This window comes from Streptomyces specialis, assembly GCF_001493375.1.
GTDB lineage: Bacteria > Actinomycetota > Actinomycetes > Streptomycetales > Streptomycetaceae > Streptomyces > Streptomyces specialis.
In genome coordinates, this window is record NZ_LN929759.1 from 1 (window position 1) to 55,668 (window position 55,668).

The 55,668-nt window shown below is 73.4% G+C and carries 56 protein-coding genes and 1 pseudogene (1 of these 57 only partly in view); 26 read left to right on the forward strand and 31 right to left on the reverse strand.

All coding sequences use genetic code 11. The features are described from left to right. Positions 1–179: 179 nt before the first annotated feature. Positions 180–1,196 carry an AraC-like ligand-binding domain-containing protein gene (locus BN2279_RS02680; protein WP_079031770.1) on the forward strand — a complete coding sequence of 339 codons (1,017 nt, stop codon included), beginning with the start codon at positions 180–182 and terminating at the stop codon, positions 1,194–1,196. Here BN2279_RS02680 and BN2279_RS02685 read toward each other — a convergent pair. The 5 genes from BN2279_RS02685 to BN2279_RS02705 all read right to left on the reverse strand — a co-directional run bounded on the left by BN2279_RS02685 (position 1,139) and on the right by BN2279_RS02705 (position 6,736). After that, positions 1,139–2,689, reverse strand: a complete 1,551-nt coding sequence (locus BN2279_RS02685; protein ID WP_059006088.1) for a hypothetical protein — start codon at positions 2,687–2,689, stop codon at positions 1,139–1,141. The genes BN2279_RS02680 and BN2279_RS02685 overlap by 58 nt on opposite strands. A gap of 150 nt (positions 2,690–2,839) precedes the next feature. Continuing rightward, positions 2,840–3,805: an ABC transporter substrate-binding protein gene (locus tag BN2279_RS02690; RefSeq protein ID WP_059006089.1), complete on the reverse strand. Its 966-nt coding sequence runs from the start codon at positions 3,803–3,805 to the stop codon at positions 2,840–2,842. Next, positions 3,802–4,647, reverse strand: a complete 846-nt coding sequence (locus tag BN2279_RS02695; RefSeq protein ID WP_059006090.1) for an ABC transporter ATP-binding protein — start codon at positions 4,645–4,647, stop codon at positions 3,802–3,804. Before BN2279_RS02695 ends, BN2279_RS02690 begins: the two co-directional genes overlap by 4 nt. Next, positions 4,644–5,717, reverse strand: a complete 1,074-nt coding sequence (locus BN2279_RS02700) for a FecCD family ABC transporter permease (protein ID WP_059006091.1) — start codon at positions 5,715–5,717, stop codon at positions 4,644–4,646. The genes BN2279_RS02695 and BN2279_RS02700 overlap by 4 nt, the downstream gene beginning before the upstream one ends. Continuing rightward, positions 5,714–6,736: a FecCD family ABC transporter permease gene (locus tag BN2279_RS02705; RefSeq protein ID WP_059006092.1), complete on the reverse strand. Its 1,023-nt coding sequence runs from the start codon at positions 6,734–6,736 to the stop codon at positions 5,714–5,716. The genes BN2279_RS02700 and BN2279_RS02705 overlap by 4 nt, the downstream gene beginning before the upstream one ends. A 105-nt stretch (positions 6,737–6,841) precedes the next feature. Here BN2279_RS02705 and BN2279_RS02710 point away from each other — a divergent pair, with 105 nt between their 5' ends. Next, complete coding sequence (locus tag BN2279_RS02710) at positions 6,842–7,489, forward strand: HAD family hydrolase (protein WP_059006093.1); 648 nt, start codon at positions 6,842–6,844, stop codon at positions 7,487–7,489. On the opposite strand, the gene BN2279_RS02715 is transcribed toward BN2279_RS02710, so the two are convergent. Then, on the reverse strand, positions 7,468–7,743 hold the full coding sequence (locus tag BN2279_RS02715) for a hypothetical protein (RefSeq protein WP_059006094.1): 276 nt from the start codon (positions 7,741–7,743) through the stop codon (positions 7,468–7,470). The two genes, BN2279_RS02710 and BN2279_RS02715, sit on opposite strands and share 22 nt — an antisense overlap. A 143-nt stretch (positions 7,744–7,886) precedes the next feature. Between BN2279_RS02715 and BN2279_RS31130 the strand changes: the two genes are divergently transcribed. Beyond that, positions 7,887–8,270 carry a cold-shock protein gene (locus BN2279_RS31130; protein ID WP_059006095.1) on the forward strand — a complete coding sequence of 128 codons (384 nt, stop codon included), beginning with the start codon at positions 7,887–7,889 and terminating at the stop codon, positions 8,268–8,270. Here BN2279_RS31130 and BN2279_RS02725 read toward each other — a convergent pair. Genes BN2279_RS02725 through BN2279_RS02740 form a run of 4 tightly spaced genes read right to left on the reverse strand, consistent with a single transcriptional unit; the run spans position 8,259 to position 11,942 of the window. Beyond that, on the reverse strand, positions 8,259–9,161 hold the full coding sequence (locus BN2279_RS02725; RefSeq protein WP_059006096.1) for a 1,4-dihydroxy-6-naphtoate synthase: 903 nt from the start codon (positions 9,159–9,161) through the stop codon (positions 8,259–8,261). The two genes, BN2279_RS31130 and BN2279_RS02725, sit on opposite strands and share 12 nt — an antisense overlap. Then, on the reverse strand, positions 9,101–9,895 hold the full coding sequence (locus BN2279_RS02730; protein WP_079031771.1) for a futalosine hydrolase: 795 nt from the start codon (positions 9,893–9,895) through the stop codon (positions 9,101–9,103). Before BN2279_RS02730 ends, BN2279_RS02725 begins: the two co-directional genes overlap by 61 nt. Positions 9,896–9,911: 16 nt before the next feature. Beyond that, on the reverse strand, positions 9,912–10,502 hold the full coding sequence (locus BN2279_RS02735) for a hypothetical protein (protein WP_059006097.1): 591 nt from the start codon (positions 10,500–10,502) through the stop codon (positions 9,912–9,914). A gap of 27 nt (positions 10,503–10,529) precedes the next feature. After that, entirely contained in the window at positions 10,530–11,942 is a 1,413-nt protein-coding gene (locus tag BN2279_RS02740; protein WP_407702182.1) for an MFS transporter, read from the reverse strand. 443 nt (positions 11,943–12,385) lie between these two features. Here BN2279_RS02740 and BN2279_RS02745 point away from each other — a divergent pair, with 443 nt between their 5' ends. The 3 genes from BN2279_RS02745 to BN2279_RS02755 are packed head-to-tail and all read left to right on the forward strand — an operon-like array spanning position 12,386 to position 17,167. Next, positions 12,386–13,189 carry a DUF3027 domain-containing protein gene (locus BN2279_RS02745; protein ID WP_079031772.1) on the forward strand — a complete coding sequence of 268 codons (804 nt, stop codon included), beginning with the start codon at positions 12,386–12,388 and terminating at the stop codon, positions 13,187–13,189. 52 nt (positions 13,190–13,241) lie between these two features. Further along, positions 13,242–16,382: a sacsin N-terminal ATP-binding-like domain-containing protein gene (locus BN2279_RS02750; protein ID WP_059006099.1), complete on the forward strand. Its 3,141-nt coding sequence runs from the start codon at positions 13,242–13,244 to the stop codon at positions 16,380–16,382. After that, on the forward strand, positions 16,370–17,167 hold the full coding sequence (locus BN2279_RS02755) for an endo alpha-1,4 polygalactosaminidase (protein ID WP_059006100.1): 798 nt from the start codon (positions 16,370–16,372) through the stop codon (positions 17,165–17,167). The genes BN2279_RS02750 and BN2279_RS02755 overlap by 13 nt, the downstream gene beginning before the upstream one ends. Before the next feature lie 12 nt (positions 17,168–17,179). On the opposite strand, the gene BN2279_RS02760 is transcribed toward BN2279_RS02755, so the two are convergent. After that, positions 17,180–17,455: a DUF2530 domain-containing protein gene (locus tag BN2279_RS02760; RefSeq protein ID WP_059006101.1), complete on the reverse strand. Its 276-nt coding sequence runs from the start codon at positions 17,453–17,455 to the stop codon at positions 17,180–17,182. Positions 17,456–17,544: 89 nt separating this feature from the next. Here BN2279_RS02760 and BN2279_RS02765 point away from each other — a divergent pair, with 89 nt between their 5' ends. From BN2279_RS02765 to thpR, 3 genes are all read left to right on the forward strand, one after another. Beyond that, a complete protein-coding gene (locus BN2279_RS02765) occupies positions 17,545–17,988 on the forward strand; it encodes a MarR family winged helix-turn-helix transcriptional regulator (protein ID WP_059006135.1) in 444 nt (147 codons plus the stop codon). Positions 17,989–18,034: 46 nt separating this feature from the next. Beyond that, positions 18,035–19,369 (forward strand): MFS transporter, encoded by a 1,335-nt coding sequence (locus tag BN2279_RS02770; RefSeq protein WP_059006102.1) that lies wholly within the window; start codon positions 18,035–18,037, stop codon positions 19,367–19,369. A gap of 94 nt (positions 19,370–19,463) precedes the next feature. Continuing rightward, the gene (gene thpR, locus BN2279_RS02775; RefSeq protein ID WP_059006103.1) at positions 19,464–20,024 is read left to right on the forward strand and encodes an RNA 2',3'-cyclic phosphodiesterase; all 561 of its coding nucleotides are present in this window, start codon (positions 19,464–19,466) and stop codon (positions 20,022–20,024) included. A gap of 128 nt (positions 20,025–20,152) precedes the next feature. Here the strand turns inward: thpR and BN2279_RS02780 are convergent, their stop codons facing one another. Beyond that, positions 20,153–21,148: an aldo/keto reductase gene (locus BN2279_RS02780; protein WP_059006104.1), complete on the reverse strand. Its 996-nt coding sequence runs from the start codon at positions 21,146–21,148 to the stop codon at positions 20,153–20,155. 68 nt (positions 21,149–21,216) lie between these two features. Here BN2279_RS02780 and BN2279_RS02785 point away from each other — a divergent pair, with 68 nt between their 5' ends. Next, a complete protein-coding gene (locus BN2279_RS02785) occupies positions 21,217–22,305 on the forward strand; it encodes a hypothetical protein (protein ID WP_059006136.1) in 1,089 nt (362 codons plus the stop codon). A gap of 94 nt (positions 22,306–22,399) precedes the next feature. On the opposite strand, the gene serC is transcribed toward BN2279_RS02785, so the two are convergent. From serC to BN2279_RS02815, 7 genes are all read right to left on the reverse strand, one after another. Then, positions 22,400–23,518, reverse strand: coding sequence for a phosphoserine transaminase (gene serC, locus BN2279_RS02790; protein WP_059006105.1), 1,119 nt, complete (start codon positions 23,516–23,518; stop codon positions 22,400–22,402). A gap of 69 nt (positions 23,519–23,587) precedes the next feature. Then, positions 23,588–24,835, reverse strand: coding sequence for a cytochrome P450 (locus BN2279_RS02795; protein ID WP_234347331.1), 1,248 nt, complete (start codon positions 24,833–24,835; stop codon positions 23,588–23,590). Then, on the reverse strand, positions 24,832–25,452 hold the full coding sequence (locus tag BN2279_RS02800; RefSeq protein WP_059006106.1) for a GTP-binding protein: 621 nt from the start codon (positions 25,450–25,452) through the stop codon (positions 24,832–24,834). Before BN2279_RS02800 ends, BN2279_RS02795 begins: the two co-directional genes overlap by 4 nt. Next, entirely contained in the window at positions 25,433–25,792 is a 360-nt protein-coding gene (locus BN2279_RS02805) for a DUF742 domain-containing protein (RefSeq protein WP_059006107.1), read from the reverse strand. The genes BN2279_RS02800 and BN2279_RS02805 overlap by 20 nt, the downstream gene beginning before the upstream one ends. Beyond that, on the reverse strand, positions 25,789–26,226 hold the full coding sequence (locus BN2279_RS02810) for a roadblock/LC7 domain-containing protein (protein ID WP_059006108.1): 438 nt from the start codon (positions 26,224–26,226) through the stop codon (positions 25,789–25,791). The genes BN2279_RS02805 and BN2279_RS02810 overlap by 4 nt, the downstream gene beginning before the upstream one ends. Next, a complete protein-coding gene (locus tag BN2279_RS31330) occupies positions 26,223–26,570 on the reverse strand; it encodes a hypothetical protein (RefSeq protein WP_079031774.1) in 348 nt (115 codons plus the stop codon). Before BN2279_RS31330 ends, BN2279_RS02810 begins: the two co-directional genes overlap by 4 nt. Positions 26,571–26,708: 138 nt before the next feature. Continuing rightward, positions 26,709–27,881: an ATP-binding protein gene (locus BN2279_RS02815; RefSeq protein WP_079031775.1), complete on the reverse strand. Its 1,173-nt coding sequence runs from the start codon at positions 27,879–27,881 to the stop codon at positions 26,709–26,711. 187 nt (positions 27,882–28,068) lie between these two features. On the opposite strand from BN2279_RS02815, the gene BN2279_RS02820 reads away from it, so the two are divergent. Continuing rightward, complete coding sequence (locus BN2279_RS02820; RefSeq protein ID WP_079031776.1) at positions 28,069–30,969, forward strand: FAD-binding and (Fe-S)-binding domain-containing protein; 2,901 nt, start codon at positions 28,069–28,071, stop codon at positions 30,967–30,969. A 790-nt stretch (positions 30,970–31,759) separates the two neighbouring features. Here BN2279_RS02820 and BN2279_RS02825 read toward each other — a convergent pair. From BN2279_RS02825 to BN2279_RS02835, 3 genes are all read right to left on the reverse strand, one after another. Then, positions 31,760–32,167: a PPOX class F420-dependent oxidoreductase gene (locus BN2279_RS02825; protein WP_059006109.1), complete on the reverse strand. Its 408-nt coding sequence runs from the start codon at positions 32,165–32,167 to the stop codon at positions 31,760–31,762. A 77-nt stretch (positions 32,168–32,244) separates the two neighbouring features. Next, positions 32,245–33,111 carry a PhzF family phenazine biosynthesis protein gene (locus BN2279_RS02830; RefSeq protein ID WP_059006110.1) on the reverse strand — a complete coding sequence of 289 codons (867 nt, stop codon included), beginning with the start codon at positions 33,109–33,111 and terminating at the stop codon, positions 32,245–32,247. 19 nt (positions 33,112–33,130) lie between these two features. After that, on the reverse strand, positions 33,131–34,222 hold the full coding sequence (locus BN2279_RS02835) for a citrate synthase 2 (RefSeq protein ID WP_059006111.1): 1,092 nt from the start codon (positions 34,220–34,222) through the stop codon (positions 33,131–33,133). A gap of 199 nt (positions 34,223–34,421) precedes the next feature. On the opposite strand from BN2279_RS02835, the gene pdxH reads away from it, so the two are divergent. Continuing rightward, a complete protein-coding gene (gene pdxH / locus BN2279_RS02840; protein ID WP_059006112.1) occupies positions 34,422–35,045 on the forward strand; it encodes a pyridoxamine 5'-phosphate oxidase in 624 nt (207 codons plus the stop codon). Positions 35,046–35,448: 403 nt separating this feature from the next. Next, positions 35,449–36,840, forward strand: coding sequence for a PAS domain-containing protein (locus BN2279_RS02845; protein WP_234347336.1), 1,392 nt, complete (start codon positions 35,449–35,451; stop codon positions 36,838–36,840). A gap of 41 nt (positions 36,841–36,881) precedes the next feature. Here BN2279_RS02845 and BN2279_RS02850 read toward each other — a convergent pair whose 3' ends face one another. Then, positions 36,882–37,637 carry an SIS domain-containing protein gene (locus BN2279_RS02850; RefSeq protein WP_059006113.1) on the reverse strand — a complete coding sequence of 252 codons (756 nt, stop codon included), beginning with the start codon at positions 37,635–37,637 and terminating at the stop codon, positions 36,882–36,884. Positions 37,638–37,767: 130 nt separating this feature from the next. Between BN2279_RS02850 and BN2279_RS02855 the strand changes: the two genes are divergently transcribed. Then, positions 37,768–38,460: an iron-dependent transcriptional repressor DtxR gene (locus BN2279_RS02855; RefSeq protein WP_059006114.1), complete on the forward strand. Its 693-nt coding sequence runs from the start codon at positions 37,768–37,770 to the stop codon at positions 38,458–38,460. Between the two features lie 294 nt (positions 38,461–38,754). Beyond that, positions 38,755–39,639 (forward strand): alpha/beta fold hydrolase, encoded by an 885-nt coding sequence (locus tag BN2279_RS02860; protein WP_059006115.1) that lies wholly within the window; start codon positions 38,755–38,757, stop codon positions 39,637–39,639. A gap of 34 nt (positions 39,640–39,673) precedes the next feature. Here BN2279_RS02860 and BN2279_RS02865 read toward each other — a convergent pair whose 3' ends face one another. Then, positions 39,674–40,519 (reverse strand): helix-turn-helix transcriptional regulator, encoded by an 846-nt coding sequence (locus BN2279_RS02865; RefSeq protein WP_059006116.1) that lies wholly within the window; start codon positions 40,517–40,519, stop codon positions 39,674–39,676. Between the two features lie 86 nt (positions 40,520–40,605). On the opposite strand from BN2279_RS02865, the gene BN2279_RS02870 reads away from it, so the two are divergent. Next, on the forward strand, positions 40,606–41,442 hold the full coding sequence (locus tag BN2279_RS02870; protein ID WP_079031778.1) for an SDR family NAD(P)-dependent oxidoreductase: 837 nt from the start codon (positions 40,606–40,608) through the stop codon (positions 41,440–41,442). A gap of 33 nt (positions 41,443–41,475) precedes the next feature. Here BN2279_RS02870 and BN2279_RS02875 read toward each other — a convergent pair whose 3' ends face one another. The 3 genes from BN2279_RS02875 to BN2279_RS02885 are packed head-to-tail and all read right to left on the reverse strand — an operon-like array spanning position 41,476 to position 44,690. Next, entirely contained in the window at positions 41,476–43,092 is a 1,617-nt protein-coding gene (locus tag BN2279_RS02875) for a hypothetical protein (protein ID WP_059006117.1), read from the reverse strand. A 41-nt stretch (positions 43,093–43,133) separates the two neighbouring features. Continuing rightward, the gene (locus BN2279_RS02880) at positions 43,134–43,961 is read right to left on the reverse strand and encodes an ABC transporter ATP-binding protein (protein ID WP_059006118.1); all 828 of its coding nucleotides are present in this window, start codon (positions 43,959–43,961) and stop codon (positions 43,134–43,136) included. Between the two features lie 60 nt (positions 43,962–44,021). Continuing rightward, positions 44,022–44,690, reverse strand: coding sequence for a bifunctional DNA primase/polymerase (locus tag BN2279_RS02885; RefSeq protein WP_059006119.1), 669 nt, complete (start codon positions 44,688–44,690; stop codon positions 44,022–44,024). A 171-nt stretch (positions 44,691–44,861) separates the two neighbouring features. Between BN2279_RS02885 and BN2279_RS02890 the strand changes: the two genes are divergently transcribed. The 3 genes from BN2279_RS02890 (at position 44,862) to BN2279_RS02900 (ending at position 48,206) form a co-directional block, all read left to right on the forward strand. Then, a complete protein-coding gene (locus BN2279_RS02890; RefSeq protein WP_234347340.1) occupies positions 44,862–46,310 on the forward strand; it encodes an NsdA family TPR-like regulatory protein in 1,449 nt (482 codons plus the stop codon). Between the two features lie 203 nt (positions 46,311–46,513). Next, positions 46,514–47,395, forward strand: a complete 882-nt coding sequence (locus BN2279_RS02895) for a radical SAM/SPASM domain-containing protein (RefSeq protein ID WP_234347342.1) — start codon at positions 46,514–46,516, stop codon at positions 47,393–47,395. A 7-nt stretch (positions 47,396–47,402) separates the two neighbouring features. Further along, the gene (locus BN2279_RS02900) at positions 47,403–48,206 is read left to right on the forward strand and encodes a hypothetical protein (protein ID WP_059006120.1); all 804 of its coding nucleotides are present in this window, start codon (positions 47,403–47,405) and stop codon (positions 48,204–48,206) included. Positions 48,207–48,219: 13 nt separating this feature from the next. On the opposite strand, the gene BN2279_RS02905 is transcribed toward BN2279_RS02900, so the two are convergent. The 4 genes from BN2279_RS02905 to BN2279_RS02920 form a co-directional block, all read right to left on the reverse strand. Continuing rightward, the gene (locus tag BN2279_RS02905) at positions 48,220–48,726 is read right to left on the reverse strand and encodes a DUF6879 family protein (RefSeq protein ID WP_234347345.1); all 507 of its coding nucleotides are present in this window, start codon (positions 48,724–48,726) and stop codon (positions 48,220–48,222) included. Between the two features lie 162 nt (positions 48,727–48,888). Further along, positions 48,889–50,130, reverse strand: a complete 1,242-nt coding sequence (locus BN2279_RS02910) for an MFS transporter (RefSeq protein ID WP_079031780.1) — start codon at positions 50,128–50,130, stop codon at positions 48,889–48,891. 99 nt (positions 50,131–50,229) lie between these two features. After that, complete coding sequence (locus tag BN2279_RS02915) at positions 50,230–50,481, reverse strand: helix-turn-helix domain-containing protein (protein ID WP_059006121.1); 252 nt, start codon at positions 50,479–50,481, stop codon at positions 50,230–50,232. A gap of 4 nt (positions 50,482–50,485) precedes the next feature. Continuing rightward, entirely contained in the window at positions 50,486–50,908 is a 423-nt protein-coding gene (locus tag BN2279_RS02920) for a hypothetical protein (RefSeq protein ID WP_159037023.1), read from the reverse strand. A gap of 129 nt (positions 50,909–51,037) precedes the next feature. Between BN2279_RS02920 and BN2279_RS02925 the strand changes: the two genes are divergently transcribed. From BN2279_RS02925 to BN2279_RS02960, 7 genes and pseudogenes are all read left to right on the forward strand, one after another. Continuing rightward, complete coding sequence (locus BN2279_RS02925) at positions 51,038–51,886, forward strand: helix-turn-helix domain-containing protein (protein ID WP_059006123.1); 849 nt, start codon at positions 51,038–51,040, stop codon at positions 51,884–51,886. Next, entirely contained in the window at positions 51,883–52,230 is a 348-nt protein-coding gene (locus BN2279_RS27020; RefSeq protein WP_079031781.1) for a DUF397 domain-containing protein, read from the forward strand. The genes BN2279_RS02925 and BN2279_RS27020 overlap by 4 nt, the downstream gene beginning before the upstream one ends. Positions 52,231–52,374: 144 nt before the next feature. Further along, on the forward strand, positions 52,375–53,391 hold the full coding sequence (locus BN2279_RS02940; RefSeq protein WP_059006154.1) for a DUF1259 domain-containing protein: 1,017 nt from the start codon (positions 52,375–52,377) through the stop codon (positions 53,389–53,391). A 226-nt stretch (positions 53,392–53,617) separates the two neighbouring features. Next, positions 53,618–53,886, forward strand: a pseudogene (locus BN2279_RS02945) (hypothetical protein). A 65-nt stretch (positions 53,887–53,951) separates the two neighbouring features. Continuing rightward, positions 53,952–54,416, forward strand: coding sequence for a tetratricopeptide repeat protein (locus BN2279_RS02950; protein ID WP_059006124.1), 465 nt, complete (start codon positions 53,952–53,954; stop codon positions 54,414–54,416). Positions 54,417–54,559: 143 nt separating this feature from the next. Further along, positions 54,560–55,378 carry a hypothetical protein gene (locus BN2279_RS02955; protein WP_059006133.1) on the forward strand — a complete coding sequence of 273 codons (819 nt, stop codon included), beginning with the start codon at positions 54,560–54,562 and terminating at the stop codon, positions 55,376–55,378. Between the two features lie 50 nt (positions 55,379–55,428). Continuing rightward, positions 55,429–55,668: the 5' portion of an SCO4402 family protein gene (locus tag BN2279_RS02960; protein ID WP_059006126.1), read on the forward strand. Its footprint extends 207 nt past the window's final position; the window shows 240 of its 447 coding nt (coding positions 1–240); the start codon lies at positions 55,429–55,431; its stop codon lies beyond the right edge, outside the window.

The window sequence follows — 55,668 nt, forward strand, 5'->3', positions numbered from 1 at the left end:
CACGCTGGATCTCTCGGCGTGGTGGAGTCGCATGTTCTTCTAAGGACCGCCCAACACCCCAGTCCTCCAGCGAGCGTCAGAGGTGTAGGGTGAGAGGTGTATAAGAGACGGCCGCAGCACGGAACGCCCCCCGCCCCCGCCGGCCCGGGGGGCGGACCGGCGGGGGAGGGGGGCGTTCCGTGCTGCGCGAGGTGTTCGACACCGATCGGCTGGCACCGGACGAACGCTGGGACGCCTGGTACGAGTTGACGCGCGGCGTCGTCATGCCCACCGTGCTGTCCTGCGAGCGGAGGGACAGGTTCAGGGCGTCGGCGCGGGTCCTCGAACTCGGCTCGGCGAACGTCAACCGCATGAGCTACGCCTCGCTGCGGGCGGAGCGCACCCCGGCCACGATCCGCCGTTCCGACCCCGAGCTGTTCGTCGTGGGCCTGATGCTGCGCGGACGGCACACCGTCGCCCAGTCCGGCCGCGAAGCCACGTTGTGGCCCTACGACTTGACGCTGCTGTCCTCGTCCCGGCCGTACGACACCCGGATCTCGTCCGACGGCGGCCAGGCCGCCACCGTGTCGGCCCATGTGCCGCGGTCCGCCCTGCCGCTGTCCGCGCGGGCGGCGGAACGGCTGGTCGCGACGCGGCTGTCCGGCCGCGAGGGCATCGGCGCGCTGCTCGCCCAGTTCCTCACCGGGCTGGCGACCGACCCGCGCCCGTGCCGGCCCGCCGACGCGCTGCGGCTGGGCACGGTGCTGACCGATCTGGTCGGCGCGTGGCTGGCCCACCACGCGGAGGCGCACACCTCCCTGCCGGCCGAGTCCCGGCAGCGCGTGCTGTTCCTGCGCGTCCAGGGGTTCGTCCGCCGGCACTTGAGCGACCCCGGGCTGTCGCCCGCCGTGATCGCCGCCGCCCACCACATCTCCGTCCGTTACCTGCACCGGCTCTTCCAGCAGCATCAGCTCAGCGTGCAGGCGTGGATCCGCGGCCAGCGCCTCGACGGCAGCCGCCGCGACCTGGCCGACCCCGCCCTCGCGGCGGTCCGGGTCGGCGAGATCGCGCGGCGCTGGGGCTTCAGCGACGCCTCCGCGTTCAGCCGCGCGTTCCGCGCCGCCTACGGCGTTCCGCCGGGCGAGTACCGCGGATCCGTTCAGATGTCGGTGCCGCCGCCGGGCAGCAGGTCGTCCTCGGTGATGTACGAGCAGTAGGTGTAGATGTAGTCGGGCTCGAACGTGTCGGCCTCGACCAGCGGGCTGGTCGCCTGCCCGGGGGACTGGTGGAGGAACCAGTAGTCACCGACCGGGAGTTCGAGCGTGGTGCTCGGGTAGTCGATGCCGCTGTCCGCGCACGCGCTGTCGCCGGGGTCGGCCGGGTAGAGGGAGCAGCCGTCGCACGCCCCGACCCGTTCCGAGCCGGTGCGCGGGCCGGTGTAGAGCAACTCCAGCTCGTACGGGGAGTCGTTGAACACCTCGACCGTGATCGTCGGGCCGCTCGCCGAGCCGGGGTCCGGGGGCAGCTCGGCCCCGGCGGCGGGCATGTGCTCCGCGATGCGGGCGGCGATCAGGATGTCCCCGGCCCGGTCCACGCGTTGGTGGCCGGGGTGTTCGTCGACGAGTTCGGTCAGCGTCTCCCCGGCGTCGGTGAAGGCGCCCGCCAGGAAGCGGTCGGTGCCGCACTGGTACAGCCCCTCGGGCACGGGCTCCTGGCCCTCGGCGGCCATCCGCGAGAACGCCTCGCCCGGCAGCGCGCCGAGCAGCTCGTTGAGTGACCGCAGCCGCTCCAGCGCCTCGCAGGGCGCCTCCTCCGCCAGCGCCCCGATCGCGGCGCGCTGCCGTTCGCCCAGCTCGTCCGGCAGCCCGGTCGCGTACGCCGAGTCCGCGTGGTCCGCGAGCAGTTCGGTCAGCGGCGCCTCGGCCGCCGCCACCCCGGACCCGTCGGCGCGCAGCAGCCCGCAGCCGTGCAGCGGCTCGGGCAGCGCCTCGACGGCGCGCTCCGCCAGCCGGTCGGCCTCGCTGTCGTCGAACTCGCCGGGCAACTCCCGGAAGAACCGCAGCGGATCGAGCACGGCACACGGGTCGTCCGCCGAACCTCCGCCGGTGGCCCGCCGGTAGAGGTCGTCCACGTGGTCCGGCACCGTGCCGGCCGCGTCGGTCTCCGGATGGTCGGCCCGCACGGCGAGGTACTCGGTGAGCGCCGAGCGGTAGGAGTCCTCGGCCACCGTGAACGGCTCCCCGGCCGCCCGCCCCACCAACGCGTCGGCGGCGACGAGGCGTTCGGTGAGGTCGTCCTCCAGCGCCTGCTCGCGGGCGCGGCCGAAGAACACGCCGGCCGTGGCGGGCCCCGCCAGCAGCAGCACCCCGGCGGTCAGCGGCAGCCACGGCCCCCGCCCCGCGACGGGGGCGGGCCCAGCCAGCCGCCACCCGTCCAGCGCGGTCAGCACCAGCCACCCCGCGTACAGCACGGGCCAGAGCCCGGGTATGCCGTCGGCCTCGACGGGCAGCGCGGCCCGCAGCAGCGCCCCGGTGGCGATCCAGCTCGGGATCGCCCGCCGCCACCGCCGCAGGTACAGGTAACCGGCGCCCACGCCACTGAGGTTGAGCAGCGCGGCGGTCGCCGCGACCCGCGGGTCGCGCGGCAGGCCGGCGGTCGGCGGACGCGTGGGCGGCGGCGGGATCGGTCTGCCGAAACCGGGGACGGTCACGTCGGGTCTCCTCGCGGGCGGGAAGGCGAAGCGGGAAGGCGGAGACGGGAAAGGCGGGAGCGCGCACCGGCCGTCCACATCCTGTGGACAGTAGTCTTCCCCGCCGCGCCCCCGCCCGTCACCCCTTCCCGGGCCCGGGAAGGAGCCGCCTCACTCGGCGGCCAGGTAGCCCTCCAGCTCGTCGAGGATCTGCTCGGCGGCCGTGTAGCCGATGCCGAGGAACCAGAGCTGGTCGTCCACGTGGAAGGCGCGGTCGTTCTGGACGGCCGTCAGGTCGTCCCACAGGGGGCCGCCGACCGCTTCCTGCTCGCCGGACGCGTCGGCGGCGCCGTAGGAGGTGTAGAAGATGACGTCACCGTCGGCCTGGTCGACCTGCTCGGGGCTGACCTCGACCGCGAAGCCGTCCTCGGCCTCGTCCGCGATGGCGGGACGGCCGAGGCCGACGTCCTCCAGGATGGTGCCGATGTAGTTCTCGCGGCCGTAGAGCCGGGTGTTGCCGCCCTCGATGAAGCGCAGCATGCTCACCTCGGTGTCCGCCGCGACCTCCGCGCCGCCGATGGCCTCGGTCACCTCGGCGACGTGCGCCTCGTACTCGGCGACGACGGCCTCGGCCTCCTCCGTCTTGTTCAGCGCGTCGGCGTGCACCAGGAAGTTCTCCTTCCAGGGCGCGCCCACGGTCTCGGTGAAGACGGTCGGGGCGATCGCGGACAGCTCGTCGTAGCGCTGCTCGTCGCGGACCTTGCTGCCGATGATGAGGTCGGGGTCCAGCTCGTTGATCGCCTCCAGGTTGGGGGCGGCGATCTGGCCGACGTTCTCGATGCCGGCCAACTGGTCCTCGGGCAGGTAGGTGAGGAACTCGGCGTTGACGTCCGCCTGGACGGCGCCGACCGGGGTGACGCCCAGCGTGATCAGGCTGTCCAGCTCCGCCGTGTCCAGGACCACGACGCGCTGCGGGTTCTCGGGCACCTCGACCGGGCCCATCGCCGTCTCGACGGTTCTGGTGCCTCCGTCGCCGGATCCGTCGTTGGCGTCGGAGGAGTCGTCGCTGCTGCAGGCGCCGAGGCCGAGGGTGGTGGCCAGCGCGACGGCGATGGCGGCGGTGATGCGGCGGTTCATGTGATGGGTGCCTTTCTCATGTGCGAGGTGCCCGCGGAACGCGGGCCGGGGACAGGTGCGCCGGGGACGACGAGCGGGGAGCCGGTGACCGGGTCGGGGATGACGATCGCCTCCAGGCCGAACACCTCGTGGACCAGTTCGGCGGTGACGACGTCGTCGGGTCGTCCGGCGGCGACGATGCGGCCGGCCTTCATGGCGACCAAGTAGTCGGCGTACCGCGCGGCTTGGTTCAAGTCGTGCAGCACGGTGACGACGGTCCGCTCCAACTGGCGGACCAGGTTCAGGACTTCGACCTGATGGGCGATGTCGAGGAACGTGGTGGGCTCGTCCAGCAGCAGCAGGTCCGTGTCCTGTGCCAGCGCCATCGCGATCCACACCCGCTGCCGCTGGCCGCCCGACAGCGCGTCGACCGGCCGGTCCGCCAGCGCGGTGACGTCTGTCAGCGCCATCGCCCCGGTCACCGCCCGTTCGTCGGCCTCGGACCACTGCTGCCACCACCGTTGGTGCGGCTGCCGCCCGCGCGAGACCAGATCGGTGACGGTGATCGCCTCGGGCGCCACCGGCGACTGCGGCAGCAGCCCGAGCGTCTGCGCGATCCGCCGGGTCGGCACCCGCGACAGCTCCTGCCCGTCGAGCAGCACCGCGCCGCCGCGCGGCTTCAGCAGCCGGCCCATGGCGCGCAACGTGGTCGACTTGCCGCAGGCGTTGGGCCCGACGATGACGGTCACCTCGCCGTCCGGGATGTCCAGGTTCAGCCCCTCGACGACGGCGGCGCGGGACTCGTCGTAACCCAGCGTCAGATCGCGGGCGCTGAGCCGGTGATGCTGCCGTTGGTCGTTCACGCGCGGCCTCCACTGCGGGTGTTGACGATGAGCCAGAGCAGGTACGGAGCGCCGATCGCCGCCGTGACGACGCCGACGGGCAGCTCGGTGGGGGAGAACAGCACCCGCGCCGGCACATCGGCCAGAACGGTGATGAGCGCGCCCGCGAGCGCCGAGCAGAGCAGCGGGATCTGCGCGGTACGGGTCAGGCGGCGGGCGATCTGCGGCGCCAGCAGCGCCACGAAGTCCACGGGCCCGGCGGCGCCGGTCGCCAGCGCGGCGAGCAGCACGCCGAGGGTGGCCAGCGCCAGCCGGACCGGCCCGAGCCGGACACCGAGCGCGGTGGCCGTGTCGTCGTCCAGCACGACGGTCCGCTGCGCGCGGGCGGCCCAGAGCACGGCGGGCAGCAGGAGCAGCAGCGCCCAGGCGAGCGGCTCGGCCTCCTGGTAGCCGCGCCCGTTGAGCGAGCCGGTCATCCACACGGCGGCCTGCTGGGCGACCTGGAAGTCGGCCTTGGTGATGAACAGTTGGGTCAGGGAGCGGAGCGCGACGGCGAAGCCGATGCCGATCAGCACGAACCGCACCGCGTGCAACCCGCCGCGCCACGCGAAGAGATACACCAGCCCGGCGGCCAACAGCCCGCCCCCGACCGACCAGTACGGCAGAACGGTCGCGGACCCGACGCCGTACGTCAGCGCGCCGACCGTCAGCGCCGAGGCGCCGTGGGTGACGCCGATGACGTCGGGGCTGGCGAGCGGGTTGCGGGCGACCGTCTGGATCAGCGCCCCGGCGACGCCCAGCGCGGCCCCGACGAGCAGCCCGACCGTCAGGCGCGGCAGCCGCAGCGTGCCGACGACGAACTCGTCGGTGGACGACAGCCCGAACACCACGCGCACCGCCTGCTCCGGCGCGACGGTGGACTCGCCGAGGCAGAGCGCCGCCAGGCATGCCCCGGCGAGCCCGATCAGCAGCAGGCACGCGACGACGGCGGCCCGCCGGTGGACGAGGAACGACGCGGAACGCCCCCGCGCCACGGCGTACCCGGCGGGCGACTGCGCCGTCCCCGAAGGAGGAGGAGTGGTGACGGTCACTGCGCGCCTCCTGTCCGGCGGACCAGATAGACCAGGAAGGGGACCCCGACCAGGGCCGTCGTCACGCCCGCCGGGACCTCGGAGGGCGGGAAGATGATCCGGCCGGCCACGTCGGACAGCAGCAGCACCACCGGGCCCAGCAGCGCCGACATCGGCAGCAGCCAGCGGTGCGAACCGCCCACCAGGGCACGCGCGATGTGCGGGACGGCCAGCCCCACGAACGCGATCGGCCCGGCCGCCGCGACGCCCACCCCGGTGAGCACCGCCGCGCCCAGGCCGCCGGTGATCCGGACCAGCGCCACGTTCTGCCCGAGGCCGCGCGCCACGTCGTCACCGAGCGCCAGCGCGTCCAGGCCCCGGGCCGCCGCGGCGACCAGGACCGTACCGGCCAGCAGGAACGGCCAGATCTGCGCGGCGATCTCCGCGTCCCGGCCCGAGAGCGAGCCGATCTGCCAGAACCTGAACTCGTCCAGCGTCGACGCCTGCGTCGTCAGCACCCCCGCGACGACCGAGGCGAGCAGCGCGTTGATCGCGGCGCCCGCCAGGGCCAGCTTCACCGGCGTCGCGCCCTCCCGGCCGCGCGCCGAGACCGCGTACACGGCGACGGCCGCGATCCCGGCCCCGGCGAAGGCGTACCAGACGTAGCCGGCCAGGGTGTGGACCCCGGCGTAGGCGATGGCGAGGACCACGGCGACCGACGCGCCCTGGCTGACGCCGAGGATGCCGGGCTCCGCGATCGGGTTGCGGGTCAGGCCCTGCATCACCGCGCCCGCCATCCCGAGCGCCGCGCCGACCATCAGCCCGATCAGCGTGCGCGGCAGCCGCAGTTCGGTCACGACCTCCGCGTCCGGCCCGGCGCTGTCGCCGAACAGCGCCCGCCACACCTCGTCCGGCGCGACGGAACGGCTGCCCACGGCCAGGCTCAGCAGCACGGCCAGGCCCACGCCCAACGCCGTGGCGGTCACCGGACCGATCCGCGAACGGGCGCGCGGGCGCGGCGGAGTCTCAACTGCTTGCATCCTGCGGGTCCCCGAGGTCGAGCGGGCATGGACGGGCGACAACTGACGGCCGAGTTAGGTTAGGCGATCCTAACCAGACGGATGTGCTGGAGGCACAATAGCGGCATGCCGCCTTCTCCGCAGACCCTTCCGCGAACGCCCGCCCCCACCGTGGGATTCGACCTCGACATGACCCTCATCGACTCACGGCCCGGCATCAAGGCGGCCTACGAGGCGCTCTCCGCGGAGACCGGGGTCCACGTGGACGCCGACCTGGCCATCACCCGCCTCGGGCCGCCGCTGGAGGAGGAACTCGCCCACTGGTTCCCCGCCGCCGACATCCCGGCGGCCGGCGACCGGTACCGCGCGCTGTACGTGACCCACGCCGTCCGCGCCATCGAGGCCATGCCCGGCGCGGCCGACGCCATCGACGCCGTGCGCCGCCGAGGCGGCCGGGCCATCGTCGTGACCGCCAAGTACGAGCAGAACGCCAAGCTGCACGTCGAACACCTCGGCCTCGCGCCGGACGCCGTCATCGGCTCGCTGTGGGCCGAGGCCAAGGCCGAGGCGCTGCGCGCCCACGACGCGGCCGTCTACGTCGGGGACCACACCGGCGACGTGCGCGGCGCGCGGGCCGCCGGCGCGCTGTCGGTCGCCGTGCCGACCGGCCCGTGCTCCGAGGCGGAGCTGCGCGACGCGGGCGCCGATGTGGTGCTGCCCGACCTCACCGGTTTCCCGGCCTGGTTCGACGGCTACCTGGCCGAACGCGCCTGAGCCGCCCGGTCGGCCCGCCGCTGGTGCCCGATCGACCGGACCAGCCCGGCACCGGCGATCAGGAACCCGACACCCATCAGCATCGACACCACGTACGCCGCCGTCGGCAGCGGGTCCGCCCCGATGAACAGCGGGATCACCGTGATCAGCGTCGCGACCGCGCCGACGGCGAAGACGACGCCACCCACGCGCACCAGCACGTCTCCCGGCCTGCTTCCGTTTCCACTCACCCGTCCAGGGTCGCACCCGCGCATACTCGCCGTGACCCGGGGGCAGTGATCCTCCGAAACGGCCCGGCGGCATCTTGTCACCGGGCCGGGGGCGATTAGCCTGGGAGGTGGCGGGTCCGGCTGCGGCCCGCCCCATTGTTGTGGAACGAGTGCGAGGACGAGGACACGTGCCTACCGGCAAGGTCAAGTGGTTCAACAGCGAGAAGGGCTTCGGCTTCCTCTCCCGCGACGACGGCGGCGATGTCTTCGTGCACTCCTCCGCGTTGCCCAGCGGCGTGGACGTCCTGAAGCCCGGTCAGCGCGTCGAGTTCGGCGTCGTCGCCGGCCAGCGCGGGGACCAGGCCCTGTCGGTCACGCTGCTGGACCCCGTGCCCTCCGTCGCCGCCGCGCAGCGGCGCAAGCCGGACGAGCTGGCCTCCATCGTCCAGGACCTCACCACGCTTCTGGACGGCGTCTCCCAGCAGCTCGAACGCGGCCGGTACCCCGACCGGCAGAACGGCCGGAAGATCGCCGGCATGCTCCGCGCCGTCGCGGACCAGCTAGACGTCTGACGGCCGCAGCCGTTCCTCCGGCACGCGCGGCACCAGTCCCTCGTCGGCCGCGCGGGTCAGCAGCTCCCGCACCGCCGCGTAGCCGGCCTCGCCCAGCTCGGCGGTGAACTCGTTGACGTACAGCCCGATATGGGCGTCCGCCACCGCCGGGTCCATCTCCTGCGCGTGCCGCAGCACGTAGTCCTGGCTCGCCGCCGGATCGGCCCACGCGTGGCGCACCGACGCCCTGATGGCGGCGGTCACCTGCCGCAGCCGCTCCGCCCCCAGCGACCGCTTGGCGATGATCGCGCCCAGCGGGATGGGGTGCCCGGTCGTCTCCTCCCAGAACTCCCCCATGTCCGCGAGCTGATGGAGCCCGAAGCGCGGGTAGGTGAACCGCGCCTCGTGGATCACCAGGCCCGCGTCCACCCGCCCGTCGCGCACGGCGGGCATGATCTCGTGGAACGGCATCACCCGCACCTCGCCGATCCCGCCCGGCACCCGGGCCGCCGCCCACAGCCTGAACAGCAGGTAGGCGGTGGACCGTTCACCGGGGACCGCGACGCTCTTGCCCGCCAGCGAGGCCGGCTCCATCGGGCCCGGCGCCAGCACCAGCGGCCCGCAGCCGCGCCCGAGCGCCCCGCCGCAGGGCAGCAGCGTGTACGTGTCGAGGACCCACGGCAGCACCGCGTAGGACACCTTGAGGAGGTCGCCCTCGCCGCGCTCGGCCAGCCCGTTGGTGATGTCGATGTCCGCGAACGTCACCTCCGGGGCGGGCGCGTCCGGCACCAGGCCGTGGGCCCAGGCGTGGAAGACGAACGTGTCGTTGGGGCAGGGCGAGTACGCGATGCTCAGGGGCGGCCCGGACTCCCGCCGCGCGTCGCGTCCCTCACGGTCTCCTGCGTCGGCCACGGTCCCTCACGGTCCTTCCAGGTGTCGAGTACCGGCCACAGCGCCGCGCACGCGTCCGTCAGCGCGCGCAGCGCCTCCGGGACGCGCCAGGCGGCGCGGTCACGCGGGCCCACGGCGTTGGAGACGGAACGGATCTCCAGCACCGGGACGCCGTGCAGCGAGGCGGCCGTCGCCACCCCGAACCCCTCCATCGCCTCGGCCACCGCGCCCTCGTGCCGCGCCGCCAGCTCGGTGGCGCGGTCGGCGGTGCCGGTGACCGTCGAGACGGTCAGCACCGGTCCGTACACGGCGCCCAGCGCGGCGGCGGCCGACTCCGCGAGCGCGGCGGGCGGCCCGTGGGCGACGACGCCGAAGCCGAGTTCGGCCATGTCGGAGAAGCCGCCGGTCGTCCGCACACCGAGATCGGCCGCCAGGACGGCGGACGCCACCACCGTGGCCCCGACGGCGGCATAAGGGGCGAACCCGCCCGCGATGCCCGCCGAGACCACCAGATCGTACGGTTCGCCGCGGCCGGGCCCCAGCGCCAGCGACGTCGCGGTGCCCGCGGCGGCGGCGGCCGGGCCCGCCCCGGCGGCGACCGCGTCCACCACGACCCGGGTGCGCGCCGGGCACACCCGCAGCACCTCGGGCCGCACGCCCGGCAGCGGCACGCCGCCCCGGGCGACGGAACGCGTCACCGCGTCGCGCTCGGCGGGGACGGCGGTGACGACCAGTACGCGCGTCAGGCCCGTCATACGCGTCGGGCCGCCGTCAGTCCTGGGGTTCCAGTTCGAGGTTCCACACGCCCTCGAAGGAGCCGAACAGCTTCTCCTGGTACTCCTCCTGCGACGCGGACGACCAGATGGCCTCCATGTCGTAGTCCTCGCTCACCTGCGCCACGACGATCCGCAGCGGCCCGCGCTCGGGCACCTGGCCCGGCGACTGCTGCCGCATGACCTGGTACAGGTCGTCCACGGAGAACGTCTCGTAGGTCGTGGTGTAGGGCTCCGCCTCGTACGGCTGGCCCTCGTAGAAGATCAGCCAGCCGGTCTCGGCGATCTCCGGGTCCACGCCGACACGGAACGTGTCGCCGGTCTCCACGGAGATCACCGGCACGCCCTCCTCGCTCTCCACGCAGGACTGCGCCTGCTCCGCGCCCAGCGCCTCGCCGTCCTCCCAGCAGCCGTCGGCGGCCTCGTGCGACTCGGTGCTCGTCCCGACGGTGAAGCTCGCGTGGGGCGACGGCTTGTCGCAGGCGGAGAGCGCGACCAGACCCAGCGAGACGGCGCCGAGGGCGAGGGAGGTACGGGCGGCCCGGCGGCCCCCCAGCCGTCGGGTGCACTTCGTGGCGTACGCAGTCATGCGGGCAGGTTAACCCGCGCGCGAGGGTCACCTGACGCGGGGGTGCGGCGTGCCGCGCCGCGCGGCCCTCACCAGGCTTCTGATCGTCACGACCGTGCCGGCGCCCACCAGCCCGGCGCCGACCGCCATGCCGATCCTGCCGTCCAGCGGCAGGCTGATCCCGATCGCGCCGCCCGCCACCCACGACAACTGGAGCGTCGTCTCGGAACGGGCGAACGCCGAGATCCGCACGACCTCCGGCACGTCCCGCTGGATGATCGCGTCCAGCGACAGCTTGCCCAGCGCCTGGCAGATCCCGGCCGCCGCGCAGACGGCGACGACCGTCGCGGCCGTGTAGTTCACCGCCGCCGTGACCGTGCAGGACAGCCCGAGGAGCAGCACCATCAGCAGGATCAGCTCGGGGGCGCGATCGCGCAGCCAGTTCCCCAGCACGTTGCCCAGCGCGTTGCCGGTACCGGCCGCGACGCCGACGACGCCGAGGGAGAACGCGGCGGTGAGGCCCGGCAGCGGCTCGTTCCGCAGCAGGAACGCCATGTAGAACAGCAGGAAGCCGGAGAGCGCCCGCATCCCGGCGTTCGCCAGCAGCGCCTTGAACACCGGCGAGTCCAGGCCGCGCAGCACCCCGCCCGACCGGCCCTCCTCCACGTCGCGCGCCATCCCGGCCCGGGTCTCGGCCAGTTCCGCCACGTGCACCTTGCGCTCGTCCCGGGCCAGGTCCACCCGGCGCGGCAGGCGGAAGGAGAGGATCGCGCCGATCACGGTGAACGCGCACGCGCCGTACAGCGGCCACTGCTGGCCGATGGCGTTCAGGCCCAGGCCGATGGGCGCGGCGGCGCCCGCCGCGATGAGGCCGGTGAGCGTGATCCTGGCGTTCGCCTTGACCAGCGAGATCCGGGCCGGCAGCAGACGCGGCACCGCGACGGACCGGACGATGTTGTACGCCTTCGAGCAGACCATCACGCCCAGGGCCGCCGGGTACAGCTCGATCCCGCCGTCGGCGACGGCGCCGGCGATCACCAGCGCCAGCGTGCCGCGCGCCAGCAGCGCGCCCGCCATCGCGGCGCGGCGGCCGTGCGGGAGGCGGTCGAGCAGCGGGCCGATCACGGGCGCGAGGAGCACGAACGGGGCCATGGTGACGGCGAGATACAGCGCGACCCGGCCGCGCGCCTCGTCGGTGGGCACCGAGAAGAAGATGGTCGAGGCCAGCGCCATCGTGACGAGCATGTCTCCGGCGGAGTGCACGGCGTGCAGCTCGATCAGCTTCCCCAGCCCGGATTCGCCGGCGCCGTGGGCGTGCGTGAGACGGCGCACGCGGCGGCCGAGCGCGATCGGCGCGCCGGGAATGGCGCGGCCGGTCGCCCGCACGACCCGGAACAGCCCGGAGCCGGTCCGGGTCTTCAGCCCGGAGGAAAGCTCGGAGGAACCGCCAGCAGCAGCCACGGCCCCAGCGTAAGGGCAGGAAAGGGGGCCGGTTCCTCCTTCTCACCACCCCTTTACAGGGGTTTACGAGAAGATCGCTGTTTCGCGGTCCGTGCACGGCCCCCCGGCCCGTGCGGTAGCGTGGGCGAACGGTGCGCCTTGCCTCGTTCAGCCCGACGTCGCAGCGGTCCCAGCGTCCGCTCCGTCGGCCCGTTCTCCCCGGGCATCGCCCGGGGGTATCCCCAAGGCGCCCGCACGCGACAATGGCGGCGTAGGAGAGATTTTTGTGAGCGACGCTCGAGCGGCTGCCGGGCCGCAGGCATCACTGGAGGCCGCGCTGTGCCGCGCGAGCGGAGAAGCGATCGGGGGCATGCTGTGAGCGACGCTCGAGCGGCTGCCGGGCCGCAGGCATCACTGGAGGCCGCGCTGTGCCGCGCGAGCGGAGAAGCGATCGGGGGCATGCTGTGAGCGACGCTCGAGCGGCTGCCGGGCCGCGTGGTCAGGTTCCTGACCGGTTGTGCGCGGAGGCGGTCGAGCTGGCGCGGGATGCCGCGGCGCAGGCCGCGCATCCGCATCCGCTGGGGGAGTACCTGGGGGCCGTCGCCGAGGGCGACCGGCTCGTCACCCACTTCTTCGCCGGTGAGGAGCCGGGCTATCCGGGCTGGCGCTGGGGCGTCACCGTGGCCCGCGCCGCGCGGGCGCGTTATGTGACGGTCGACGAGGTGGCGTTGCTGCCGGGTCCCGACGCGCTGCTGGCCCCGGAGTGGGTGCCGTGGAGCGAGCGGCTGCGGCCCGGTGACCTCGGTCCCGGGGACCTGCTGCCGGCCGAGGGCGACGACCCGCGTCTGGAGCCGGGGTTCGTGCCCCCGCCGGGCGAGGAGATCGTGGAGGAGGACGCCGAGGAGGCCGGGCTGATCCGGCGCGGCGGCGTCGCGGACATCGCGGGGGAGCTGGGTCTCGGCCGGCGGCGGGTGCTGTCGTGGTACGGGCTCCAGGACGCCGCGGACCGCTGGGAGGAGGAGTTCGGGCCGGAGACGCCGATGGCGCAGGCCGCCCCGGCGAGCTGTCTGAGCTGCGGGTTCCTGATGCCGATGGCGGGCGCGCTGCGGCAGGCGTTCGGCGTGTGCGCCAACGAGTTCTCCCCGGCGGACGGGCGTGTCGTCTCGCTCGCGTACGGCTGCGGCGCGCACTCGGAGGCGGCGGTCACCCCGAAGGCCGCCCAGCCGGCGCCCCCGGTGATCGACCACCTCGCGGCCGACCCCCTGTAGCCCGGGAGCCGCTCGTGCGAGCGGCCCTGTACCAACCGGTACTGTCGCACCCGTGACCACCGACGACCTGTTCGATCCGTTCGGCACCGGGCGGCTGCGGCGTGCCGTGCTGAGCGCGTGGACCGATTCCCCGGCCCGGTTCCGGGAGGACGCCAACGCGGAGGAGGACCTGGCCCGGGGCGGTTACCGCGACCGGCTGGTCATCGAGCTGGCGCAGAACGCCGCCGACGCCGCCGCCCGCGCCGGGCAGCGTGGGCGGCTGCGGCTCGCGCTGCGTGACGGGGTGCTCGTCGCCGCCAACACCGGCTCGCCGCTGGACGCGGCGGGCGTGGAGTCGCTGTCCACGCTGCGGGCGTCCGCGAAGCGCGGCACGGCGGTGGGTGTGGGCCGGTTCGGCGTCGGCTTCGCGGCCGTGCTCGCCGTCACCGACGCCCCGGCCATCGCGAGCGCGGCGGGCGGCGTGCGCTGGTCCCTGGCGGAGGCGTCGGAGCTGGCGCGCGAGGCGGCCGGGGGGAACGAACGGCTGCTGGCCGAGCTGGACCGCAGGGCGGGCCAGCGGCACGCCGTTCCGCTGCTGCGGCTGCCGTTCCCCTCGACGGCCCACGCCGAGGTGCCCGAGGGGTACGACACGGCGGTCACGCTGCCGCTGCGCGACGTGGCGGCGGAGGATCTGGCGACGCGGCTGCTCGACGCGGGGGGCGACACGCTGCTGTTGACGCTGCCGGGTCTGGACGGGGTCACCGTCGAGACGGCGGGGGGCGCGCGGACGCTGACGCGGCGCCAGTTCGGCCCGTACACGCAGATCACCGAGGAGCCGGGACCGGCGGGCAGCGCGGTTCGTTCCCCCCGCGGGCGGGTCGTCACCGACAGCGGCGAGGCGGGTGCGGAGCTGTTCGCGGACCGGCCGCTGGAGGAGCGGGAGCGCCGTCACTGGTCGGTGACCTGGGCCGTTCCGGGGGATGCGGAGGGTGCTCCGGCGCCGCCGCCGAGCCCGCCGGTGGTGCACGCGCCGACCCCGACCGACGACCCGCTGGGGCTGCCCGCGCTGCTGATCGCGAGTTTCCCGCTGGAGCCGACCCGCCGCCATGTGGCGCCGGGGCCGCTGACGGACTTCCTGACCGGCCGCGCGGCCGACGCGTACGCGGCGCTGCTGGCGGACTGGCGGCCGGTCACCCCGGGCACGCTGAGTCTGGTGCCGGGGCCGCTGGGCCGGGGCGAACTCGACGGCGCGCTGCGGCGGTCGCTGCTGGGGAAGCTGCCGTCCACGGCGTTCCTGCCGAGCGCGGCGGCGGCCGGGGCGACCGAGGCGGCCGTGACCGAGAGCGGGGACGAGATCCCCGTCGCGCTGCGCCCGGTCGAGGCCGAGCTGGTCGAACGGGCCGGTGCCGAGACCGTGGCGGTGCTCGCCGAGCTGTTCCCCGTGCTGCTGCCCGCCGGGCTGGAACGGCGGGCCGAGCTGCGGGTGCTGGAGGTCGCGCGGGTTCCGCTCGGCGAGATCATCGACCGGCTGGCGGGCGTCGAGCGCCCGCCCTCCTGGTGGTGGCGGCTGTACGAGTCGCTGGCGGGCGTCGATCCCGAGCTGCTGCACGGTCTGCCGGTGCCGCTGGCGGACGGGCGCACGACGATCGGGCCGCGCCGCGTGCTGCTGCCGGTCGCCGGGACGGAGCCGGCCGGGCTGGGCCGCCTGGGGCTGAAGGTCGCCCACCCGGACGCGGCGCACCCGCTGCTGGAGAAGCTGGGCGCGAGCCCGGCGACGCCCCGCGCGGTGCTGGACACCCCGCAGGTACGGGCCGCCGTCGCCGCGTCGGCGGACCTGGACGTGTGGGACGAGGACGCCGTGCCGGCCGCCGAGTTGGCGGAGACGGTCCTCGGCCTGGTGCGGGACGCGGACCTCGCGCCGGGCGAACTGCCCTGGCTGGCCGCGCTGGCGCTGCCCGACGAGGACGGCGAGCTGACCCCGGCCGGTGAACTGGTCTACCCGGACAGCCTGTTCCAGCAGGTCATCCGCGACGGTGAACTCGCCGCGTGCGACGCCGAGCTGGCCGCCCGCTGGGGCGAACAGCCGCTGACGGCCGTCGGGGTGCAGGCGGACTTCGCGTTGATACGGGCGACCGACGTCGTTCTGGACCCGGACGAACTGGAGCCGCGCGACGCCGGGTTCGCCGAACCCGACGACGTGGGCCTGCTGGACGCGGTGGACGTGTGGTGCGAGGACACTCTCGACGCGCTCGGCGACAGCCCGTTGCCGCCGGTCGCCGCCGAGGTGGTGGCCGTGCGGGATCTGGAGCTGGTGGACGACGGGCAGTGGCCGCGTGTGCTGTCGCTGCTGTCCCGGCCGCCGTTCCGCGAGGCGCTGACCACGCCGTTGCGGGTGCGGATGCCGGACGGCGGTGTGGAGCGGGCCCGTTCGTACACCGCGTGGTGGCTGCGGGGCGCGCCGGTGCTGGACGGCCGCCGCCCGGCGGGGCCGCGGTCGGCGGGCGGGGGCCCGCTGCTGGGGGGGCTGTACGAGGGCGCGGGCACGGCGGACGCCGACGCGGAGGTGCTGCACGCCCTGGGGGTGCGCACCACGGCCCGCGCGCTGCTGGCCGAACCGGGCGGCGCGGCCGACCTGCTGGCCCGCCTCGCCGACCCGGACGTGTCCGTGACGGCTTCCCAACTCCACGGCCTGTACGCGCTGCTGGCCGATCTGGACCCGGAGGAGGTGACGCTGCCGGACGAGTTGCGCGCCGTGGTGGACGGCACGCCGCGCGTCGTGGACGCCGCCGGGGCCCTGGTCGCGGACGCCCCCGACCTGCTGCCGCTGGCCGCCGGACGGCCGCTGCTGCCGGTGCCGCCCGCACGCGCCGCCGACCTGGCCGCCGTGCTGGACGTGCGCCCGCTGAGCGCCGCCGTCCCGGCCGGGCCGCCCGCCGGGGGCGGCACGCCGCGCGACGTGCCCGCCGAGGCCCGCGCCATCCTGGGCCCGGCGACGCCCGCGACGTACGTGGAGCACGAGGAGCTGGTGATCGACGGCACCGAGCTGGACTGGCGCCTGCCCCCGGACGGGACGCTGCACGCGGCGACGTTCGAGGGCCTGGCGGCGGGCCTGGCCTGGGCCACCGGCCAGTGGCCGCGCCGCTTCGAGCTGGCCGCCCTGCTGGAGGACCCGGCCCGCGCCGAGGAGTTGCGGACGGCCCGGTGGTTCGACTGAGGGTCCGGCGTGCCGCCGCCCCGGCCGCCGCGCTGCTCCTGACGGCCGCGTGCGCCTCCGGCACGCCGGACTCCGCACGCGAGGAGGCCCGTTGGCGGCCCGAGCCGGGAACGGAGTGGCAGTGGCAGCTCTCGGGCCGGCTCGACCTGACGGTGGACGTCCCGGTGTACGACATCGACGGCTTCGAGTCCACCGCCTCGGACGTGGCGGCGCTGCACGACCGGGACGTACGGGTGATCTGCTACGTCAACGCGGGCGCCTGGGAGGACTTCCGCCCCGACGCCGGTGACTTCCCGCCGGAGCTGCTGGGTGAGGGCAACGGCTGGGAGGGCGAACGCTGGCTGGACATCCGGCGGATCGACGTCCTGCGCCCGCTGATGGCCGAACGGTTCGACATGTGCCGGGACAAGGGCTTCGACGCGGTCGAACCCGACCTCCTCGACGGCTACCTCAACGAGACCGGCTTCCCCCTGACCGCCGCCGACCAGCTCGCCTACAACCGCGTGATCGCGGAACTGGCCCACGAACGCGGCCTGTCGGTCGGCCTGAAGAACGACCTGCCCCAGATCCCGGAGCTGGTGGACGACTTCGACTTCGCCGTCAACGAGGAGTGCGCGGAGTTCGGCGAGTGCGCCGCCCTGACCCCGTTCATCGACGCGGGCAAGGCGGTCCTCCACGTCGAATACGCCCTGCCGCCCGCCGAGTTCTGCCCCGAGACCATCTCTCTCGGCCTCAGCTCGATGGCCAAACACCTCGACCTGGACGCCTGGCGCGACCCCTGCTGACGGGCCGGCCCGTCACTCCCGATCGCGGCGGCGGCGGTCGGCCGCGGAGCGGATCGCGGTTTCGCGGCGGCGGGCGTACCACAGGCCGAAGAGGCCGAGGCCCACGCCGACGAGGCAGGTCCAGATCCACCACTCGTGGCCGCGGTCCGCGTACCAGCCGTAGAACGGCACCTGCGCCACGAAGAGGGCGGCCCACACCAGGGTGCCGACGAGAACGGTGGCGACCACGTTGCCCTCCAGGGGCTCGGGCGCCTCTTTCTTGCCGTTGGTCGGATCACCCCAGCGCATGCCTCACCTTAACCCGCGCCCGGGAATGTACAGCGGCGTATCATCGTCATATATTTTGTTAGGAAAGCTAACGAGCTATGGCGGTGCACATGCCCAACGCGAAGCTGGACGGCCCCGGGGACGCCGAGGCGGTGAACACGCTCAGGGTCGGCGTCCAGCGGCTGTCCCGCCGCATGCGCCACCTCGCCGTGGACCGCACCCTCAGCCTCGCCGAGCTGTCCGCGCTCGGCACCCTCGTCCGCTGCGGCGCCATGACCCCGGGCGAGCTGGCCCGCAAGGAGCACGTCCAGCCGCCGTCCATGACCCGCATCATCACCCTGCTCGTCAACCGGGGGCTGGTCCGCATGGAGCCGCGCGCCGAGGACCGCCGGCAGAAGCTCGTGGCCGTCACCGACCAGGCCGAGGCCATGATCGAGAGCAGCCGCGCCGAGCGGAACGCCTGGCTGGCCAGGCTCGCCGTCGAGCTGGACGAGGAGGAGTGGGCCGCCCTCCGCGCGGCGGCCCCGGTCCTGCACAAGCTCGCCCACCTCTGACGCCCGCCCCGACACCGACACCGACACCGACAAGGAGAGTGCCCCCTTGAGTCCGGGACCCGGAGCAGACTCCGCACCCGCATCCCTGACCTCGACCGCGAAGATATCCACCTTCAGCTCCCTGCGGGTCCGCAACTACCGGATCCATTTCCTGGGCTCGGCGATATCGAACGTCGGGACCTGGATGCAGCGCATCGCCCAGGACTGGCTGGTCCACACCCTCACCGGCTCGGCCGCCGCGGTCGGCGTCACGACCGCCCTTCAGTTCCTCCCGATGCTGCTGTTCGGCCTCTACGGCGGCGTGCTCGCCGACCGCTTCGACAAGCGCAAGCTGCTGTTCGGCACGCAGGCCGCCCTCGGGCTGACCGGCCTGACCCTGGCCGCGCTGACGCTCGGCGGCGTGGTGAACGTCTGGCACGTCTACGTCCTGGCCGTCGTCATGGGCCTGGCGACCGTCGTGGACAACCCGGCCCGCCACGCGTTCGTCTCCGAGATGGTCGAGCCCCACCTGCTGCGCAACGCCGTCTCGCTGAACTCCGCGAACTTCCAGTCCGCCCGGCTCGTCGGCCCCGCCGTCGCCGGTGTGGTCATCACCACGGTGGGCGGCGGCTGGGCGTTCCTCTACAACGGCCTGTCGTTCCTCGCGCCCATCGCCGGTCTGCTGCTGATGCGCACCGCCGAGATGTTCCCGGCCCGCCGCGCGCCGCGCGCCAAGGGCCAGTTGCGGGAGGGCCTGGCCTACGTCGGTGCCCGCCCCGCGCTGCTGTGGCCGATCGTGCTGATCGGCTTCGTCGGCACCTTCGGCTACAACTTCCCGATCTGGCTCGTCGCCTTCACCGACCGCGTCTTCGACGCCGGGGCCGGCACCTACGGCCTGCTGAACTCCCTGATCGCCGCCGGCTCGGTGGCCGGCGCGCTGCTGGCGGCCCGGCGCGGCAGCCGCCGGATGCGGTTCACGGTGGCCGCCGCCGCGCTCTTGGGCGTGCTGCTGATGGTCGCCGCCGCGGCTCCGGCGTTCGTGGTGTTCGCCGCGCTGATGCCGCTGGTCGGGCTGGTCGCCATGACGTTCCAGGTGACGGTGAACGCGAGCGTCCAGCTCGCCAGCGACCCCGCGATGCGGGGCCGGGTGATCAGCCTGATGATGATGGTCTTCGTCGGCGGCACCCCGTTCGGCGCCCCGCTGATGGGCTGGCTGACGGACGAGTTCGGCGCCCGGATCGGCCTGCTGGCGGGCGGCGCGGTCTGCGCGGCCTCGGCCGTCGCGGTCGGCCTGGTCCTGGCCAGGATCGGCGGGCTGCGCCTGCGCGTCAGCCTCCGCCCGGGCGACCGGGGCGTCACCCTGGTCCCCCGCGACCCCGGGGAACTGACGCCCACGGCCTGAGCGTCACGCCGGAACCGCCGCTTTGGGACCCGCCCCGCCTCCCCGGCCGGGCGGCCGATGCGCGATGCTGAGAGGGCTGGTGGAGGGAGACCCGATGAGACTGTTCGCCGCGCTGGTGCCGCCCGTTGACGCGCTCGCCGAAGTCGGCGTCGCCGCACGGGCGTTGCGGGACGTGCCCGATGCGGAGGCGCTGCGCTGGAACGATCCGGTGGGCTGGCACGTCACGCTGGCGTTCTACGGGGAGACGGCCGACGCGCTGCTGCCCGTGCTGCGCGACCGGCTCGCCGCCGTGGCGCGTGCCCACACGGCGTTCACGCTGCGGCTGGCGGGCGGCGGCTCGTTCGGCGACCGGGCGCTGTGGGCCGGGGTCGCGGGCGACACCGACGCGCTCGCCGCGCTGGCGGCGGCCACGGACGCGGCGGGCCGCGTCACCGGCGTGCCCGGCGGCCGGCACCACGAGGCGTACCGCCCGCGCCTGACGCTGGCGGGCGGCCCGAAGGGCGCGGACAGCGTCCCGCTGATCCCGTTCGTCACGGCCCTGGCCGCGTTCTCCGGCATGCCCTGGCCCGCCGACCGGATCACGCTGCTCAGCAGCGACGAGTACCACCGGTACACGCCCCAGGGCGAGTGGCCCCTCGCGCCGGGCGTACGGTAGGCGGCGTGAACGCGAAGACACGGACACGGATCGTGACGGCCGCCCTCGTTCTGCTGCTGGCCGTCGTGGTCCTGGCGGCGGCCCTCGGCTGAACGAGGGCCGCGGGCCGCCGCCGGGACCGGCCGGTCTCACCAGGCGAACGCCTCCGGCGACGCGCCGGGCCCGGGGAAGATCTCGTCGAGCGCCGTCAGGACGTCCTGGCTCAGCTCCAGGTCCACCGCCCGCACCGCCGAGTCGAGCTGCTCCGGCACCCGGGGGCCGACGATCGGGCCGGTGACGCCGGGGCGGGTCAGCAGCCACGCCAGGGCCAGCTCGCCCGGCGCCAGCCCGTGCTTCTCCGCGAGGTCCTCGTACGCCTGGACCTTCTCACGCAGGGCGCTGTTGGCCAGCGCGTCGGCCGACCGGCCGCCGCCGGAGCGGGTGCCGCCGCCCTCGCGCTCCTTGCGGATCGCGCCGCCCAGCAGCCCGCCGTGCAGCGGCGACCAGGGGATGACGCCCAGGCCGTAGCCCTCGGCGGCCGGGATGACCTCCATCTCGGCGCGGCGCTCGGCCAGGTTGTACAGGCACTGCTCGCTCACCAGGCCCAGCGCGTTCCGCCGGGCCGCGGCCTCGTTGGCGCGGGCGATGTGCCAGCCGGCGAAGTTGCTCGACCCGGCGTAGACGATCTTGCCCTGGGTGACCAGGACGTCGATGGCCTGCCAGATCTCCTCCCACGGCGTGCGGCGGTCCACGTGGTGGAACTGGTACAGGTCGATGTGGTCGGTCCGCAGCCGCGTGAGGCTGGCCTCCACCGCGCGCCGGATGTTGACGGCGGACAGGCGGTCGAAGTTCGGCCAGAACTCCCCGTCGGGGGTCATGGGCGCGTACACCTTGGTGGCCAGCACGACCTTCTCGCGCCGCCCGCCGCCCTTGGCGAACCAGGAGCCGATGATCTCCTCGGTGCGGCCCTTGTTCGCGCCCCAGCCGTAGGCGTTCGCCGTGTCGAAGAAGTTGACGCCCGCCGCCAGCGCGGCGTCCATCAGGGCGTGGCTGTCCGCCTCGTCGGTGAACGGTCCGAAGTTCATGGTCCCCAGGACCAGACGGCTGACCTTGAGACCCGTGCGTCCGAGTTGTGTGTACTTCATGGGGCCAGCCAACGCCGTGGAGCGTGCTCCATGCAAGGACTCAAGGCCCAAGTGGCAGGCTTGTGGCCATGCCCACTTGGACGCCCACCTGGATCAGGCCGCGCCGCGCCGCGGTGGCCGCCGCGCTGCTGCTGCCGCTGGCGGCCGGTTCGCCCGCCGCCGCGGCCGACGAGCCCGCCGTCTTCACGCTCGACGACCCCCGCATCGTCGAGTCGAGCGGGCTCCAGGCCAGCGACCGCCACCCCGGCGTCTACTGGACGCACAACGACAGCGCGGACGCCGCCGCGATCTACGCCGTGGACAGCGCCACGGGCCAGACGGTGGCCACCATCACCCTCGACGGCATCACGGCCCGTGACATCGAGGGCATCTCGCTGGGCCCGGACGGCGATCTGTGGATCGGCGACATCGGGGACAACTTCGACGGCGGCTGGTCCGAGGTCTGGCTCTACCGGATACCCGAGCCGGAGCGGCTCGCCGACGCGTCGGTGACGCCCACGGTGTACACCGTCCAGTACGACGACGGCCCCCGGGACGCCGAGGCGCTGATGGTCCACCCGGTCACCGGCCGGGTCTACATCGCCAGCAAGAAGCAGGACGGCACCGGCGCGCTCTACGCGGGCCCCGAGGAGATGTCCGACAGCGGGACGAACGTCTTCGCGCGCGTCGCGGACACGGATGTCTGGGTGACGGACGGCGCGTTCTCGCCGGACGGCACGCGGCTGCTGCTGCGGGGCTACTTCTCGGCCCGGATGTACGCCTGGCGCGACGGCGCGCCGGTCGAGCTGGACCGCAGCGTGATCCCGCCGAGCCAGATGCAGGGCGAGTCGGTGACGTTCACTCGCGACGGCCGCTATCTGATGTTCGGCTCGGAGGGGCCGGGCAGCGAGGTGGAGCCGGTGGACCTGCACGGCGAACTCCTCCCGGAAAACGCGGCAGAGGACGCGGAGGACGAGCCGGAGGAGGGGGCGGACGAACCGTCGCCGTCCACCGCGCCGGAGGGGGAGCCGGACGGCGAACCCGGCACGGACGACGGTTCCGGCGACTCAGGTGGCTCCGGGGACGACGGCATCTCGCTCTCCCTCCCCGTGGCCGGCGTCCTCGTGGTGGCGGCCGTGGCCGTGTTCGGCTTCCGCCGCCTGCGCGCGGGCTCGTGAGACCCGGACCGTGAGACCCGGACCGTGAGCCCAGGCGGACACGCGACGGCCCCGGCCGGTCCCCGCAAGGACCGGCCGGGGCCGGGCGCCGCGCCTACAGGCGCTCGATCACGTAGTCCACGCACCGCGTCAGGGCCTCGACGTCCGCCGGGTCGATGGCCGGGAACATCGCGATCCTGAGCTGGTTGCGCCCCAGCTTCCGGTACGGGTCGGTGTCCACGATCCCGTTCGCGCGCAGCACCTTCGCGACGGCCGCCGCGTCGACGCCCTCCGCGAAGTCGATCGTGCCGATCACCTGCGACCGCTCGGCCGGGTTCGTCACGAACGGCGTCGCGTACTCCGACTTCTCCGCCCACGTGTACAGCCGCGACGACGAGTCCGCCGTGCGCCGCACCGCCCAGTCGAGGCCGCCCTGCCCGTTGATCCAGGAGAGCTGGTCCTCCAGCAGGAACAGCGTGGCCAGCGCCGGGGTGTTGTACGTCTGGTTCTTCCGCGAGTTGTCGATCGCGGTCGGCAGCGAGAAGAACTCGGGGATGTGGCGGCCGGAGGCGGCGACGCGCTCGACACGTTCGATGGCCGTCGGGGAGAACACCCCGACCCACAGGCCGCCGTCCGCCGCGAACGACTTCTGCGGCGCGAAGTAGTAGACGTCGGTCTCGGTGATGTCCACGGGCAGGCCGCCCGCGCCCGACGTGGCGTCCACCAGCACCAGCGAGCCCTTGTCCGCGCCGGGCACCCGCTCGATGGGGGCGGCCACGCCGGTGGAGGTCTCGTTGTGCGTCAGGCAGTACGCGTCCGCGCCGCGCTCGGCGCGCGGCGCCGGGTGGGTGCCGGGGTCGGCGGTGATCACGGTCGGCTCGTCCAGCCACGGCGCCTTGCTGGCCGCCTTGGCGAACTTGGAGGAGAACTCGCCGAACGTCAGGTGCTGCGACTTCGCCTCGATCAGCCCGTGCGTCGCCACGTCCCAGAACGCGGTCGAGCCGCCGTTGCCGAGCACCACCTCGTAGTCGTCCGGCAGCGAGAACAGCGCGCGCACGCCGTCACGGATGCGGCCGACGAGGTCCTTCACGGGCGCCTGGCGGTGGGACGTGCCGAGCAGCGAGGAACCGGTCGCGGCCAGGGCGCTGAGCGCCTCGGTGCGGACCTTGGAGGGGCCCGATCCGAACCGGCCGTCGGCGGGCTTGATGTCAGCGGGAATCTGGATATCGGCCACGAGGCGGAGCGTAGCCCCTCCCATGCCTTCGCCGCACACCGACTGGGCAGTAACTCCGGTCACGTCCGTTCACGGCCCGAGAGGGGTTGTCGGGGTGAACCGGACCGGCAGCGCGGCCAGGCCCCGCAGGAACGGCGACCGCCGCCGGACGAGGGCGGCGGGCGGCACCGCCAGGTCGATGTCCGGCAGCCGGTCGAGCAGCACCTCGACGCCGGTGCGGGCGATGATCTCGGCGATCTCCTGGGCCGGGAAGGGGCAGCGGAACTCGCCGTGGCTGAAGGAGAAGTGCGCTTTGTGGCCGCCGGAGTGCGGGGTGCCGCCGTACCGCACCTGCGGGTCGCCGTGGGCGCCCTGGAGGCCGAGCAGCAGCATGTCCCCGGCCAGCAGCCGCTGCCCGCCCAGGTACGTGTCACGGGCCGCCCAGCGCCCGGCGAGGATCTGGGTGGGGGTGTCCTCCCACAGCACCAGGTTCATCGCGTCGCCGACGCTGCCCCGCCCGCCCGCGAGGGACGCGGCGAACCGGTCGTCGGTGAGCACCGCGGCGAGCGTGTTCCCGATCCAGTCGGCCGTGGGCTGGTGCCCGGCGGCGAGGACGGCGGCGAGGTCGAGGACGTACTCCTCCTCGGTGAAGCCGCCGGGGTGGGTCAGCATCCGGGACGTCACGTCGGCGCCCGGCATGGCGCGCTTGGCGGTGACCAGGCGCTGCATGGCGGAGCTGAGGTACTGGTGGCCCGCGACGGCGTCGTCGCCGCCGGCGGCCAGCGCGTTGAGGGCCCCGGCCAGTGGCGGGCACTCGGCGTCGGGGACGCCGAGCGCGCGGCCCAGGACGTGGATGGGCAGCAGCTTGGCGTACCCGTCGATCAGCTCGGCCTCGCCCTGTCCGCAGAACGTGTCCACCAGGGCGTCCGCGACCGTTTCGGCGTGCCGGCGCAACTGGTAGGTGTCCTCGGCCTCCAGCGCGGGGACCACCATGTCCACGTGCCGCTTGTGCTCCGCGCCGGTCGTGTAGTGGATCGACGGCTGGCGGCGGTTGACCATGGCCATCAGCGGCCAGTCGCGCGGGACGCGCGGCCACTGGTTCCACAGCGCCGGGTCGCGCGGGAAGAACGTGGCGTCGCCGATGATGTGGTGCAGCTCGCGGTAGCCGATCACCAGCCAGGCCGGGATCTCGCCGGGCAGCGCGACGGGCACGACCGGGCCGTGCCGCTGCCGCAGCTCCCGGTACAGCGCGGCCGGTTCGGTGTGGAACCGGGGGTTGTCGATCGGCACGGCGCCGGGCGCGAGTCCCGGGATCGGCGGCCGGGGACTGGTGCTCACGGGGTCGCCTCCGGGTTCTGCTGGGCGGCGGCGATCCCGTAGAGGTACTTGACGAGGGTCAGCAGGACCGCCTTGCACGACGAACGGGAGCGCGCGTCGCAGTCGACGAGCGGCACGTGGCCGGGCAGGTCGAGTGCCTCGCGGACCTGCTCCAGGGTGTGGGCCGGGCCCTCGAAGCGGTTGCGGGCGACGATGAACGGGGTGCCGTGCTGCTCCAGCCGGTCGATGGCGTACCAGGAGTCCGCCAGCCGCCGGGTGTCCACGAGCACGACGGCGCCCAGGGTGCCGATGAACAGCCGCTCCCACAGGAACCAGAAACGTTCCTGGCCGGGGGCGCCGAAGAGGTAGAGGACGGTCCGCTCGTTGAGGGTGATCCGGCCGAAGTCGAACGCGACGGTGGTCGAGGTCTTGTCGCGCACGGCGGATATGTCGTCCACGCCCTCGCCGGCGCGGGTCATGATCTCCTCGGTGTTGAGCGGGCGGATGTCGCTGACCGCGCGCACGAGGGTGGTCTTGCCGACGCCGAAGCCGCCGGTGATGACGATCTTGAGGCCGTTCTCCGCGCTTCTGCCCAGCGGGGTGCGTTCGGTCCGGCGGTCAGAGCTTGCGGAGTCCAACGAGAACCTGCTCAAGGAGTCGGGGGTCGGGGGGCGACACGTCGGGCGTGGCGAGGGTGGAGGGGTGCCGGGCGCTGACCCGGCCGGTGGCGAGGAGGTCGCCCAGGAGGATCTTGACGATCGTCACGGGCAGCCGCAGCTCGGCCGCGATCTCCACGACGGCGGTCGGGTTGCGGCACATGCGGAGGATTCTGGCGTGCTCGGACTGCATGCCCGCCGTCGGCTCCGCCTCGCTCACCACCAGCGTGACCAGGTCGAAGGAGTGCGAACCCACCCGGCTGCGGCCCCCGGTGAGGGTGTACAGCCGGTCGGGGTCGTCGTCCCGGCCGGGGCGGATCATGCCGTTCCGCCGCCTCTGGCGAACGTCCTGGGCGGTGCGATGAGGTGGTCGCCGAGCTGTTCCACCAGCTCGCTCATGTTGTGCCCGACCAGTCCGGCGTCGGCGGTCTCCTCCGCGACGATCGCCAGGTGGGCGCCCTGCCCGGCCTCCACGATGAACAGCAGGCCGCCGTAGAACTCGGTCATCGACTGCCGGACGCCGCCGGTCCCGTCGCCGAACTCGATCGAGGCGCCGTGCGACAGGCTCTGGATGCCGGCCGCGATCGCCGCGAGCTGGTCGGCCTGGTCGGGCGTCAGGCCGGGGGTGCGGCACAGCTTCAGCCCGTCCCGCGAGAGCAGCAGCGCGTGGCGCGCGCCGGGGGTGCGGGTCAGGAGGCTTTCGAGCAGCCAGTCGAGTCTGTCTCCTGTGGTGCCGGTGGCCGGCGGTGCTGTCATGGGGTGTCGTCCTCCGGATGCGGTGAGGGAGTCGAGGAGGACGAGGGGGCCGGGGACGCGGGACCGGAGTCGTAGGCGCCGGGGTCGTCGCCCTGTCCCTGCTCGCGGCCCTGCACGGCGCGGCGGAACGCGCCGAAGCGGGCGGCGGTCTCGGCCGGGGTGTGGGCGGCGGGCCCCCGCGGGCGCTCACGGACGGGCAGGGCCTGGCCGTGGGCCGCGGCGAGCGCCTGTCCTCGGCGCCGCCTGGGCAGCTCGGCGGCCCGGCCGAACTCGGTGGTGTCGTCGTCGGCGGCGGGGGAGTGGTCGTCGGTGGCGCGCGGCAGCGCGGCTGTCTCTTTATACACATCTCCGAGCCCACGAGACAGGCAGAAAACTCGTATGCCGTCTTCTGCTTGAAACAAAAACGGGCGGGTCCGGAAATCGAGGTCTGCGGGCAACCGCGTTTACGATAGCGCTCTACACCTCCAACCGTCAAGGCGGCGTCAGATGTGTGTGAGGGCCAGCCCGGGGGCGGGTCCCGCGACCTGCGCGGCGGGCGGCGGGGCCTGGGCCGGGAGGGGCTTCGGACGGCTGATCAGCTCCTGCGGGATCATCATCAGCGCGCCGGTGCCGCCGCGGGCGGAGGGCCGGAAGGACACCTTCAGCCCGTGCTTGCGGGCGAGGCAGCCGACGACGGCCAGCCCGAGCCGGGTCCCGGAGAGGGTGGTCAGGTCCAACGCCTCGGCGGAGACGGCCCGTTCGGCGCGGCGCAGCGCCACGTCGCTCATGACCAGGCCGCTGTCCTCGACGGTCAGGATGACCCCGACCGGCACTTCCTCGGCGTAGACGTGGATCTCGGCGGTGGGCGGCGAGAAGTTCGCGGCGTTGTCGAGGAGTTCGGCCAGGGCGTGCATGACGCCCTCGGCGGCGTGGCCCGCGATGGCGACGTCGAGCGTGGAGTGCAGCCTGACCCTCTGGTAGCCGCCGATGCGGCCCATGGCGCCGCGCAGGATGCTCTCCATCACGATCGGCTTGGCCCAGCGCCGTCCCGAGCGGGCGCCCGTCAGCACGGCGATGCTGTCGGCCAGCCGGCCCGCCTGGGCCGTGCGGTGGTCGAGGTGCAGCAGGTCGCCCAGGACGTTCTCGTCGCCGTGCCGGTGCTCCATCTCCCGCAGGTCGGCGAGCATGCCGGTCGTCAGGGCCTGCATCCGCCCGGCCGCGTTGGCGCAGGCGGCCATGGCGGCGGCCTTGCTCGTCTCGCCGTGGCCGATCTCGGTGGCCAGCGTCCGCAGGACCTGGGCGGTGGCCTCGTCCTCCGGCGCCGGCACGGCCGCCAGCACGGCGTCGGCCGAGGCGCCGGAGCGCAGCCGCCGCACCACGTCGGGAACGGTCTCGTCGGTGAACCGCCGCACCGAGGCGTCCCGCGCCTCCACGCTCCGCCGCAGCCACCGGTACCGGGTGAAGCCCCACGTCGCGGTCGTCACGGCCGCGCACACCACGACGGCCGCCGCGCCCGCGCCCCACGCGACGGGGATCCGGAACGACTCGGGCGCCGCGTACACCCCGGCGAGCCAGCCCGCGCCGGTCGTGGCCAGGGAGATGAGGAGAGCCAGCAGGGCCTGCCGCACGGGCGGGCGTTCCGTCCTTCGGCGCGCCGGCGGGGTGTGCGCTGTCATCGTCGAGGACCTCGCGGACGGGAGGAGAGTGCTGTCAATCCCGCAACACTATAGGTGAGTTCCCGAACGCGCAGGCAAAGCCTGTTATAGGGATGAGTGTTCCTTCTGTGCATCTTCGTGCATGAGTGATCAGTGTGACGGGTGGTCCGTGAGGTGTTCTCACCGCGCGGAATGGCAGGCTGAGAGGATGGTCGTGGACGGGGTCGAGACGGGCGGAAACACCGCGGAACAGGCCGCTGAGCAGGCTCGGGACCGAGCACGGGAGCAGGCTCGGGAGCAGGCCGCCGAGCTGGCGGCCGACCTGGCCGCCGAGGTGCGCGGCGAGGTCGCGTTCGACGCCGGGAGCCGGGCGCTGGTCACCATGGACGCGTCCAACTACCGGCGGGTCCCGCTCGGCGTCGTCTCCCCGCGCGACGCGGACGACGTGGCGGCGGCGCTCGCCGTCTGCCGCGCGCACGGCGTGCCCGTCGTCCCGCGCGGTGGCGGCACCAGCATCGCCGGGCAGGCCACCGGCACCGGCGTCGTCCTGGACTTCACCCGCCACATGAACCGCGTGCTGGCCCTCGACCCCGACGCCCGCACCGCCGTCGTCCAGCCCGGCGTGGTCTGCGACGCGCTGCGGGCCGCCGCCGCGCCGCACGGCCTGACGTTCGGCCCCGACCCCTCCACCCACGGCCGCTGCACGCTCGGCGGGATGATCGGCAACAACTCCTGCGGCTCCCACTCCGTGGCCTGGGGCACCACCGCCGACAACGTGCGGGACCTCGACGTCCTCACCTACCGCGGCGAACGGGCCCGCCTGGGCCGCGGCACCGACGGCTGCGGCGGGGTGCCGGCGCCGCTGCGCGCGGCCGTCGAGAACCTTGTCGCGGACCGGCTGGCCCTGCTGCGCACCGGCTTCCCCGACCTGCCGCGCCGCATCTCCGGTTACGCGCTGGACGAGTTGCTGCCGGAGCGGGGCCGCGACTGGGCCCGCGCGTTCACCGGCAGCGAGGGAACGCTCGGCGTGCTGACGAGCGCCACGGTCCGGCTCGTCCGGGCCCCGGCTGCGCGGGTGCTGGCCGTGCTCGGCTACCCGGACGAGAGCGCGGCGGCCGAGGCGGCGCCCGCGCTGCTGGCGCACGGGCCGCTGACCGTCGAGGGCATGGCCGCCGATCTCGTCGGCGGGGCCGCCGCCGGGGCGCGGCCGCCGGGCGGCGCCTGGCTGTTCGTCGAGGTCGGCGGCGACAGCGGCGGCGAGGCGGCGGCGCGGGCCGCCGCGCTGTGCCGCGCGGCGGCGGGCGACACCACCGGGCACGCGGTGGTCGCGGACCCGGTGGCCCAGCGGGCGCTGTGGCGGGTGCGGGAGGACGCCGCCGGGGTCGCGACGCGGCTGCCGGACGGTGGCGAGGCGTGGCCCGGCTGGGAGGACTGCGCGGTGCCGCCCGCGCGACTCGGCGCGTATCTGCGGGAGTTCCGCGGCCTGATGCGTGACCACGGGCTGCGCGGCGCCCCGTACGGGCATTTCGGGGAGGGCTGCGTCCACGTCCGGATCGACTTCGACCTCCTGTCGCCGCGAGGGATCGCGCGTTTCCGGGAGTTCGGCCAGGAGCTGGCCGGGCTCGTGGTCGCACACGGCGGCTCGCTGTCCGGCGAGCACGGCGACGGCATGGCCCGCGCCGAGTTGCTGCCCCGCATGTACGGGGACGAACTCGTCGCCGCCTTCACCCGGTTCAAGGACGCGTGGGACCCGGACGGCGGCCTCAACCCCGGCGTGCTGGCCCGCCCCGCCAAGCTGGACGAGAACCTGCGCTTCACCGGCCTGCCCGCCGAGCCCGTGCCCGTCGCGTTCTCCTACCCGCACGACGGCGGCGACTTCAGGGCCGCCGTCCGCCGCTGCGTCGGCGTCGCCAAGTGCCGGGAGACCACGACCGGTACGCATGTGATGTGCCCGTCGTTCCGGGCCACCGGCGAGGAACGCCACTCCACCCGGGGCCGCGCCCGGCTGCTGCACGAGATGCTGACCGGCGAGATCGTCACCGACGGGTGGCGGTCGGAGGAGGTGCGCGACGCGCTGGACCTGTGCCTGTCGTGCAAGGGATGCCGGTCGGACTGCCCGGCGGGGGTGGACATGGCCACCTACAAGGCGGAGTTCCTCCACCACCACTACGCCGGGCGCCGCCGCCCCGCCGCGCACTACGCGATGGGCCGCCTGCCGCGCTGGCTGGAACTGACCGCCGCGCTGCGCCTGGCGCCCGTCGTCAACGCGGCGACGCGCGTCCCGCCGCTCGCCGCCCTCGCCAAGCGCCTCGGCGGCATCGCGCCGGAACGGACGATCCCGCCGCTCGCGCGCCGACCGTTCACGCGCTGGTGGCGGGGGCGCGAGGAGCCGGGCGGCGACGGCCGCCCCGTGGTGCTCTTCCCCGACACGTTCACCAACTTCCTCTCCCCGGAGGCCGGCCGCGCCGCGGCGACCGTGCTGACCGCCGCCGGGCTACGGCCCGAGGTACCGGCGGAAACCGTCTGCTGCGGCCTGACCTACGTCTCCACCGGCCAACTCGACCTGGCCCGCGCGGTGATGACCCGCACCCTGGACCGGCTGCCGCCGGACCTGCCCGTCACCGTCCTCGAACCACCGTGCGCGGCGGCCCTGCGCACCGACCTCCCCGAGCTGCTCCCCGCCGACCCGCGCGCCCGCGAACTGGCCGCCCGCGTCCGGACGTTCGCGGAAACCCTCCAGGAGTACGCCCCCGACTGGACACCCCCGCGCCTGAACCGCCCGGTCGCCGGCCAGACGCACTGCCACCAGCACGCGGTCCTCGGCGACGAGGCCGACCGGCGCCTGCGCGAACGGGCCGGCCTGACCGGCGAGCTGTCCACCGGCTGCTGCGGCCTCGCGGGCAACTTCGGCTTCGAGAAGGGCCACTACGACGTCTCCGTCGCCTGCGCCGAGGACCAGCTCCTCCCGTCCCTGCGCACCGCGACCCCGGACACGATCGTCCTGGCGGACGGCTACTCCTGCCGCACCCAACTGTCCCACCTCCCCGACCACCACCCCCACCACCTGGCCGAAGCCCTGGCAGCGGCCCTGGAACCGGACCCCCGCTGACCAGCCGACCCGTCCAGCCCATCACAGCGGCGAACCGCCCTGCGTGGCCGCCGTCAGGCCCGCCGCGCGGTGACCGGCCCGGAGGTTGGCCGCGCGGCGCCCTGGCCGAGCCATGCGCCCGGCTGCGGCGGCGAACCACGGCGCTCTCGCGCCTTGGCCGAAGCCCTGGCGTTCCCACTGCGCGGCCGGAGTGCCGGGGATCGGCCGGTCGTCCAGCCTGTCTCACTGGCGAACCGCCCTGCATGGCCGCCGTCAGGCCCGCCGCGCGGTGACCGTCTCGGAGGTTGGCCGCGCGGCGCCCTGGCCGGGCCATGCGCCCGGCCGCGGCGGCGAACGACGGCGCTCTCGCGCCCTGACCGAAGCCTTGGCGTTCCCGCTGGTGGCGTACCGCCCTGCGTGGCCGCCCTGAAGCCCGCCGCACGATGCCCTGGCCGGGCCGTGCCCCCCGCCACAGCGGTGAACGACGGCGTTCCCGCGACCTGGCCGAAGCCCTCCGGGAGTTGGCCGCGCGGTGACCGGCCCGCCCGGTCGGCCTGCGGTGGCAGCGGACTTCGGCGTTCCCGCCGCGCGGCCTGAGTCCCGGGAACGGGCCGGCCGTTCAGCCCGTCGCGGCGACTGCCCCGGAGTTGGCCGCAGTGAACCGGCCCGCCCATCCGGGGCTCCCGCGACCCGGCCGAAGCCCTCCGGCAGTTGGCCGCGCGACGCCCCGGCCGGGCCACGCGCCCGGCCGCGGTGGCGAACGACGGCGTTCCCGCCGCGCGGCCGGAGTACCGGGGAACGGGCCGGTCGTTCAGCCCGTCGTGGTGCTGATGAAGGTGATGACCTTCTCCGGCCTGACGGTCACGATCAGGCGGGTCTCGTCGTCCAGCGGGAAGGGCGGGTCCTGGCCGAGGTACTTGTGCGAGAGGCGGAGCGGCAGCGCCTTGTCCAGGTCCTCGGTCAGCTCCGCCCGGCCCCGGATCTCCACCGAGTGGTACGGGTTGTCCTGGTCGAAGACGGTCACGCTGACGCGCGCGTCCTCGCGGAGGTTCCGCGCCTTGCGGCGGGCGGCGGTCGTGGAGAAGCGGAGGGTGTCGCCGTCCCGCTCGACCCACACCACGGACGTCTGCGGCGCGCCGTCCGGCTGGAGCGTCGCGACCGTCGCGAAGTTCTTCCCGTCCAGCAGCTCACGCGTCTTCTCGTCGAACGTCACGCTCATGACTCGTCTCCCTCGGGCTCGGGCCGTGTGCTGATCCACCCGGCCAACGCGCCCGCCGCCGAGGTTCTTCCCGCCGGTCAGGCGTCGGGCACGGTGATCGTGCCGGAGGCGACGATCACCGTGTGCCCGCCGACCGAGACCGACGACAGCACGCCGCCCGCCGTGACCGAGGTGGCCTCGATGCGGCTCGCGCGGCCCATCTTCACGCCCTGCTCGACCAGCAGCGTGTGCTCCCCGTCCGCCGTCCCCGGCAGGCTCGCGACCAGCCCGGCGCAGGCCGAACCCGTCGCCGGGTCCTCCTCGATGCCCGCACCGGGCACGAACGCCCGCGCGTACACCCGGCCGCCCGGCCGGAAGTCGCCGGCGAACACGTACAGGTCCGCCGCCCAGCCGCCCGCGAGACCGGCCGACCAGGCCGCGCGGTCCAGCGCCGCCCGGTCCACCGCCGCGGCGTCCCGCAGCCGCGCGTAGCAGAAGCGCCGCCCGACCCCGCCGTACCAGCAGTCGACGACGTCGTCCCCGGTCAGCGACAGCGCGCCCGCCACGGCGGCCGTCGCGGGGGAGTGGCCGGGCCGCTCGTACGGCGCGGTCAGCGTCAGCCGGGCGTGCGTGCCCGCCACGTCCACCGTGACGACGCCGACGCCCTCCTCCAGCAGCAGCCGCGGCCCCAGGCCCGGCTCGGTCGCGGCGAGCACGGCGGCCGTGCCGACCGTCGGGTGCCCGGCGAACGGCAGCTCCGTCGTCGGCGTGAAGATCCGCACGTGCCGCGTGTGGCCGCGGGTCCGGGGCGGGAGGACAAAGGCGGTCTCGGAGAAGTTGAACTCCCGGGCCAGGGCCTGCATCCGGTCCGCCGACAGGCCCCGGGCGTCGGGCAGCACGGCGAGCTGGTTGCCGCCGAAGGGCCGGTCGGTGAAGACGTCGGCGAGGTAGAAGGTATGGTCCACGCCACCTCACCCTACGCGTTCACTCCGCGTAGCCCTCCACGTCGCGCGGGTCGCGCGGGGCGGGCCCCACGTACCGGGCCGAGGGGCGGATCAGCCGCCCGGTGCGCTTCTGCTCCAGGATGTGCGCCGACCACCCGGCCGTCCGGGCACAGGTGAACATCGCGGTGAACATGTGCGCCGGGACCTCCGCGAAGTCCAGCATGATCGCGGCCCAGAACTCCACGTTCGTCGCCAGCACCCGGTCAGGACGGCGCGCGCCCAGCTCCGCCAGCGCGGCCCGTTCCAGCGCCTCCGCCACCTCGAAGCGCGGCGCGCCCAGCTCCTTCGCGGTGCGCCGCAGCACCCGGGCCCGGGGGTCCTCGGCGCGGTAGACGCGGTGCCCGAAGCCCATCAGCCGCTCGCCCGCGTCCAGCTTCCGCCGCACATAGCCCTCGGCGTCGCCGGTCCGCTCGATCTCCTCGATCATGTGCAGCACGCGCGAGGGCGCGCCGCCGTGCAGCGGCCCGGACATGGCGCCGACCGCGCCCGACAGCGCCGCCGCCACATCGGCCCCGGTGGAGGCGATGACGCGGGCGGTGAACGTCGAGGCGTTCATGCCGTGCTCGGCGGCCGACGTCCAGTACGCGTCGAGCGCCGCGACGTGCTTGGGGTCGGGCTCGCCGCGCCAGCGGCGCAGGAACCGCTCCGTGACGGATGTCGCTTTGTCGATCTCCCGCTGCGGCACCATCGGCAGGCCGGGTCCGCGCGCCGACTGGGCGACGAAGCTGAGCGCGAGCACGGCGGCGCGCGCCAGGTCCTCACGGGCCTGGGCGGCGTCGATGTCGAGGAGCGGTTTCAGCCCCCACACCGGCGCCAGCATGGCCAGCGCCGCCTGCACGTCCACCCGCACGTCGCCCGACCGGATCGGGATCGGGAACGGCTCGGCGGGCGGCAGCCCCGGCGTGAAGGCCCCGTCCACCAGCAGGCCCCAGACCTTGCCGAACGAGACGTGGCCCACCAGATCCTCGATGTCCACGCCCCGGTATCTGAGGGCGCCGCCTTCACGGTCGGGTTCGGCGATCTCCGTCTCGAAGGCGACGACTCCTTCGAGCCCGGGGGAGAACTCGGACATCTGGCTGCTCCTTATGCCTTATGCACGGTAAGCGCGGTAAGTCTGGCCGTTACCTTAACTACGAGTGTCCGCCGCCCACAGAGCGCGGGTCGGAAGTCCGGTGCGTCCGCCACTGTCAGCCGCATGTTGCAAGATATGGGCCGTGTCCCACGCCGAGAACTCCGATAACCTCCCCAGCTCCCCACTCGATCCCGCCGCGATGCGCGCCAGGTACCGCGAGGCCGGGCTCGACGAGAAGTTCCTCGCCGCCGACCCCTTCGAGCAGTTCGAGCAGTGGTCCGCACACGCCGCGGAAAGCGGCCTCCACGAGCCGAACGCGATGGTGCTCTCCACCGCCGACCCCACCGCCCGGCCCAGCTCCCGCACGGTTCTGCTCAAGCAGTTCGACCGGCGGGGCTTTGTCTTCTTCACCAATTACGGCTCCCGCAAGGGCCGCGAGATCGACGCGAACCCCTACGTGTCGCTGCTCTTCCCGTGGCACGGCATCGCCCGCCAGGTCATCGTCTCGGGCAGCGCCCGCCGCACCGGGCGGGCCGAGACCGCCGCCTACTTCAGGACCAGGCCGCACGGCTCGCAGCTCGGCGCGTGGGCGAGCGAGCAGTCCTCCAAGGTGGCCTCCCGCGCCCAGCTCGACCAGCTCTACGCGGAGCTGGCGGAGCGGTATCCGGAAGGGGAGGACGTGCCGGCGCCGCCGCAGTGGGGCGGGTACCGGGTGGAGCCGGAGACCGTCGAGTTCTGGCAGGGCCGGGAGAACCGGCTGCACGACCGGCTGCGGTATGTCCGCCAGGGCAAGGGCTGGATCGTGGAGCGCCTCTGCCCGTAGGTCCAGGGCCGCGGGCGACCGGGCCAGGGGGCCCGGAAAAGGGCGATCCGCGGGCCTGTGGTCCCCGGAAGGCGCTGACCGCGCCCGCCGGGGAGCCGGCCGGACTTACCGGCGGCCCGCGGATCGGGTGACTGCTGGAGATTGGCCGGCGGCGCCGGCACAACGTCTTGTGAGACGACGACCGCTAGGCCGCAGTCACCTCACGCGTCCGGTTGTCATACATTCGCCGAACCACCTCCTCTCTCGTGTACCCCGCACGGTAGGCGCCTCCCCGCACGCACCACAACCACATTTCGGTGCGGCAACGAGATTCACCGAAACCCTATGTGACCGACGTCACCATGGAGTTGAATGGGAGCGGCGCAAGCGACCGGCGCTCTCTCTCCTGTGCAGGGGGTATCAGGTGACCTCACATCCCGACATCCAGTCCGAGGACCGTGTCTCGGACAGCCGTTTACTGTCGGCTCTGCTCGACGGCATGGACTCCGCCCTGTTCGCCGTCGACGCCGGAGGCCGTGTCCCCCACTGGAACCGCCAGGCCGAGCGGCTGCTCGGCTGGTCCGCCGAGGAGGCCGTCGGCCGCCCCGGGCTGGGTGGCTGGGCCGTGCGGGACGCCGACGCGGCGGATGTGCGGAATCGTCTCCTCGCCACGCTGACCCCGGACAAAAGCGCCGGCCCGGCCCAGGCCCAGGCCCTGGATCACGAGTTCGCGCTGCTGCGGCGCGACGGCGGCCGGGTGCTCGTACGGGCGCGGCTCTCGGCGATCCGCGACGGCGACGGCCGGGCGACGGGCGTCTCCTGCGCGTTCGGCGACGTGCACGCCCGCCTGGACCTGGAGCGGAATCTCGCGCTGAGCCGCGCCCTGCTGACGGACTCGTCCTGGGCGATGGTGATCGTGGACGCCGACATGCGCACGGTCGCGGTCAACGACCGGGCCGCGCGGGCGCTGGCCGTCACCCCGGTGGACATGCTCGGGGAGCCGCTGGCGGAGTTCTTCGGTGCCGGTCTTGAGGAGCTGGAGGGGGCTCTGGAGCAGACGCAGGTCGCGCAGGGTCCGAGCAGCCCGGTCGAGATGTGGATCACGCTGCTGGACGACGGCTCGCGGGAGGACCCGCTCGGTGACCAGCGCGGCGGCCTGCCGGGCGGGCCGCGCCGCTGCCTGCTCAGCGGCTTCCTGCGGCTGGGCCCGCAGCCCGCCGCCGACTCCGGGTCGGCGCCCGCGCCGCTCGGCGTGGCCTGGATCTTCCAGGACGTCACCGAGTGCCGCCACGTCGCCCGCGACAAGGCGCGGCGTTCGTTCCGCGACGGCCAGCTCGCCCGCGCGACGCGGGCCGCCGCCGAGTGCGAGGACCCGCGGGAGGCCGCGCAGCTCCACCTGCACTACGCGCTGGCCGGTTTCGCGGAGTACGCGCTGCTGGACCTCGTGGGGAACGTGGGGCTGGTGCGCATGGCCGAGAGCCCCGGCGCGTTCTGCGGCACGCCGGCCACCCACGGGGTCACCGTCCGCTACCGCCCCGGCCACCCCGCGCTCCAGGCGCTGGAGCGCTGCGTCCCGATCCGCGCGACCGGCGGCCTGACCCGCCCCGGCTGGGGGGTGGAGCACCGCTGGCCGGAGGACGCGGGCCACGCCCTGTGCGTGGTGCTGCGCAGCCGGGGGCGGAGCCTGGGCGTCCTGACGTTCCTCCGCGGCACGGGCCGCCGCCCGTTCGACCGCGCGGACGTGTCCTACGGCGAGGACGTGGCGCTCCGCGTGGCCGCCGCGATCGACCTGTCCGCCCTGGTCCCCGGCCCCTGACCGCCCGCCCCCGGCGGCCGGCCGGCCGGGGGTGGCCCGGCCTACCTGTGCCAGAGGATGCGGTCGGCGTGGGTGGCGACGACCCGCTCGTTCCACTCCGCGCCGCCGTCCACGTTGGCCGAGCGCAGCAGGGGCGGCTCGGTGCCCCGGGCCGCCAGCAGGCAGGCCGTCTCCGCGATCACGGCCTGGAGCAGCGCGCAGGCGACGATGGTGGACGCCGGGGCGAACGGGGCGCCGATGCCCTCCGCGGTGAGCGTCGCGTCCCCGACCGGGACGCCGCTGTCGAGGACCACGTCGCAGTGGTCCTTCAGGAACGTGCCGGAGGGGTGGCGCGAGACGGTCCGGCCCGCGTAGGCCACGGACGTCACGCCGATGACCGCAAGCCCGCGCGACCTGGCGTGCGAGGCCATCTCGACGGGCAGCGCGTTCCGCCCGGAGACCGAGACGGCGATGAGCAGGTCCCCGGCGGTGGCCGGGCTGCTGGCGAGGGCGGCCGGGGCGAGGCCCGGGACATGTTCGAGCGCGCTGCCGAGGGTGGCGGGGGAGACGTCCACACCGGTCGTGCCGGGCACGGTCAGCAGGTTCACCAGGGCCAGGCCGCCCGCCCGGTAGACGAGGTCCTGCGCGGGGAGCGCGGAGTGGCCCGCGCCGTGGGCGAAGAGCTTGCCGCCCGCCGCCACGGTGTCCGCGATCAGGGCGGCGGCCTCCGCGATACGCGGCGCCTGACGGTCCCGGGCCGTCCGCAGCAGGCCGATGGCCGCGTCGAAGAAGCGGTCGGCGGGCGTGGTCTCGGTCATGGCCACACCGTAGTGGTCTGGACCACTGCGGTGTCAATACCGGCCACCGTTACACGGAGCGGAATCAGTTGTCACCGCCGTGCGTCAGAATTGGTGGCAGGGCCACCGCACGAGATATCGAGGGGCACTTATGTCCGGACTCATCGACACCACCGAGATGTACCTCCGCACCATCCTGGAGCTGGAGGAGGAGGGGGTGGTTCCGATGCGTGCCCGGATCGCCGAGCGTCTGGAGCAGAGCGGACCGACCGTCAGCCAGACCGTCGCGAGAATGGAACGGGACGGGCTGCTGAGCATCGCGGGGGACCGGCACCTGGAGCTGACCGATGAAGGCCGCAGGCTGGCACAGCGGGTGATGCGCAAGCACCGCCTCGCGGAGTGTCTGCTCGTGGACGTGATCGGCCTGGAGTGGGAGCACGTGCACGCGGAGGCGTGCCGGTGGGAGCACGTGATGAGCGACGCGGTCGAGCGCCGCGTGCTGGAGCTGCTGAACCACCCGACCGAGTCGCCCTACGGGAACCCGATCCCGGGTCTGGCCGAGCTGGGCGAGACCGCCGAGGCCGATCCGTACATCGGGGAGGGCATGGTCGCGCTCACCGACCTGGACACCAACGGCGGCAAGACGGTCGTCGTCCGCCGCATCGGGGAGCCCATCCAGACGGACTCGCAGGTGATGCACACGCTGCGCCGGGCGGGTGTGCAGCCGGGGGCGTCGGTCAGCGTCACCACCGGCGCGGGCGGCGGCGTGCAGGTCGGAAGCGGTGGTGAGGCGGCCGAGCTGGCGCACCACATCGCGATGCACGTGTTCGTCGCGAAGGGCTGACGGACCGGCCGGCCGGGGGCCGGAGGGCCGGGCAGCGATCCGGGAGGGCCGGCCGCCGTGGCGGCCGACCCACACCCACCCCGCAGACCGACGCGGAGCCCCGAGCTCCCCAGGTCGGTCTCCCTCCCTTGTCACAGATTTTCCCTGTGCGACAGCAGGCGACTCCTGGTAAGGGATCACTCAAACGGGCGTTCTTGGGCAGCAATCGCACGGTGTTCGAATATGCATTCGATATCGTGGTCTCTGGTAGGGGCGGGGGCCGTGACCGGAGCCGGAGAAAGGGGGACGAAGCGCATGATGCGTCGCGTCCGCGTTGTCGGGCAGGGGGGAGTGCGGTTGGCCGCCTGGGAGTTCGGCGAGCCACCGCGTGCGGCGGCGGCGGCGGGGGGGCCGGCCGGGGGCGAGCCCGCGCCGCCGGGCGTTCTGCTGTTGCACGGGCTGCTGGGCCGCGCCTCGCACTGGGCGGACACCGCCCGCTGGCTGGCGCGCGGCCGTCGCGCGGTCGCGCTGGATCAGCGCGGCCATGGGCGGAGCGACAAGCCGGCGGCGGGCCCGTTCGACCGGGACGCGTTCGTGGCGGACGCGGAGGCCGCCGTGGAGCAGCTCGGCCTGGGTCCGGCCGTGCTGATCGGGCACGCGATGGGTGCCCTGACGGCCTGGCAGCTCGCCGCCCGGCGCCCCGATCTGGTGGCGGCGGTGGTGATATGCGACATGCGGGCGGCGGCGCTGGGCGTCCGCTCGCGGCAGGGGTGGAGCGCGTGGCTGGCGTCCTGGCCGGTGCCGTTCGCCACGCTGGCGGACGTCCGGCGCTGGTTCGGCGAGGAGGACCCGACGCTGGACCGCCCGCGCCCGGCCCGGGGTGACTTCTTCGCCGAGGTCATGGCCGAGCGTGCCGACGGCTGGCGGCCCGGCTTCTCGCGCCCGCAGATGCTGGCGGCGCGGGAGAGCTGGGTCCGCGACGCGCACTGGGACGAGCTGGCGCTCGTCCGCTGCCCGGCCCTGGTCGTGCGCGGTCTCGACGGCGAGCTGGGCCGCGCCGAGGCGCAGGAGATGGTCCGGGTGCTGCCGAGGGGCCGCTATGCCGACATCCCCGACGCGGGCCACCTGGTCCACCTGGAGCGGCCCGCGGAGTGGCGGGAGACCGTCCAGCGGTTCCTCACCGAGGAGGGCCTCTGGTAGCCACCCTTACGGTCGGCCGACCGGCCGGCCGGCCTCAGCCGGGCAGGTCCAGGCGCTGGGTGCCGATCACCGTCAGCAGCCGCAGGGCCTCGTCCGACGGCGAGCCGGGGTCGGCCGTGTAGATCACGACCCGCTGGTCCCGGTCGGTGATGTCGAGGACGTCGCAGTTGACCGTGACGGCGCCCACCAGCGGATGGTGGACGGTCTTGCGCAGGGTGTTCTCGGCGTGCACGTCGTGGGCGGCCCAGAGCCGGGCGAAGTGTTCGCTGCCGGAGAGGAGTTCGCTGACCAGGCCGGCCACTTCGGGATCGTCGGGGTAGCGGGCGGCGGCGGCCCGCAGGTGCCGGGCCGCGGCGTGGGCGAACGTGTCGGTGTCCGCCCGGTCCAGCGGCCACCGTTCCGGCTCCCGCAGGAAGGCGCGGCGCACCAGGTTGCGGTCGCGGCGGGGCAGCGCGGAGAAGTCCTCCAGGAGGGCGGCGGCCAGGTCGTTCCAGGCGATCACCTCGTAGGTCGCGGAGAGCACGATCGCGGCGGCCCGCGGCAGCCGCCGCAGCAGGTCGAGGATGCTGCGCGGCACGTCGCGCGAGGGTCCGGGCGGCGGTCCTGGCGGGGAGCCGGCGAGGTGGTGGAGGTGGTCGCGCTCGGCGTCGGACAGGCGCAGGGCCCGGGCCAGGCCGCCGAGCACCTCGGGCGACGGGCGCGGGGCGCGGGCCTGTTCCAGCCGTGTGTAGTACTCGGTCGAGATGAAGGCGAGGTGCGCCACCTCCTCGCGGCGCAGCCCCGGGGTGCGGCGGCGCTGCCCGGCGGGCAGCCCGACGTCGGCGGGGGTGATCCGTTCCCGCCTGCCGCGCAGGAAGCCGGCCAGCTCGTGTCTGTCCACGCCCGCCAGTATCGGCGGGCGCCGCCGCCCCAGCCAGGTACCGCCGGTGCCTGGATGCGTTTCCCGGCTGCCCCCAGGCTCGCCGTATGGACACCCCACGGAACACCTCGCAGCACACCCCGCCGACCACGCCGCCGGCCACCGGGCCTTCCGCGCCGCCCGGCGCCGGCCTGCTGGCCGGCAAGGCCGTCCTCGTCACCGGCGCTGGACGCGGCATCGGCGCCGCCGCCGCGCGGCTCTTCGCCCGGGAGGGCGCCCGGGTCGTGCTGGCGGCCCGCACCGAAGCCGAGTTGCGGGCGGTGACGGACGAGATCCGGGGGGTCGGCGGCACCGCGGACCACGTGCGGTGCGACCTGGCCGACCCGGCAAGCGTCCGCGCCGCCGTGGACCGGGCCGTGGAGCTGTACGGCCGGCTCGACGCCGCCTTCAACAACGCCGCGACCGTCCAGCGCCCCGGCCCGCTGGACGGGGCGACGGAGGACGAGGTGGACCACGTCTACGCCGTCAACTTCAAGGGCCCCTGGCTGGCCATGAGCGCCGAGGTCGCGGCCATCCGCGCCACCGCGGGGAAGGGCGCCATCGTCAACAACTCCAGCGTCGGCAGCCTGGCGGCCAACCCCGGCCTGCCCCTCTACGGCGCCATGAAGCGCGCGGTCAACAGTCTCACCGAGTCGGCCGCAGTGACGTACGGCCCGGAAGGCATCCGCGTCAACGCCATCGCGCCCGGCACAACGCTCACCGACATGGTCCGCGCCTGGGAGCAGGCCGTCCCGGGCGTCATCGAGGGGCTCAACGCCCGGACGCCGCTGCGCCGGGCCGCCGACCCGGACGAGATCGCGCAGGCCGCCGCCTGGCTGCTCAGCGACCGTTCCTCCTACGTGACGGGCACGGTCCTCCCGGTGGACGGCGGCCTGCGGGCCTGAACCCCGGTCCGCCACCGCCGGGCGGGCCGGGCCCTACGCGCGGCTGACCGCCGTCAGGATCTCCGGGAGGCGGCGGACCGTGACCGGGGCGGCCAGCCGCAGCCCCGCCCACGCCATGAGCACGCCGTACCCGGCACCGAGCGGCAGCGTGGTCCACAGCCAGCCCGTCGCGTCCGACATGTGCAGCGTGACGACGAGCGCGATCACCGGAGCGCACAGCACCGGCCCGGCCAGCATTCCGCCCAGGATGCTGAACCAGGCGAGCGCGCCCTGCCCCGGCGCCACGTTCTTCATCGGGCTGTCCTGCGGGATCGAGTACGGGAACCGCGCGCTCGTCACCGCGCCCAGGCCGATCAGCGCGCCGAGCAGCGCCAGCGCGAGTCCCATCGCGTCCGGCGCCGACGCCCAGTCGTCCGCCAGCCCGGCCGACAGCGCGACCACCGCCGAGGTGAACGGCACCGCCACCAGCGCCACCGCCAACGCCCGCCCGTACAGCTCCAGATAGGCGTCCCGCGAGGTGGCGATCGTCTGGGAGACCAGCCAGAAGCCGCTGTAGTCCTGGCCGAACTGGTTGTACATCAGCAGCCCGAGCAGTGCCGACGCCCAGAACGCGTTGTAGGGGCTGGTCCCGCCCTGCGCCGCCGTCACCACCGGCATCAGCAGGCCCACGCCGAGCGCCGACGCCCAGCCCATCTTCGTCTTCGGGTCCCGCCAGCCGTAGCGCAGCGTCCGTTGCGCCGCCGCCCCGGCCCGCCCGGCGGGCAGCCACCGGCTCGGTCCGCTCCCGGACCGCGCGGCACGGGACTTCGCCGTCTCCGGCGCGCCCAGGGTGGACGAGTCGGGTGCGGTCAGCAGCTTCGTCAGCGTCCGCCGCCACCAGCCGAGCAGCAGCAGCCACACCAGCAGGCTGCCGCCCAGCGCGGCGGCGGCCCGCCCGTACGAGCCGTCGCCCACCGCCCGCACGCCCTCCACGGCGGCGGCCGGCGGCACCCACCGCAGCACATCCGCGAGCGCCTCCAGCGGCCCGGCGCCGTTCTCCCCGGACAGCTTCGAGACGCCCAGGTTCAGCGCCTGCACCCCGACCGCGATCAACACCCCGCTCAGCACGGCCAGATCACGCCCGCGCCGGCTGCTGAGCAGCCCCGCGTTCGCCGTCGCCAGCGCCCGCGCCAGCGTCGTGCACGTCAGCAGCGCCAGCGGAACGGCGACCACCGCCGCCACCACCCCCGCCGCGCCGTCGGCGACCGTCACCGCCGCACCCGTCACCAGCAGCAGCGTGAACAGCGGCCCGAGCCCCACCACCGAGGCCACGAGCTGCCCGGTGAGCATGGCGTTCGGCCGCAACGGCAGCATCGCCAGCCGCGCCGGATCCAGCGTCTCGTCGGCCCCGCCCACGAACAGCGGCATGAACGCCCAGCCCAGCGCCAGCAGCGCCACCAGCACCACCGCCGCCTCGGGCCCGTGCTCGTGCCCGCGCAACGCGACCATGCCCAGCAACCCGAGCCCGCCGAACAGCAGCGTCACGACCACGGCCCCGACGAACGCGGCGGACCGCCCCGCCGTCTGCCGCACCCCGTTGCGCACCAGCGCCAGCTTCAACCGCAGAAACGCCCCCGCGACCACCCCGACCGAGGCCCCGGTAACACTCACGGCGTCTCTCTCGTGCGGCCCGCATGCCGCGCGGCCGTCGCTCACCGGTTGCCGCCCAGCCAGCTCAAGTCCGGTCCCGCGTCCCCGCGCGCCCCCACCAGTTCCAGGAACGCGCTCTGCAACGACTCCGCGTCGCCCCGCACTTCGGCGAGCGGCCCGTGCGCCTTGATGCGTCCGGCCGCTAGCACCGCGACCCAGTCGCACAGCGACTCCACCAGCTCCATCACATGGCTGGAGAAGACCACCGTCGCGCCCGACGCCGTGTACCGTTCCAGCACGCCCCGGATCGTCTGCGCCGAAACCGGGTCCACGCCCTCGAACGGCTCGTCCAGGAACAGCACTTCGGGATTGTGCAGCAGCGCCGCCGCCAGCCCGATCTTCTTCCGCATGCCCGTCGAGTAGTCCACGACCAGCTTGTGCTGCGCCGCCGACAGGTCGAGAACGTCCAGCAACTGCCCGGTGCGCCGCTCCACTTCGTCCACGGGCAGCCCGCGCAGCCGCCCGAGGTACGTCAAGAGCTCCCGCCCCGAGAGCCGTTCGAACAGCCGCAGCCCCTCCGGCAGTACCCCGATGCGGGCCTTCACCGCCACCGGGTCCCGCCATACGTCGTGCCCGGCGATCTCCACCTGCCCGTCGTCCGGCCGCAGCAGCCCCGTGATCATGGACAACGTCGTGGTCTTGCCCGCGCCGTTCGGCCCGACCAGCCCGATGAACCGCCCGGCCGGGAGATCCAGGTCGATCCCCGACACGGCCACCTGCTCACCGAACCGCTTCCACAGCCCCCGGACCCGGACGGCGACCGCCGGCCCCGCCGCGCCCGCCGCCGTCCCGTCATGCCCCTGCGCGTTCTGGTTCCCCGCCGCTTCCATACCCCTCACCCTAAGAGGGCCGGTACGGCGGGCGGGAGGGTGTGCGGACCCTCCCGCTCCTCAGCGTTCCTGCGCGCAGGCGTAGGCCAGCGTAGGCAGGAGCTGCTCGGCGTCGGGCAGCCAGCGGTTCGTGGTGGTCGGCCGCCGCGCCCACTGCACCGAGCCGCGCGTCCCGATCCGCGTCGGCGGCGCCGCCACGAAGTCGCCCTCGCCGCGCGGGATCAGGTCCATCGTGGCCGGCTGCCAGCCCAGCCGCCGTAGCGTTCCCGGCGCCTTGGCCGCGCCGCCCGGCAGCACGAAGAACTGGAGCCGCCCGGTCGGCGTCCCGGCGACCGGCCCCAGCTCCGCGCCGGTCCGCTCCATCCGCGCCAGCGCCAGACAGCCCGCCGTCTCCGGCACGTCCAGCACGTCGAACGTCCGCCCGGTCGGCAGCAGGATCGCCGCACGCGGCTCACGCTCCCACGTGCGACGCGCCTCCACGGCGCTGCCCGTCGCGTGCGTCGGCCAGTCCATGCGCGTCGGGTGCGCGCCCGGCGCGTAACACGTCTCCACGCCGCAGGAGCAGCGGGCGACGCCCTTGTCGTATTCCAGCCACGTCCCGGCCAGGACGTCCCAGTGCCGTTCCTCGGCGTATCGGACGGCGTGGGCGAGGAGCGATTCGTCGGCATGCCGGGGGTTTGTCTGCATGGTCACGGCTGAGGTGACGGCGATGGTCTCTTCCACATCCATGACAACTCGATTCCTCCGAACGGGTTACGGCCCCGCGCGCCCCGGTGTGCGTGAGAACGCCCGCACGCGGGGCGCATCGGAGCACCGCGAGGGGCGTACGGGATGGACCGGGGAACGGCCGGGAATTGATCAGCGGGGATCTTCCAGGCCCGTCAGCAAGGGAGCCGCTTGATGACTGCCAGACCACTGATCGCCCGCCAGCCCAACGAGCGCCTGCTCTCCCTCATCCGTGAGGCGGGTTGCTCGAACGCGGGACTGGCTCGCCGCGTCAACATGTGCGCCGCCGAGCGCGGCTTCGATTTCCGGTACGACAAAACGTCCGTCGCGCGCTGGATCCGTGGCCAGCAGCCGCGCGGCCGGGCGCCCGAGGTCATCGCGGAAGCGCTGGGGCGCAAGCTCGGCCGCGCGGTGTCCGTCGACGAGATCGGCATGGGCACCACGCGCCAGCTCACCTCCTCGGTCGGCCTGCACTTCGCGGCCGGGCTGACCGAGAGCCTGGAGCAGGCGACGGAGCTGTGGCGTTCCGACGTGTCGCGCCGGGAGAGCGGCGACGGCCAGAACCCGTACGCGCCGGGCGGCTCCAGCGTCGCCCCGGCCGCGCTCGTCGAGCCCAGCCGTGACTGGCTGATCACCCCGCCCGACGCCGAGGTGTCCCGCGCGTCGGGGCCGCGCGTCGGCAGCGCGGACGTGGAGGCCGTGATCGCGACGACGGCGGCGCTGGTCACCCTCGACCGCCGCTGGGGCTCGGGCCATGTGCGCCCGGTCGTCGTCCACTACCTCAACGGCGTCGTCGCCGGTCTGCTCGACGGCTCCTACCAGGAGGAGGTCGGCCGTCAACTGTTCGGCGCCGCCGCCCGGTTGACCGAGCTGGCCGGGTACATGGCGGTGGACAGCGGCCTGCCCGGCCTGGCCCAGCGGTACTACATCCAGGCGCTGCGCCTGGCCCAGGCCGCCGGCGACCGGGGCTTCGGCGGCTACGTGCTGGCGGCCGGAATGAGCCACCTGGCCGCCGAGTTGGGGAACCCGCGCGAGGTCATCCAGCTCGCCCGTGCCGCCCAGGAGGGCTCCCGGGGCCGCGTCACACCCCGCGCGGAAGCGCTCTTCCTGGCCGCCGAGGCCCGGGGCTACGCCCAACTCGGCGACCAGGAGGGCTGCCGCCGCGCGGCGTCCGCCGCCCTCGCCGCCCTCGACCGCGCCGACCCCGACTCCGGCGACGACCCGCCGTGGATCACGCACTTCGACGCGGCCTATCTCGCCGACGAGTTGGCGCACTGCCACCGCGACCTCGGCCAGGGCCGGGCGGCGCAGAAGCGCGCGGAGGAGGCCCTGTCCGGCCACCCGGAGACCCGCGCCCGCCGCCGCGCGATAGGCATGCTCATCCTGGCCACCGGCCAGTTGCAGGAAGGCGACCTGGACCAGGCGTGCGACACGGCCTCCCAGGCCGGCACCATCCTGAACGGCCTCCGCTCGGGCCGGGGCAGCGACTACTTCGAAGACTTCCGCACCCGCCTCACCCCCCACCGCACGCACCCCCCCGTCTCTTATAAACCCCCGCCGCTGCCGACGAAGGGCACACGCAGCCCACCCGTGCGCTCCGAGCCGTATCACGCCTACAGGTAGCACGTCTCGGCTGTTCGCCCGCAGCGTCGGATGTGTATAAGAGCCACCACCCCCCCCCGCCCGTCCCCCCAGGCCCGAGACTTCACCACCCGCTGGCCCGCCCACCACTGAGCGCGACTTGCCAGCCGCCTCGTCGTAATCCCCCTGGATTTCCTTTCCGTCACTCTTCAAGTCGCGATACGGAAGAAGGAAGGGACGTGCGTGTGTCCACGATCTCGAATGTCTCGACGGCCGACTCCTCGGCAGAGCGGTCCATGCCGCGATTCCTGTGGCTCGATCTCACCCGCAAGTGCCAACTTGCCTGCGTCCACTGCTACAACGCATCTGGACCGGACGGCACCCACGGCACCATGACCCGCCAGGACTGGATCAACCTCCTCGACCAAGCCGCTGCTTCGGGCGTCCGCAGCGTGCAGTTGATCGGCGGCGAACCCACCATGCATCCGGACTTCACGGACCTCGTGGAGCATGCGCTGAGCCTTCGACTGAAGGTCGAAGTCTTCAGCAACATGGTCCGTCTCATGGACACCTGGTGGGAGCTGTTCCAGCGCGAGGGGGTCAGTTTGGCGACCTCCTACTATTCCGACCAGTCCGGGCAACACAACGCGATGACCGGTCGGCCGAGCCACGGCCGTACCCGGACGAACATCGCCAAGGCGGTCCAACTCGGCATCCCGCTGCGCGTCGGCATCATCGTCGGCAGCGACCAGCAGCGTGCCGTGCAGGCTCGACGGGAGCTTGAGGCTCTGGGAGTGCGCAACGTTCACATCGATCGCGTCCGACCGTTCGGACGGGGTGCGCAGGGCAGTGACCAGGATGCCGGGAACCTCTGCGGTCAGTGCGGCACCGGCAAGGCCGCCATCGGTCCCACGGGCGAGGTGTCCCCGTGCGTCTTCTCCGGATGGCTGGGAGTCGGCAATGTCCGGGACACTCCGCTGGCAGCTATCCTCAGCGGCATCGCCATGGCCCGGGCCAACGACACGATCCGTGGCGCGACCAAGTCCGGTCAGTGTGACCCCGGCTGCGAACCTAACGCGGAGTGCGACCCCGGGTACCCGCTCAGTGATTGCAGCCCGAGAACTTGAAGGAACCATGCGGCGCGAACTTCCTGGTCCCGAGTTCTGGGAACTGATCCATCCGTATACGGCGGAGGTGGCGACCACGCAACCCACCGTCCGAGGCTTCGGTTCGGACTTCACGGCCGTGGTCGAGTGCGAGAAGGGGCCGTTCTTCGTCAAGGCGATGCGCAATCGGCCCGGCGGTCGGCGTGACTCCATTCTTCGGGAGGCGCGGATCAACCCCTTTGTGCGGCCGATCTCCCCGGCTCTTCTCTGGCACGCGGAGGACGAGGAGTGGATCGCTCTCGGGTTCGAGGCCGTGCAGGGCCGGCGACCGGACTTCGCGCCCGGCTCGCCGGATCTTCCGGCGGTCGTCGAACTCCTCGACCGGATCGGGGAGATCACACTCCCCGACATTGCTCACGACTGGACGGAGACCCGTTGGGACCGTTTCGTCGGCGACGAGGGGGAGGTGGAGCTGTTCCGAGGTGACGCGCTGCTCCACATGGACCTGCACCCCAGCAACCTGATCATCGGCGGCCGGGACATGTGGGCCGTGGACTGGGCGTGGCCGACGCGGGGAGCCGCGTTCCTCGTCCCGGCGTCGTTCGTCACGCAGCTCGTGGCGTCGGGGCACGGTGCCGAGGAAGCCGAGTCATGGCCGGCCCGGTGCCGCGTATGGGCGGACGCCGACCCGGCTGCGATCGACGCGTTCGCCGCCGCCACGGTCCGGATGCGGCGCGCGTTCGCCGAGCGGCGGCCCGAGGAACAGTGGCTCCGCGCCATGGAACAAGCAGCCAAGGCGTGGGCCACCCACCGAGGCGTGACCGACGCGTAGAAGCACTTCGGCGTCAAACCGGCTGGTACTCCTCGAACGGAATGGCGTGGGCCAGAGCGGTGTCACGGTAGCCGCGGTACTCGGCCACCCTCGACTGCGGAAGCTGCTCGGCGCCGATGAAGGCTCCGCTGTCCGCGTAGTGCATGCGGTACACGGCCGAGTCGTCGAAAATCCAGAAGTCGTGGTCCGGAAGGCCACGTACGTCGCGCTGAGCCAGATCGATGATCCCGATCTTTTCGCCTGCCGCGATATTGCCCGGATAGGCGGCCAGTTCGAAGCGAAGGTAGTCGGTGAGCGGCGAACGCAGCACGTGCACCCGCGCGACCGACTTGCCGAGGTCGGTCATGGAGCGGACCCACGGGTTGTCCGACCATTCGGGAGGCAGCGGCTTCCCGGCCAGGAAGTCCTCGAACTCCTTGCGCTCCTCCTCGACATCGTAAACGGCGAGGGTTTCGAGGCGGAAAGCTGTCCGCTCGAACGTCTCGAAAACCCTGCCGAACTCTTCACCGGTGATCAGCACGAAGTACCCTTCGCGAGCTTCCCTCCCTTATGAAGGGGGCTCGGCTTGTCAGGCCCGGAAACCTTCCGCAGTGCAGCTCGAATACGCTGTCCAGTCGAGGCTATCGAGTGCCCCAGTCCTCATACAAGTGGGCTCGGAGCCGCTCTCAACAAGCCGGGCCGCTCAGGCTTTTGCTCTGCTCTGCTCGGCGTCCGGCCAGGTGGGGTGGTGGGTGGTGTGGGACCAGACTGCCAGGGCTGTGCAGGTGGCGAGGATTGCGCCGAGGGGCATGAGGGTGGAGGGGGAGCTGTGGTCCACGGCGAGGCCGCCTGTCAGGGCGCCGAGGGAGAGGGATGCCTGGAACGAGGCGGTGAACAGGACGGAGGCCGCCTCCGGTGCGTGCGGGGTCGCTTTGGTGAACCACGTCTGGGACGAGACGGGGACGGCTCCGTAGGCGATGCCCCAGACGATCAGCAGGGCCGCCGCGCCGGTCGTCCAGCGGCCCAGGATCGGCAACAGCAGGGTGGCAGCCGCGATCAGGCCGGCCGCCAGGCCGAAGGTGGCGTGCGGGTGGCGGGTGACCATCGTGCCGCCCACGAAGTTGCCGAGAATCCCCGCGGCGCCGTAGACGAGCAGAAGCACCGTGATCTCCCGCGCACTCGCGTGGGTGACCTGCTCCAGGAACGGGGTCACGTAGGTGTACGTCCCGAAGTGGGCCAGCACGATGAGGAATGTGAGCAGGAGCGCGAAGCGGGTGTTCGCGCCCCGGACCATGGTGCGCAGAACTCCCGGCCGCATCGCCTCGGTTGGCGGAAGTTCCGGCACGGTCAGGCGCAGCATGACGAGCACCCCCACGGTCAGCGCGCCCATCAGGGCGAACGAGGTTCGCCAGCCCGCCACTTCACCGATGAACGTCCCGGCCGGCACACCGAGCACCGAACCCAGCGGAACCGCCGAGAAGATGACCGCCGTCGCGCGGCCGGCCGACGCGGCGGGGACGAGGCGTTCGGCCAGTCCGGCCCCGATCGACCAGAAGCCGCCGATGGTGACGCCCACCAGGACGCGCGACACCAGCACGAGCCAGTAGCCGGGTGCGGCGGCGGCCAGGAAGTTGGCCACCGCCAGCAGGAGAACGAAGACGCAGAGCATCAGACGCCGGTCAACTCGCGCGGTGGCCATGGTGACCAGCGGCGCGGAGATCGCCGCGAGGAAGCCGGGCATCGTCATCATCAGCCCGGCCATCCCGTCCGAGACGGCGAACGTCGACCCGATCGGCGTGAGCAGACCGATCGGCAGGATCTCCGTCGTGACGATCAGGAAGAGGCCGAGCGTCACCGAGAGGACGGCCGCCCAGCCGGCGCGAGGTGATCGCGCGGGCGGTCCGGTCCCGTCGAGGTCGTCGTCGGTGAGGGTGGTCGCAACCATGAGTTCCGTCCGGTGAAGGGGGCGTTGTCGCCGATCAGTTCACCGGCCGGAGAAGCCGAGCGCTGGCGGAACCGCGACACCACCGTCCCGGCGGTCGAGTCATGGGTTGAACGTCTGCAACGGCCGGATCGCCTGCGCGGCTTCGGGCGCGTCGCGTGTTTCGACCCCCCATCCCGCGAACCGGCGCCGCAAAGTCGCCTGGGACACCTGGAAGGACTGTGCGATGGAGGCGAGCGATTCGCCTTCCTGATAACGGGCGATGGCGGCGTCTTTCGGAACGGCCACCCGCCGCGACGGCAGATAGATCTCCGCCTCGCAGAACTTGCAGAATTTGCCGCCCAGGCGTTCCACGAGTTCAGGATGCCTGCACCGTGCCATGCCCTGCCTTCTCCGTCTTCTCCTGTTCGGCATCGGCGATTTCGCTGATGCGTGCGACCCGTAGCCGGTGCGGCTGGGAGAACCATTCGTTCGGCGTGCGCAGCGACCGCAGCCGCACGCGCGGGCCGACCGCCGACACCACTTCCCCGACGCGGCGTTCGCCGCCGTCCCACACGGCGATTCCCGCCGTGGGCCACGGCACGATGCCCTTGACCAGCAAATCCGCGATCAGCGAGGCGAGTTCGTCCAAAGGCGCGGTAACGCTGACCACCGACCGCCCGTCGTCGTCCCGGCTCAGCCGGACCTCGACCTCTCCCGCGCCGACGAGTTCGAGCACATCCCGTATGCGGTCGCGGGCATGGCGGTCCGCCATTGCCTGATTTCCCTGAATCCCCGTCATCGTCCGTTCCGCTCCCTTGCCTTTGGCCAACGCTGCCTCTTACACACTGGAGCAACGGGCAGTAGTGTCGCCAGAGCAGAGAGCGACACAAGCGCGCTGTTGAGGTGCTGCATCACAGGGAGTCAGGCAATGGGCAAGGCAATCCGCAGGAGCGAGTTCGCACAGTTTCGCAACGGCTGGAAGTTTTTCGGGGCGGAGCTGAAGCGCCGCAGGGAGGCCGCCGGGCTGACGCAGGTGGAGCTGGGACTCCTCGTGTTCTGCTCGTCCGGATACATCGGCATGTTCGAACAGGGTGTCCGCAGGCCCAGCCTCGACCACGCGAAGCGGTTCGACGCGGCCCTACAAACCGACGGTTTTTTCGAGCGGACGTGGGAGGACCTCATCCGACGACGGCCGTTCGCCGAATTCTTCAGCGACGCGGCGGAACATGAACTTTTGGCCCTGAGCATCTGCGACTGGGCCCCGCACCTTGTCCCTGGCCTGCTCCAGATTGAGCCCTACGCCCGTTCGGTCTTCCGCGCGCACAGCCCTTTCCTCCCCGACGAGGAGGTGGCGAGCCGCGTAGCCAACCGACTCGCGCGAGCCGATTCGCTGAAGCCAACCGATGACAAGACAGCGCCAGTGCTGTGGTCCGTCCTGGACGAGAGCATCCTCCACCGCCCGGTCGGCGGCCAGGCCGCGATGGCCCAGCAGCTCCGGCACATTGCCCAGATGGTCCGGGAGCGCCGGGCCCTGGTCCAGGTCCTCCCCTACGAGGTCGGCGCCCACTCTCTGATGGAGGGCTTCCTCAAGCTGATGACCTTCGCAGAGGCCCCGCCGCTTGCCTATGTCGAAGGCCCGCACATCGGCCAGTTGATCGACGATCCGGCGCTGTTCGATCACTATCAGATGTCCTACGATCTGCTCAGGGCTTCGGCGTTGCCGCACGAGGAGTCCCTATCCCGGATCGAGTTGGCGGCAGAGGACTTCGAGAAATGACCCCTTACGACCTAAGTGCGGCCCAATGGCGAAAGAGTAGCTACAGCGGGGGAAGCAACGGGGACTGCGTCGAGGTGGCGGACAACATGCCCGGTGTGGTGCCGGTCCGTGACTCCAAGGTCCCCGGTGGCCCCGCGCTGGTCGTCCCGGCGGCAAGCTGGTCGTCGTTCATCGCGGCGGGTGCCTGGCGGAAGAGCAGCCACAGCGGCGGAGAGAACGGAGACTGCGTCGAGGTGGCGGACGGTGTTCCCGGCGTCGTTCCCGTCCGGGACTCCAAGGTGCCGGGCGGCCCGGCACTGGTGGTTCCAGCGGCAAGCTGGTCGTCGTTCATCGAGACGCTCTAGCGACCCCCGACTCCGGCCGCCACCGTGACGAGGCGGCCGGAGCAGCCGTTGATCGGCTGATGTGCCTATCTGATGTACCTCTAACGAGTGCCCCCACCGCTGCATGTCCAGTTTGCGGTGATTTTTCATGCTCACATGACCGGCATGACTGTAGACCGAGAGCGGAACGCGCTCACACGGGGGACCACGCCGCGACGGCAACTGATGGCCGCTGCGGCGCTGGCACCGGTGCTGGCCGGGGCGGGAACGGGCATCGCCCGCGCGGACTCCGGCTCCGCCGGAAGCGGCGGCCAGGGGCTGCTCCAACCGCTGCCCACCGCCGAATCCGACTGGACGGACGTCGCGTCGGAACTGGGCCGTTCGGGCGGCGTTCGGCGCCGGATGCTTTATCACACGGATTTCACCCGACGAGACCTCGACGTCGTCTCCTACGGCATCAAGATCCAGCCGTCGTTCGCGCTGGGGTCCCACGTGGCGTTCGTCCGTTACTCCGACGACAGCTCCCTGCTGATGGGGGACTTGGTGGTCACGGAGGACGAACTCCAGCGGGTCAGCGACGCGTTGGCAGCCCACGGGGTCGGGCAGACCGCGATCCACAAGCACTTGCTGTCCCAGACGCCGGACATCTGGTGGACGCACGTCCACGCCCACGGCCATGACCCGGTGAGGATGGCACGGGGCATCCGCGCGGCCATCGACTGCACCACCACCCCGGGGCCCCGCCCGGAGGGGGAGCCGGAGGAGTCGCCGGTCGATCTCGACACCAAGGGCATCGACGAGGCGCTCGGCACCCCGGGCGTGGACCACGAGGGCATCTACAAGAGCATCTTCCTGCGCAGCGAGACGATGACGCACGACGGCCGCGTCCTCCCCCAGGGCCTCGCCGCGACGACCGCCCTCAACTTCCAGCCCCTGGGCGGCGGCAAGGCCGCCATGAACGGCGACATCGCCATGATCGGCTCGGAGGTCCAGGACGTTCTGGTGGCCCTGCGCAAGAACGGCATCAACCTGGTGACGCTCCACAACCACGGGCTGATGGACGAACCGCGGCTGTTCTTCTTCCACCTGTGGGCGGTGGGCGACGCGGTGAAGATCGCCAAGGCCCTCCGGCCGGCGGTGGCGGCCACCTTGGTCGAACCGGTCGGCTCGCACCGTAAGTAGGAACCGAGGCGTCACCGCTCGGGTCGCGGACACGGCCACGCGCGGCGCGACCCGAGCGGTGAACAGGTGACCAGGGCCAGACAGAAACGAACCACGCCCCACATAGCCCCCCGAACCCCACCCACCGCTCAAACCGATTCCGGCGCGTCCGAGGGTTGTCCGCGAGAGACGGTTCAGTTACTGTGCGTAGTGACCGGATGTGCCCGGCCGGAGGGGAGAGGGCGATATGACACGGGGCTGGGAAGCCGACCCGCCGCCTTGTTCGTCAGGCGGCTGGGCAAGACGGCTGCCGAGCTTGGTAACTCGAAGGGGGAAGACGAATGCCCGGACATCTGGGAGCTCGACAACGGCGACATCGCCGTGAGCGGCCGTGACCTCACCACCGCTTATGACACCCGTCTCCCGCCTGGCGTTTCCCTCGCTGCGGATGAGCGGCTTGTGGTGATCCCCGGGGGCATGCTCAGCGCGGCGAAAGTCGACATCCCCGATGCTTGACCTCCCTAGCCTGCCACTGGATCCCTCGGCGGGGTGCGGCTCGTCCGTGAGGACCGCACGAAGCGGTGGAGATCGCGCTGGAGCTCCGCGATCGCGTGTTGGAAGGCTATTGGCTCATCACCTTGGGCGACGCCCAGCAGGCCCTTGGCCGGTTCGAGGAGGCCCTGACCTCATATCACCGCGCCGCCACGCTGCACCGGCGGCTCGGTGACCGTAGCCGCGAGGCGCTGGCCTGGCAGGGCACAGGGCAGACATACCGACGGTTGGGACGGGACGCCAAAGCCGCCGCGTTTCACCGCCATGCCGCTGCCGTCTTCCGCGAGCTGAAGGACGGCCGGCACGAGGCTCTGGCCCTCGACGGGCTCGCGGGGGCGCTGCTCGGCGACGATCCCGGCCAGGCCCGTCGCCTATGGGCCGACGCGCTCCCGCTGCTCGCAGAGTACCGAGACCTCCGGGCCGTGAGGTTGCGGGATCGGATCGAGCGGCAGGCGGACGGCCGGCTTCCGCCCCCGGGGCCAGGGTCGGCCTGACGGTGGGGGCAGGGCGGGGCGTCTCTTATTAACAGCCGAAGCTGCCGGCGGAGGGGAGGGGGGAGGGCGTGGACGGGGGAGTGGGGTTGACAAGGAAAGCAACGCGGGTCATGCCGCCGGTGCCCGGGGGGCGGGGGCGGGATGTGGAGGCGACCACGCGGCTCCGGGCGATCCGGCCGCAGGAGCCGGCGCCCGGTGCGGGGCCGGGGGCGTTCGACAGCCTGTTCCGGTCCGCCGCCTCCCACACGCCGCAGGACGACCCGCCGCCGCCGTACTACGGCGAGGACCGCGCGCCGCGCCGGCGGAACCCGGTCGTCGTCGTGCTCGCCGTCGTCGTCGGCTGTGCCGTCGTCGGGCTCGGCGCGGGCGCCGCGCTCAGCGGCGGGGAGGAGTCCCCGACCTCCCCGGTCGAACAGGAGCAGGACCAGGACCAGCAGCAGGACCAGGAGCCCCCGGCCACCGGGAACAACGACGCCGCCGACCCCACCGACGCCGCCGACCCCGAGACCGCCGCACAGGCCCGCGAACTGTCGGCGCTCCTCGACGACAGCAACGACAGCCGCGACAGCGTCATCGCCGCCGTCTCCGACATCCGCGCGTGCGAACGCCTCAACCGCGCCGCCGACGATCTGCGCGCCGCGGCCCAGCAGCGCGAGAGCCTCGTCACGCGGCTCCAGGGCCTCGACGTCGGCGCCATTCCGCAGGGCGACGCCCTCGTCCAGGCCCTCACCGAGGCGTGGCAGGCGTCCGCCGAGGCCGACGAGCACTACGCGGCCTGGGCCGACCAGGCCCGCCAGGACCGGCAGGTCTGCGACGGCGGCCAGGCCCGGCACACCGACCGCGCCACCCAGGGCGACACGGCCAGCGCGCGGGCCACCCAGGCCAAGGAACAGGCGGCCGGGCTGTGGAACCCGGTCGCCCGGGAGCAGGGTCTGCCGGAGCGGGCGGCGGAGGAGCTGTGACGGCACAGATGACCGGAACCCCTTCCCGACAGGCCCGCCGTTCCCGCACCATGGCAGGCATGCCGCTCAACGACATGCCCTGGTGGCGCTGGCGCGTCAGCGTGCGCTCCGCGCTGCACATGCTTTCCGACACCGCGTTCCAGCAGCAGTGCTGGGTGGCGGGCGCCCCCGGGTACGGGGACGTGACCGACGCCGTGTACCGCCTGGTCGAGGACACCTGGCTGGACAACTGGTCGGCCGAGAAGTACGTCGGCACGGTCTTCCGCGACAGCCAGGAGGCGGCCCTCGTG

What these genes read in the sequence shown, in the direction of transcription:
- BN2279_RS02780 (WP_059006104.1), bottom strand. Translation starts at nt 21,148, where the DNA reads ATGAAGTACACACAACTCGGACGCACGGGTCTCAAGGTCAGCCGTCTG.
- BN2279_RS02735 (WP_059006097.1), bottom strand. Translation starts at nt 10,502, where the DNA reads ATGACTGCGTACGCCACGAAGTGCACCCGACGGCTGGGGGGCCGCCGG.
- BN2279_RS02855 (WP_059006114.1), top strand. Translation starts at nt 37,768, where the DNA reads ATGTCCGGACTCATCGACACCACCGAGATGTACCTCCGCACCATCCTG.
- BN2279_RS02760 (WP_059006101.1), bottom strand. Translation starts at nt 17,455, where the DNA reads ATGCGCTGGGGTGATCCGACCAACGGCAAGAAAGAGGCGCCCGAGCCC.
- BN2279_RS02820 (WP_079031776.1), top strand. Translation starts at nt 28,069, where the DNA reads ATGGTCGTGGACGGGGTCGAGACGGGCGGAAACACCGCGGAACAGGCC.
- BN2279_RS02730 (WP_079031771.1), bottom strand. Translation starts at nt 9,895, where the DNA reads ATGACGGGCCTGACGCGCGTACTGGTCGTCACCGCCGTCCCCGCCGAG.
- BN2279_RS02920 (WP_159037023.1), bottom strand. Translation starts at nt 50,908, where the DNA reads ATGACGGGGATTCAGGGAAATCAGGCAATGGCGGACCGCCATGCCCGC.
- BN2279_RS02940 (WP_059006154.1), top strand. Translation starts at nt 52,375, where the DNA reads ATGACTGTAGACCGAGAGCGGAACGCGCTCACACGGGGGACCACGCCG.
- BN2279_RS02910 (WP_079031780.1), bottom strand. Translation starts at nt 50,130, where the DNA reads ATGGTTGCGACCACCCTCACCGACGACGACCTCGACGGGACCGGACCG.
- BN2279_RS02885 (WP_059006119.1), bottom strand. Translation starts at nt 44,690, where the DNA reads ATGGATGTGGAAGAGACCATCGCCGTCACCTCAGCCGTGACCATGCAG.
- BN2279_RS02825 (WP_059006109.1), bottom strand. Translation starts at nt 32,167, where the DNA reads ATGAGCGTGACGTTCGACGAGAAGACGCGTGAGCTGCTGGACGGGAAG.
- BN2279_RS02810 (WP_059006108.1), bottom strand. Translation starts at nt 26,226, where the DNA reads ATGACAGCACCGCCGGCCACCGGCACCACAGGAGACAGACTCGACTGG.
- BN2279_RS02785 (WP_059006136.1), top strand. Translation starts at nt 21,217, where the DNA reads ATGCCCACTTGGACGCCCACCTGGATCAGGCCGCGCCGCGCCGCGGTG.
- BN2279_RS02900 (WP_059006120.1), top strand. Translation starts at nt 47,403, where the DNA reads ATGCGGCGCGAACTTCCTGGTCCCGAGTTCTGGGAACTGATCCATCCG.
- BN2279_RS02710 (WP_059006093.1), top strand. Translation starts at nt 6,842, where the DNA reads ATGCCGCCTTCTCCGCAGACCCTTCCGCGAACGCCCGCCCCCACCGTG.
- BN2279_RS02805 (WP_059006107.1), bottom strand. Translation starts at nt 25,792, where the DNA reads ATGATCCGCCCCGGCCGGGACGACGACCCCGACCGGCTGTACACCCTC.
- BN2279_RS02870 (WP_079031778.1), top strand. Translation starts at nt 40,606, where the DNA reads ATGGACACCCCACGGAACACCTCGCAGCACACCCCGCCGACCACGCCG.
- BN2279_RS02890 (WP_234347340.1), top strand. Translation starts at nt 44,862, where the DNA reads ATGACTGCCAGACCACTGATCGCCCGCCAGCCCAACGAGCGCCTGCTC.
- BN2279_RS27020 (WP_079031781.1), top strand. Translation starts at nt 51,883, where the DNA reads ATGACCCCTTACGACCTAAGTGCGGCCCAATGGCGAAAGAGTAGCTAC.
- thpR (WP_059006103.1), top strand. Translation starts at nt 19,464, where the DNA reads ATGAGACTGTTCGCCGCGCTGGTGCCGCCCGTTGACGCGCTCGCCGAA.
- BN2279_RS02765 (WP_059006135.1), top strand. Translation starts at nt 17,545, where the DNA reads ATGCCCAACGCGAAGCTGGACGGCCCCGGGGACGCCGAGGCGGTGAAC.
- BN2279_RS02860 (WP_059006115.1), top strand. Translation starts at nt 38,755, where the DNA reads ATGATGCGTCGCGTCCGCGTTGTCGGGCAGGGGGGAGTGCGGTTGGCC.
- pdxH (WP_059006112.1), top strand. Translation starts at nt 34,422, where the DNA reads ATGCGCGCCAGGTACCGCGAGGCCGGGCTCGACGAGAAGTTCCTCGCC.
- BN2279_RS02715 (WP_059006094.1), bottom strand. Translation starts at nt 7,743, where the DNA reads ATGCGCGGGTGCGACCCTGGACGGGTGAGTGGAAACGGAAGCAGGCCG.
- BN2279_RS02815 (WP_079031775.1), bottom strand. Translation starts at nt 27,881, where the DNA reads ATGACAGCGCACACCCCGCCGGCGCGCCGAAGGACGGAACGCCCGCCC.
- BN2279_RS02850 (WP_059006113.1), bottom strand. Translation starts at nt 37,637, where the DNA reads ATGACCGAGACCACGCCCGCCGACCGCTTCTTCGACGCGGCCATCGGC.
- BN2279_RS02705 (WP_059006092.1), bottom strand. Translation starts at nt 6,736, where the DNA reads ATGCAAGCAGTTGAGACTCCGCCGCGCCCGCGCGCCCGTTCGCGGATC.
- BN2279_RS02880 (WP_059006118.1), bottom strand. Translation starts at nt 43,961, where the DNA reads ATGGAAGCGGCGGGGAACCAGAACGCGCAGGGGCATGACGGGACGGCG.
- BN2279_RS02835 (WP_059006111.1), bottom strand. Translation starts at nt 34,222, where the DNA reads ATGTCCGAGTTCTCCCCCGGGCTCGAAGGAGTCGTCGCCTTCGAGACG.
- BN2279_RS02690 (WP_059006089.1), bottom strand. Translation starts at nt 3,805, where the DNA reads ATGAACCGCCGCATCACCGCCGCCATCGCCGTCGCGCTGGCCACCACC.
- BN2279_RS02925 (WP_059006123.1), top strand. Translation starts at nt 51,038, where the DNA reads ATGGGCAAGGCAATCCGCAGGAGCGAGTTCGCACAGTTTCGCAACGGC.